Consider the following 46,407-nt stretch of genomic DNA (forward strand, 5'->3'; position numbering starts at 1 on the left):
CTCCCACACTTGATCAGTGATGCTTGCAGAGCCTGTGCACACCCGCCAATCCCTGTGGGAGCCGAGCTTGCTCGCGATGGCGGTGTGTCAGGCGACATCAATGTTGAATGTGTCGACCTCATCGCGAGCAGGCTCGCTCCCACATGGATTGCGCCGCTTAGATGCCGAAACGATCACGCAGCGCGTAATACGCGGCGCCCATGGCGGTCAGTGGCGCCTGGAAGGTTCGGCCGCCGATCATCGGCATGTGTGGCAAGGACGCAAACGCGTCAAAGCGCTCGGCGTCGCCGCGGATCATTTCCGAGATCAGTTTGCCGGCCAGGTGCGAGCAAGTGACGCCGTGACCGCTGTAGCCCTGCATGTAGTAGGCGTTCTTTTCGATACGGCCGAACTGCGGCATGCGCGACATGGTCAGCAGGAAGTTGCCGGTCCAGCGGTAGTCGATCTTCACGTTCTTGAGCTGCGGGAAGGTCTTGAGGATTTTCGGCTTGATCAGTTGCTCGATGTCATCCGGCTCGCGAGCGCCGTAGACCACGCCGCCGCCGTAGAGCAGGCGGTTATCGGCCGTGAGACGGTAGTAGTCGAGCAGGTAGTTGCAGTCTTCGACGCAGTAGTTGTTGCTGATCAGGCTCTTGGCCACTTTGGCCGACAACGGCTCGGTGACCACAATCTGCGAACCGCACGGCATGCTCTTGCGCGTCACACGGGCGTCGAGGTCCTGGTTCAGGTAGGCGTTACCGGCAATCAGCAAGTACTTGGCCCGCACCACGCCCTTGGCGGTTCTGACGACAATCGGCTCACCGTAGGTGATTTCGAGCGCACCGGATTGCTCGAAGATTTTCCCGCCCAGGCCAATGATGGCGGCTGCCTCACCCAAGGCCAGGTTCAAGGGGTGTACGTGACCGCCCTGCATGTCCAGCAGGCCGCCGATGTAGTTGTCCGAGCCGACTTCTTTGGCGATGTCCTTGGCGTCGAGCATTTTCAGGTTCTGGTTGCCGTAACGCTCCCAGCTGCTTTTTTGCTCGGCCAGACCTTTGAGCTGCTTCTTGTTCAGCGCCGCGAAAATACCGCCAGGCTTGTAGTCGCACTTGATGTCGTACTGTTTTATGCGCGAACGAATGATGTCCGCGCCTTCGAAGATCATGCTGCCGAGGATTTCTGCGGTCTTGTCGCCGTAGCGCTGCTCGATGACATCGACGTCACGGCTATAGGAGTTGACCAGTTGACCACCGTTGCGACCGCTGGCGCCGAAGCCGACTTTGGCGGCTTCCAGCACCGTGACGCTGTAGCCCGCTTCTGCGAGAAACAGTGCCGAGGACAAACCGGTGTAGCCCGCGCCGATCACGCAGACATCGCACTCGACCAGTTGATCGAGCACCGGAAAATCGATGGTCTCGTTGCGGGTCGCGGCGTAGTAGCTGTTTACATGTTTTTGCATGATTGAATTCCCGAGCGGTCGCACGCAGATGCCGGCGACCGCTGCTGTGAAAATGTTAGAGCTTGATCCAGGTCGCTTTGAGTTCGGTGTACTTGTCGAACGCATGCAACGACTTGTCGCGACCGTTACCCGACTGTTTGAACCCACCAAACGGCGCAGTCATGTCGCCACCGTCGTACTGGTTGACCCAGACGCTGCCGGCACGCAAACCGCGAGCGAAGGTGTGGGCCTTGCTCAGGTTGCTGGTCCAGACACCGGCCGCCAGACCGAAGATGCTGTCGTTGGCGATGTGCAGGGCTTCTTCAACGGTGTCGAAGGTGATGAGCGACAGCACCGGGCCGAAGATCTCTTCCCGGGCAATCGTCATCGCGTTGGTCACACCATCGAAAATCGCCGGCTCAACGTACAGGCCGCCCGTTTCTTCGAGGGTGCGCTTGCCACCCGCGATCAGTCGAGCGCCCTGCTCCTTGCCAACGTCGATGTAACGCAGCACGGATTCCAGCTGGCGCTGATCAACCACTGCGCCGACCGTTGTCGCCGGGTCCAGGGCATGCCCCGGTTTCCAGGCTTGCAGTGCTTCCACCAGCAGCGGAATGAACTGCTCGCGGATCGAACGCTCCACCAGCAAACGCGAACCTGCGGTGCAGACTTCACCCTGGTTGAAGGCAATTGCGCTGGCTGCTGCCTGTGCTGCCGCGCGCAGGTCCGGCGCATCGGCAAATACCACGTTCGGGCTTTTCCCCCCTGCTTCAAGCCATACGCGTTTCATGTTGCTTTGCCCGGCGTAGACCAGCAGTTGCTTGGCAATCGCGGTCGAGCCGGTGAACGCCAGCACATCGACATCCATGTGCAAGGCCAGGGCCTTGCCAACGGTGTGACCGAAGCCCGGCAGGACGTTGAACACCCCTTTGGGGATCCCCGCGTCCAGCGCCAGCTGAGCAATCCGGATCGCCGTCAGCGGCGATTTTTCCGAAGGCTTGAGGATGAACGAGTTACCCGCCGCCAGGGCTGGCGCGAACTTCCAGCTGGCCATGATCAACGGGAAATTCCACGGCACGATGGCCGCGACCACGCCCGCCGGTTCACGAGTGATGAGGCCCAACTGATCGTGCGGCGTCGCCGCCACTTCGTCGTAGATTTTGTCGATCGCCTCGGCGCTCCAGCGGATCGCATTGGCGGTCGCGGGTACGTCGATGGCCATGGAGTCGCTGATGGGCTTGCCCATGTCCAGCGTTTCCAGCAGCGCCAGTTCTTCCTGGTGATCCAGAATCAGATCGGCGAAACGAATGAGGATGCGCTTGCGCTCTGCCGGGGCCAGTCTGGCCCAGACGCCGGACTCAAACGTGCGACGCGCAACCTGCACCGCCACATTCGCGTCGGTTTCGTCGGTGCTGGCGACGTTCGCCAGGAAGCGACCGTCCACCGGACTCATGCATTCAAAGGTGTCGCCGCTGAGTGCCGAGCAGTATTGGCCGTCAATGAATGCCCGGCCTTCTAGTGTCAAGGACTGAAAGCGTTGCTCCCAGTCGCTGCGAGTAATTGCCATTGAAGTGACTCAACGCAGAGAAATAAGTAGTCGTCGGACTGATGCCATGTAGGAGCTGAGCTTGTTCCGGGCGGCGTTCCGACGATGGCGGTGTGTCAGGCGACATCAATGTTGACTGATCCGCCGCCATCGCGAGCAAGCTCGGCTCCTACAAGGGTAGTGTGTCGGGCACAACAAATGTGAACGACAGCTCCTACAGGTTGTTCGCCTCAGACCGTGTGCAAGTACCAGTTGTACTCAAGGTCTGAAATGGAGTTTTCAAACTCGGCGAGTTCGCTTTCCTTGCACGCCACAAACACATCGATGTACAGCGGGTCGATGTAGCGAGCCATGACTTCGCTGTCGTCCAGCTCGCGCAAGGCATCGCGCAAGTTGTTCGGCAGGCTCTGTTCGTTCTGCTCGTAGCTGTTGCCTTCAACCGGTGCACCCGGCTCGATCTGGTTGGTCAGGCCGTGGTGAATGCCGGCCAGGACCGACGCCATCAACAGGTACGGGTTAGCGTCGGCGCCGGCGACCCGGTGCTCGATACGTACGGCGTCAGCCGAGCCCGTCGGAACGCGTACCGCAACGGTACGGTTGTCGATGCCCCAGCTCGGCGAATTCGGCACGTAGAACTGTGCGCCGAAACGACGGTAGGAGTTGACGTTCGGGCAGAGGAAGGCCATCTGCGCCGGCAGGGTCTCGAGCACACCGCCGATCGCGTGACGCAATGCGGCGTTCTGCTCGGGATCCTCGCTGGCAAAGATGTTGTTGCCTTCTTTATCAAGGATCGAAATGTGCACGTGCAGACCGTTGCCCGCCTGGCCCGGGTAAGGCTTGGCCATGAAGGTGGTGTCCATCTCATGGTCGTAGGCGATGTTCTTCACCAGACGCTTGAGCAGCACCGCGTAATCGCAGGCTTTCACCGGGTCGGAAACGTGATGCAGGTTCACTTCGAACTGCGCCGGCGCACTTTCCTTGACGATGGCGTCGGCAGGGATGCCCTGCTCTTTCGCGCCTTCAAGGATGTCTTGCAGGCAATCGACGTATTCGTCCAGATCGTCGATCAGATACACCTGAGTCGACATCGGACGCTTGCCGGACACCGGCGAACGTGGCGACTGCGGACGACCGTTCACGTTGTCCTGGTCGATCAGGTAGAACTCAAGCTCGAATGCGGCGCAGATGGTCAGGCCCATTGCATCGAACTTGCTCACGACCTGACGCAGCACTTCGCGAGGATCGGCGAAGAAGGGTTCACCTTCGAGTTCGTGCATGGTCATTAACAGTTGCGCGGTCGGGCGCTTCTGCCAGGGTTCGATGCACAGGGTGCCGGGGATGGGATAGCAGATTCGGTCAGAGTCGCCGATATCCAGGCCCAGACCTGTGCTTTCTACTGTAGAGCCGTTGATATCCAGGGCAAACAGCGAGGCCGGGAGGTTAATGCCTTTTTCGTAGACCTTGTGGAGACTGGTGCGCTCGATGCGCTTACCGCGCACCACGCCGTTCATATCCGCAATCAGAAGGTCGACGTACAAAACCTCAGGATGTTTCTTAAGGAATGCGTTCGCTTCGTTGAGCTGAACGGCACGCAGGGGTACCGACATGATGCACCTATTATGTTAATTATTATGTTCACCGCCCTTTCACGAGCCCAGTCAATCCGAAAGGCAAAGTGAAGTCAATAGCGAACAGAGCACCATCAGCGTTGAATTTATTTGCCGTGTCAGCCGCTAATCGACCGTTTTACTGCCTAAAGCCTGCGCCAGCTCAGATCCCCAGCTCCTTTTCCGTTTAGAATTTTTTACATGAGAGTTGTTAATTAAAATCAACAAGGCTAAGCTCCGGAAAAGCTCGTTCAAGTGTGAAACTTCGAGGTGATAAAAATGGCACTCAAGCCATTGATCGGCGTTACTGCGTGCGTCAAAGATATTGGGCTGCATCCCTACCATGTCAGCGCAGACAAGTACGTACGTGCTGTCAGCGTTGCTGCACTGGGGCTCCCGGTAATCATTCCTTCCCTGGCTGAACTGACCGATATAGACGGTCTGCTCGAGCATCTGGACGGCCTGCTGTTTACCGGCTCGCCTTCCAACGTGGAGCCATTCCACTATCAGGGCCCAGCCAGCGAACCGGGGACGGCACACGATCCTCAGCGCGACGGCACCACCCTTCCCTTGTTACGTGCAGCCGTGGCGGCGGGCGTTCCAGTGCTCGGCATCTGCCGCGGCTTTCAGGAAATGAACGTGGCGTTCGGTGGCAGCCTTCATCAGAAGGTCCACGAAACCGGCACCTTCATGGATCATCGCGAAGCCGATCATCCTGACCTGGCCGTCCAGTACGCCCCGGCGCATGCCGTCAATGTTCAACCTGGCGGCGTGTTCGCGGCACTCGACCTGCCCCCGGTGATTCAGGTCAATTCCATTCACGGCCAAGGCATCGACAGGCTGGCACCCGGTTTACGGGTCGAAGCCATCGCGCCCGATGGATTGATCGAGGCCTTCTCTGTTGATAGAGGGCCTGTCGAGCACGGCCAGGCATTTGCCGTTGGCGTGCAATGGCACCCGGAATGGCAGGTCCTGTCGAACCCTCCCTACTTGAGTATTTTCCAGGCGTTTGGCGACGCGTGCCGGCAACGCGCGGCGCTGCGTAATACGCGCTGACTTAAAACTCGATTAATCAATTTACTGCCCTCGTGAGTCTGGCGGGCGCGCCCTTGCGCATCCGTGACTCACGAAAACAACAAACCGCAATAACAACAAGTACGACCAGGCAGCCAGGACGGCGGCGCCGAATTAGCCCGACCGGCACGGGTAACCCTGTAGGAGCCGAGCTTGCTCGCGAAGAGTCCCTGACAGTCGACATCAATGTTGACTGTCAGGCCGCCATCGCGAGCAAGCTCGGCTCCTACAGGGGCCCCTGGCGCGGGTTTGCAATCAACTATTAAGTCAGGCCGCTTTGGCCGGACTACTGACACCGGTTGGGAGTTTTACATGGCAAACGCCTCCAGCACTTACAGGAAGGCTCTAGAAGGCAACCCGCACCCAAAAAAGGTGCTGGTTAAAGTCGACCGCGTAACCAAGAAATTCGACGAGACAACTGCCGTCGACGATGTCTCCCTGGATATCCACCAGGGTGAAATCTTCGCGATGCTGGGTGGCTCAGGCTCAGGCAAATCGACACTCCTGCGGATGCTGGCAGGCTTCGAGCGCCCGACCGAAGGGCGGATCTACCTCGATGGCGTAGACATTACCGACATGCCGCCCTATGAGCGGCCCATCAATATGATGTTCCAGTCCTACGCCTTGTTTCCGCACATGACCGTGGCGCAGAACATTGCCTTTGGCCTGAAGCAGGACCGGCTTCCCGCCAGCGAAATCGAAGCCCGCGTCGAAGAAATGCTCAAGCTGGTTCATATGACCCAGTACGCCAGACGCAAGCCGCATCAACTCTCTGGTGGTCAGCGTCAGCGAGTGGCGCTGGCGCGCTCCCTGGCCAAGCGACCAAAGCTGCTGCTGCTCGACGAGCCCATGGGCGCACTGGATAAAAAGCTGCGCTCGCAGATGCAGCTCGAACTGGTCGAGATCATCGAGCGGGTCGGCGTGACTTGCGTAATGGTGACCCACGATCAGGAAGAGGCCATGACCATGGCCCAGCGCATCGCCATCATGCACCTGGGCTGGATTGCCCAGATCGGTAGTCCGGTCGATATCTACGAAGCCCCCGTCAGCCGCATGGTATGCGAATTCATCGGCAACGTGAATGCGTTCGACGGTTTCGTCACCGAAGACCAGGAAGGTCACGCCATCATTCAGAGCCCGGACCTCGAGCAGAAGATTTACGTGGGCCACGGCGTCAGCACTTCTGTGCAAGACAAGTCTGTCACCTATGCCATTCGCCCAGAGAAGTTGCTGGTGTCCACGATCAAGCCCGAGACCCGCTACAACTGGTCCAAAGGCAAGGTTCACGACATCGCCTACCTGGGTGGGCATTCGGTCTTTTATGTGCAATTGCCCGGTGGAAAGATCGTTCAGTCGTTCATGGCCAACGCTGAACGCCGCGGCGCACGCCCGACGTGGGACGACGAAGTCTATGTATGGTGGGAAGACGACAGCGGCGTGGTACTGCGCTCATGATCACTATCAATAAGCGGATTCAGCGCCTGATACCGAGTGGTCGTAAAGTCGTCATCGGTATTCCCTTCCTGTGGCTGTGCCTGTTTTTCATGCTGCCGTTCTTCCTGGTGATGAAGATCAGCTTCTCCGAAGCAGCCTTGGCCATTCCTCCCTACTCGGAGATCTACACCTTCGCCGAGCAGAAATTCCAACTGTTTCTGAACATCAGTAACTATGCGCTGCTGGTCGGTGATGAGCTGTACATCTCTGCCTACCTGGGCTCGCTGAAGGTCGCTTTTTTCAGCACGCTGATGTGCCTGTTGATTGGCTTCCCGATGGCCTATGGCATCTCCAGGGCCCGCAAGGAGACGCAGACCGTGCTGATCCTGCTGATCATGATGCCGACCTGGACGGCGATCCTGATCCGGGTTTACGCCTGGATGGGTATCTTGAGCAATAACGGTCTGCTGAACGCATTCTTGATGTGGACCGGCCTGACTCAGCAGCCCATAGAAATATTGAACACCAACACCGCGGTGTACATCGGGGTGGTGTACGCCTACCTCCCCTTCATGGTCCTGCCGCTCTACGCCAACCTGGTCAAGCATGACCAGAGCCTGCTTGAAGCCGCATCGGACCTGGGTTCGAGCACCTTCAACAGTTTCTGGAAAATCACCGTGCCGCTGGCCAGGAACGGCATCATCGCCGGCTGCATGCTGGTGTTCATCCCGGTGGTGGGTGAGTTCGTGATCCCGGAACTGCTCGGTGGGCCGGAAACCCTGATGATCGGCCGCGTGCTGTGGCAAGAGTTCTTCAACAACCGTGACTGGCCGGTGGCGTCCGCCCTGGCTGTGGTGATGCTGGCGATTCTGATTGTGCCGATCATCCTCTTCAACCGCAGCCAAGCCAAAGAGATGGAGGGACGGGCATGAACCGTTTCGGGTTTTCAAGACTGATGCTGGTACTCGGCCTGTTGTTCATCTACGCGCCGATGCTGATTCTGGTGATCTACTCGTTCAACGCCTCCAAGCTGGTGACCGTGTGGGGCGGATGGTCGGTGAAGTGGTATGTCGGCCTGCTGGACAACACCCAGCTGATGGGCTCAGTGGTGCGCTCGCTGGAAATCGCCTGCTACACCGCCATTGCGGCGGTGGCGTTGGGCACCCTGGCGGCCTTCGTGCTGACCCGCGTGACCCGCTTCAAGGGACGCACACTGTTCGGTGGCCTGGTGACCGCACCCCTGGTGATGCCCGAAGTGATCACCGGTCTGTCGCTGTTGCTGCTGTTCGTGGCCATGGCGCAGCTGATCGGCTGGCCCCAGGAACGTGGCCTTGTCACCATCTGGATCGCCCACACGACGTTCTGTGCAGCCTATGTGGCGGTGGTGGTCTCGGCACGCTTGCGTGAGCTGGACCTGTCCATCGAAGAAGCGGCCATGGACCTTGGTGCGCGGCCGTGGAAGGTGTTCTTCCTGATCACCATCCCGATGATCGCGCCATCGCTGGGGGCAGGCGGCATGATGTCCTTCGCCCTGTCGCTGGACGACCTGGTGCTGGCCAGCTTCGTGTCGGGTCCGGGTTCGACGACCTTGCCGATGGAAGTCTTCTCGGCAGTGCGTCTGGGCGTGAAACCCGAGATCAACGCCGTGGCCAGTCTGATTCTGCTGGCTGTCTCTTTGATCACGTTCCTGGTCTGGTATTTCGGTCGCAGGGCCGAAGCCAATCGCAAACGCTCGATTCAAGAAGCCATGGAACAGACCACGAGCGAATCCTGGAAACAACCTGAGCAACAACTAGCGGGTGCGGCTGCCTAGTGGCCCGTGTGGCCAGTTCTGTTAGTCAACTTCGGCGCCAGAAGCCCATATCCTGCGTTGCTGTTCCTCGCCATAGCGGGCTATGACTCGTCACAGCGCCTTGGCTATGGACTTCTGGCATCCGAATTTGAGCTAACGAACTAGCCGTACAGGCCACTAGCAGCCGCGTTTCAATGATGGCGCCGCGAATTACACGATAAAAATGGAGTTGTACGCATGAATATGTTTGGCAGGACTCTGCTTACACTGTCCTTATTGGGCGCGGTCGTCACTTGCGCCCAGGCCAATGACAAGGTGCTACGCGTTTACAACTGGTCGGATTACATTGCACCGGACACCGTCAAAAAGTTCGAAGACGAGACAGGTATCAGTGTCGTCTACGATGTGTTCGACAGTAATGAAACCCTTGAGGCCAGGTTGCTCGCCGGCAAGTCGGGCTACGACATCGTCGTGCCCTCCAACAGTTTTCTGGCCAAGCAGATCAAGGCCGGGGTCTATCAGCCGCTGGACAAGTCAAAGCTGCCCAACTGGAAAAACCTCAACCAGACACTGTTGAAAAATGCCTCCGTCAGCGACACCGATAACAGCCACGCCTTCCCCTACATGTGGGGCTCGATCGGTATCGGCTTCAACCCGCAGAAGGTCAGGCAGGCCTTGGGCAAAGACGCACCGGTGAACTCCTGGGACCTGCTGTTCAAACCGGAAAACGCGGCAAAACTGAAATCCTGCGGCATCAGTTTCCTGGACTCGCCTACCGAGATGTTGCCGGCCGCCCTCCACTATCTGGGCTACCCGGTGAACTCCCGGGACAAGCAGCAGATCGCCGAGGCCGAAGCGCTGTTCATGAAAATCCGCCCATCGGTGGCCTACTTCCATTCATCCAAATACATCTCGGATCTTGCCAACGGCAACATTTGCGTAGCCGTTGGTTACTCTGGTGATGTGCTCCAGGCCAAGGCGCGCGCCAAGGAAGCGGGTGACACCGTGAACATCGCCTACAGCATCCCGAAAGAAGGTGCGGGCAGCTTCTATGACATGGTCGCCATCCCCAGGGACGCGGCAAACGTCGAAAACGCCTACCTGTTCATGAACTTCCTGATGCGCCCGGACATCATGGCCCAGATCACCAACAGCGTGGGTTACAGCAACGCCAACTCAGCAGCCACGCCATTGGTTGATGAGGCGATTCGTGACGATCCAGGTTCGTATCCACCGCAAGAGGTAATGGCCACGCTCTATGCAATACCCGACCTGCCCATCGCTACCCAGCGGTTGATGACGCGCGGATGGACACGAGTAAAACTGGGCAAATAGACAACCAGCGCGCCTTTGCGGGCGCGATACGCAACTCCGTTCATGCAGCGACTTACCAACGCGGCATCAACATGAACGGCTTCACCTGATGAGGTCTATGTAGGAGCAGCCGGTCGACGCTCGATTGCTCGCGATGGACTCAAGGGCGACGCGTTTATCCAGAAAACACGCGTTATCGTTAACGTCCATCGCGAGCAAGCTCGCTCCTACATAGACCTCATTTCCTTAACTGACTGGCATTACGCCCTCGGGCGCCTTTTTTCCCTTTGGCCCCGAAACCCGGGACGACTCAGGTGGACATCGCTGACTGATCACTGAGGAGCGGCTTCAGAGCAGCCGGACTTGCTGTACATCCCGGTATGCTCTGGGGAACCTTTATGGATGTCCTCCGTTGAAACATACATATCGACCTGCGCCTGACAGTGCCCGCTTTGCGTCAAAACAACATTGCCGGGCGCGTGGTCAATTGGGCAGGCACTGCCTCTTTTGAGCACGATATAGGCGTGTTTTTCATCATGACTCAGCAGGCTCTGCACAGAGAAGGCACACTGACCCAGGGTGATTTTCTCACCTGACAGCTGGAACTCGGGAAGTGCCTGCTCCTTCGAAGAAGGATTCCATGTCCCTTCTACCCAACTTCCAGAGACAGACTTTTCGATGCCAGACGAAGCCTTCTCAGACGTTTCGTTTTGATTGCAGGCGCCTGAAAAAAGGACGCCGAGCAAAACGAAAGGCGCGACTGAAAACCTGACGGCTCGGCTCATGTCCTGCCTCCGGCATCGGATGTCTCAGACCCTACTAGCCAGTGTGTCCGGAGCATCCGTTGCTCTTGCGAGCACCCGACCGGGTTCTCCAGTACACGACAGTGCTCCATCCGGCAATTGTCTGACATTGCCGGTTTAGCTGGAGCGACCGGGCGCCCTACTGCTTCATCGTGTCTTTGCTCATATCATCCTTTTTTTCCATGCTGTCTTTTTTCATGGCGCCACTCTTCATCTTGTCGCCCTTGGTCTTGTAGTGGTGCTTGGTCTTCGCGGTAGAGCTTTTCATTTCATCCTTTTTCATCGTCCCCTTGTCCATCGACTCCTTGTACATATCACCCGTACCTGTTTCAGCTGCAATCAGCGGGGCGGCGGCCAGCCCCAGAACAACGGCGGCAACCGCAGTAGCAATCAGCTTTTTCATGTCACTCTTCCTCTATAGTTCGCGTTAACGACAGCCGCAACGCGCCGATTTTCAGGACAGTCGATCACTCAACTGCCACTGAACCAGTTGTAACCCTGATCCTCCCAATAGCCACCGGGGTAATCATTGGTCACAAAAATCTCCACAACATGTTTGGGGTTCTTGAAACCCAGTTTGGTCGGCATACGCAGCCGCAGGGGGTAACCGTATTCCGCCGGCAACACCTGATCGTCATAGCTCAGGGTGAGCAGAGTCTGCGCGTGTAGAGCGGTGGGCATGTCGATGCTGGTGTAATAGTCATCGGCGCATTTGAGTCCGACATATTTGGCACGGGTGTCGGCGCCCACACGTTGCAGAAAAGTCGAAAAAGTCACCCCACCCCATTTGCCGATGGCGCTCCAACCCTCCACGCATATCAGGCGCGTGACCTGACTGGTTTGCGGCAACTGGTTCAGCTCGGCGAGGGTCCAGCTATGTTTATCCTGGACCAGACCGCCAACCGCGAGTTTGAAATCATCGCCTTCGATGTCCGGGATGCCATCGCGGTCGTAATAGGCGTTGAACGGAAATGGGCGTGTCATCATCGACTCAGGATAAGTCGGTGCCAACCTGCGCGGATCGAATAGCGCCGCCTGCACCTTGTCGTTGAAGCGCGAGACCATTTTCAGCATGGACTCCACGGAGTCGTCGTCATCGAGACGACAGCCCGTCAGCAAGGCAATCCCACCCAGCGTCCAGACATGGCGAAGAAATTGTCTACGCGCGGGCAGGTCGAGTTCCAGCGCCACCGACTGGATGATGGCGGACTCATCAAGCCCGTCTTTTTTAATTTTCCTGACCATGGTTCAGTGTCCGCGCAGCATGGCAACCAGTGTGCGCGGCACGAGGGCCACCATCACCAGATGCACCACGATAAAGGCGACCAGCAAGGCCATGCAGACAAAATGCACGATACGCGCCGAGTCATACCCCCCCATCAGCTCCCTGAGCAGCGGAAACTGCACCGACTTCCAGATCACCAGGCCCGAGAGCACGAGCACAATCAGATCGAGTACGACAAAGAGGTAAGCGAGTTTTTGCAGGGAGTTGTATTGCCGCAAGTCAGCGTGGGCGAGTTTGCCCCTGAGGGCGGCCAGCAAATCATGAAAGACTTCGCCAGGGCGTATCGGGAAAAACTTGTAGGCGATGCGCCCGGAAAAAATATTGAGCAGAAGGTAAAGAATGCCATTAATGACCAGTACCCACATCGCCGCAAAATGCCAAAGCAGTGCACCCGCCAACCAGCCGCCCAGAGTGATGCCAGCGGGAATCTGAAAGGAAAAAATCGGAGAGGCGTTGTAGATACGCCAGCCGCTCATCACCAGGATGATGACCGCGATGACGTTGACCCAGTGGGTCAGCCGGAGCCAAATCGGGTGAATAGTCTGGGAGCTACTCATAATCCCTATCCTGCCGGTACAGTGCCGGCCAATCCCCCCCGGCCACCACGAAGTGTGCTGGCTCAATCCCCCCTTTTTAACCGGCGACTCCACTGGAGTCGCAAACAGCGCCGACCTGTCGACGTATCTACCAAGACTAGCATCGGCTTTCAGGCGCCGTTTTTTATTATTCGTCCGGGCATTTGGCGCACTCAACGCCACACCGCAGGCTAACCCAGGCCTGCGACTGACCAGCTGTGCGGATAACGCTCAGCCGATGAAAATAAAAAAGGTGCCTGACGTCGGCACCCAAGACCAGCCTCTCAACCAAAGGAGTCCATAGAGAGGAGGCAGTACAACAACTGTAGCTCACAGAACCTGTGACGGTGAGTCCGCTGCGTGAAGTTGTGCAGCAGATCCAGCTCGACTCCGTTGCCGAAGCCGCAATAGTAGCGCGCCGAAATCAACCTGGTTGCCGCCGAGCTGCGGCGAATGCAAAAAAACACCTCGATGACGTTTTTTGATTGTGTGTGTGCCGCTTTGGTCCTTGCCCTGTTGGCGTATCTCTACGATTCTGTATAGACCGTCAGGGCGGTTCGCGGCCGCCCCAAGTTCAGCACTGGAGAGGCCCGCATGAAGACCGTTGCCCAACTTCTGAAGTTAAAGGTCAAGCACAACCAGCAAGTCCACACTATCGCCCCGGACCAGATGGTGCTGGAAGCCCTCATGATGATGGCCGAGAAAAATGTCGGCGCACTACCAGTGTTAGAGCATGGCCTGGTGGTCGGCGTTATCAGCGAACGCGACTATGCGCGCAAGCTGGTCCTGCATGGGCGGTCCTCGGTCGGCACGCCTGTCAGAGACATCATGAGCTCGCCCGTGGTGACGGTGGACTCCCATCAAACCATCGAGACCTGCATGGGCATCATGACCGACAGTCATTTGCGCCATTTGCCGGTGGTGGAGAACGGACAACTGCTGGGTTTACTGTCCATTGGCGACCTGGTCAAAGAAGCCATCGCCGAGCAGGCCGACCTGATCCGGCAACTGGAACAGTACATCCGCGGAGATTAGTTGAGCGTCCAGTGGAACATCCCGTCGTCGCCAAACGTTGGGGAATGACACGCACACGCTGCGCGAGCAAATCAACGTCGGATCGATTGTCGCTGGACGCCTCCAGGAGCAGATTGGAACTCGCTGAAGCAGCGAACCACCGGCTCGTTCACAGATGCCGGCTGTTGATCAGCGTCGGCTCAACGACAGTGGGTGATTGCAACGATGAAGCGCTTTCGCAGACACGCGGAGTCCCATAGAAACGACCGGATCGGCTGGCTTCGCGCCTCGGTACTGGGTGCCAACGATGGCATTGTATCGACCGCGAGTCTTTTGATCGGGGTTGCCGCGGCCCAGGCCACCCACAGCACATTGCTCATCACCGGTATTGCCGGGCTGGTGGCGGGTGCGATGTCGATGGCGGCGGGAGAATACGTCTCTGTGCACTCCCAGGCGGATAGCGAACGGGCCGATCTTTTGCGCGAACAAACAGAGCTTGAGACCAACCCTCTGGCTGAACACTATGAGCTGGCGAGCCTCTACATGGATCGCGGCGTTGAACCTGAGCTGGCCAGAAAAGTGGCTACGCAATTAATGGCACATGATGCACTGGGCTCCCATGCTCGCGACGAACTGGGCATTTCCGATGCGTTCAGCGCCAAACCGCTGCAGGCGGCACTGGCCTCGGCAGCCAGCTTTTTTGTCGGCGCAGCATTGCCCCTGGCCGTCACGTTCCTCGCTCCGACTCAGAGCGTTATTCCATGGATATCAGGCATGTCACTGGTATTCCTGGGAACATTAGGCGCTATTGCGGCCAAGGCTGGCGGTGCCAGCCTGCTGCCGGGGGCATGGCGAGTGACACTGTGGGGAGCCCTCGCCATGGCGATTACTGCGCTGGCGGGCATCTCATTCGGTGCAGCGGTCTGACTGAACCGGACTGGGCGCCATAGCGATCATCGTGATCGACCGCACGTTGACACCCATCCCGGCAACGCCCACCCGCCTAGAACACCGACCATCCGATTCGCTGACTCAGCAACTCCAGAGCGGCCATACCGGCCAGCGAATTACCGGCAGCGTTCAGTTCCGGTGACCAGACGCAGACGGTAAACCGCCCCGGCACCACCGCCACGATGCCACCGCCCACACCACTCTTGCCCGGCAAGCCGACGCGATAGGCGAAGTTGCCGGCTTCGTCATAAAGGCCGCTGGTGGCCATGATCGAGTTGACCTGCTGGGTTTGACGCGGGGTCAAAATTTGCGCGCCGCTGTGTTTGCAAAAACCGTCGTTGGCCAAAAAGCAGAACGCGCGGGCCAGATCCACACAACTCATGCGCAGTGCGCAATGGCTGAAGTAGCTGCGCAGCACCGCTTCAACATCGTTGTGGAAGTTGCCGAACGATTGCATCAGGTAAGCCATGGCCGCGTTTCGGGCGCGGTGCTGGTATTCCGACTCAGCGACCTTCCCGTCAACCAGCACCTGCATATTGCCGGACAAACGTCGGACGAAATCACGCATCGACAACGCCGGTGCAGCAAAACGTGACTGGTTGATATCGCAGATCACCAGTGCGCCAGCGTTGATGAACGGGTTGCGTGGGCGTCCGCGCTCGAACTCCAGCTGCACCAGCGAGTTGAACGGCTGGCCGGAGGGTTCGTGTCCCAGTCGCTCCCAGATCGCTTCGCCGGAATGATCGATGGCCTGCACCAGACTGAACACTTTCGAAATGCTCTGCACCGAGAACGGTGTATGCGCATCGCCCGCGCAAAAAAGCTCGCCGTCATTGCCATAGACGGCAATGCCCAATTGTTCGGCCGGCACATTACTTAACGCCGGGATGTAATCAGCCACCTTGCCCTGACCGATCAGGGGGCGAACTGCATCAAGGATTTCGTTCAACAGCGCTTGCATGCTTGGGGTCCGTATCCACTCCCCGTGCGGCTGCGGGGATACTTTCGCTAGACGCCGGGGACAATCTCAAGATCACAGTTGTGGTTGCATAACGAAGGCGATGGACCGACCCGTAGCAGCTGCCGAAGGCTGCGTCCGGCTGCGCAGCAGTCGTAAATCCTGCTTCCACGGTTTGTCTGGAATACCGCAGTGCCTGATTTTACGACTGCTGCGCAGCCGGACGCAGGCTACGCCAGCTGCTACGGATTGAGGCAAGCCCGCAGCCGCTTCGCATTGGCTCCAAAGCAGACTATCTTTTCCTGCCTGCACCTTGTTCTTAAAGCGGTTCATATCCGGTATTGGAATAGGTATTCAACATGATCGACGGCCAGCTCAGCAACCCTCTTGACACCCTTTACCACATGATGGCCGAGCAGCCATTGCTGGTCCTGACCGGCGCGGGCATCAGCACCTCTTCCGGGATACCGGACTACCGGGACAACGAGGGCGTACGTCGAGGCAAGGCACCGATGATGTATCAGGAGTTCCTCAGCGCACCGGCATCGCGGCGGCGCTATTGGGCGCGAGCGATGCTGGGCTGGCCACGGATCCGCCAGGCTCGACCGAATGCCGCCCATGAGGCGCTGGCCACGTTGCAAGCAAAGCAACGTATCGCCGGGCTCATCACGCAAAACGTCGATACCTTGCATGATCAAGCGGGCAGCCAGGATGTGATCGAACTGCACGGCAGTCTGCATAAAGTCGTTTGCCTGGATTGCGGACAACGTACTGATCGGCATGCGATCCAGATCGTCATGGAAGCGCAAAACCCCTATCTGGCCGGGGTCGACGCCGTTCAGGCACCCGATGGCGATACCCTGCTGGACCCGGCTTTCGAAGCACGATTCCAGGTCCCCCACTGCCCCCACTGTGACGGCGAACGGTTAAAGCCGGACGTGGTGTTTTTTGGCGAGAACGTCGCCCAAAGCACCGCCGCCAAGGCCATACGTTGCGTCGAGCAGGCTGCGGGATTGCTGGTGGTGGGATCGTCGCTGATGGCTTACTCGGCCTTTCGCTTATGCCGCGCGATGGCCGAGCAGCACAAGCCGCTGATCGCGATCAACCTGGGTAAAACCCGCGCCGACGATCTGCTGGACCTGAAAATCGAGGCATCTTGCGAGCAACTGTTACCGCTCATGGCTGAACGTCTCAGCCACTGAAACCGTGGGTCTCCTACGGCCAGAAAGCACGGATACAGTTCTCAGGCGCGTGATCGGCAAGCCACCGACTGGACATACCGAGCGAAATCATCATCGCCGACACGGCGGCAGCCAAGGGTGATCAACGCATCAGCCTCGGCCGGCAAAGCCAGTAATTTCCAGCGCGACTTCATCGGGCCACGGCCCGCGCTTGAATACCGTGTCCCCCGCTTCCGGGTGATACAGCGCCACGTAAGTGGGGTCATACGCCATCTGCACCATGCAGAATGCCCTCTGCTGCTCCTGCGAAATTGCACTCCACTTGACCACCTGATTGCATTGGTAATGACCACTCGTTTGATCGATCACCGGCTGTTTTGAACAGTTGCCATTCTGGACTGTGGTCGGTTGGAGAATTGTACGCAGGCCACTCCCGCGAGAATGGTCGCGATGGCGAAGCCTGCGCTCATGGAAATCGGCTCACCAATCGCGATCCCGATGAGCAGAGCGACCACCGGCGGGATATAGCTGACGGCCGACGCAGCCACAGCGCCGAGCGTTTCAACGATGCGGTAATAGGCGATATAGGCAAAACCGGTACCCAGCAATCCCAAGCCGAAGACCAGGCCAACCCACGCCCGTGTGTCGTCGAATACCTGGGTGATGCCTTCAAGTGGCGTGACCAAAAGCAAAAAGAATAACGCCAGACCGATCTGGTAAGTCGTCAATGCCACCGCTGGCAAGCCGAGCGGGCTGATAAACCGTCGAGCATAAACGAACGAACAACCCACGCTGAGCGAACCGATCATCATGTAAGCGATTCCGCTCGGATTGATTACGCCTTCAGCCGACCACGGCTGCGCAATGAGCAGAACCCCCATGAAACCGAGCGCAATGCCCAGCACCTTCAGCCCATTGAGTGGCTCGCTACGCAGAAATAGCCAGGCACACAGGAACGTGAACAGCGGAATAGCTCCACCGAGCATGCCGGCAACGCCCGAGGGCAACAAAACAGTGCCTTTGGCGAAGGCGTAGTAATAGACAGCGGTCGCCAGCAAGGACATGACCACGAAATGATGCCCATGGCGCCAATGCGCCCAACGTAATGCGCCCTTGTACAGCGCGAAGGCGAGGACTGGCAGGAAACCGAAAAGCACACGCAGCAACGTGATTTGCACCGGTGAGATGCTGTGGCCGGCCCATTTGACGAAAATGAAGTTGCTGCCCCATACCAGGCCAAGCAGCACAAATAGGACAAAAGAGGTTTTCTTCATGACGCTGGCCCTTTGATCATGCGATTTAATTTCTATCGGCTGGGCTTCTGTTCGCTAACTTTCCTGTTAGCTTGAATAGCCTGTTGGTCAGACTAACAGTGCAGTGACCGCACTACCGATGCAGTATTTCTTCCTTGATCCAGTAGAATTTCTATCATCATGTCCAACGATACCCTTCCCCTACCGCCTCTCAATGCCGTACGTGTATTCGAGGTTGCAGCCCGCCATCTGAACTTCCGGCTGACCGCCGAGGAGCTGGGAGTCACTCAGGCAGCAGTGGCCCAGCAGATCCGTGGCCTGGAGGCAAATCTGGAGCTGAAGTTATTTGAGCGATTGCCCCGTGGGTTAATGCTGACCGATGCTGGCCAGCGCTACAGTGTGAGCATCCGCCATGCTCTGGAATTGATTTCTGAAGCCACCCAGACGCTTCGCCCGGAGCCTGCGCACCTGACCGTCAGCGTGACACCCACCTTCGCTTCGAAATGGCTGATTCCGAAGCTGGCATCGTTCACCCAGTTGCATTCGGACATTGATCTGCGCGTACTGGCCACTGAACGCCTGTCGCACTTTCAGACTGATGGCGTCGATATCGCCATACGTTACGGTAGGCCACCCTTCGGCCCTGGTCTCAATAGCGAGATGCTGCTGGAGCAACGAATCGTGGCGGTCGGCAGCCCCGCGTTGATTGAATCAATCGGGATGCCACGCGACTTTGACCAATTACAGCGCTACCCGCTATTGCATGACGCCCACAACTTTTGGCCGCAATTTATCGCACAGATTTTTGAACACCCGGTGCAGGCCGCACCGAAAAATCTGCGTTTCAACCAGACCTCACTGGCGATCGAGACCGCAATTGCCGGCCAGGGGCTTGCCTTGGCCAATGACTTCTTCGTCCAGGCAGACATTGATGCCGGTCGGCTGACCCGACTGTTTGAATCTGAACTGCATACCGACGCTGGGTATTACTTGCTCTGGCCCCGCAAAGCGAAATCCCCTTCCGCCCTGGCGACTGTTCGGCAATGGTTGATGGATCAACGGTAGTACTGCGTCAGTTATTGCAACTCGAATCGTCGGTGATCATTGTTCGCAGAATGACCCGACCGCAGCGAATGACTACTATGGGTCGTTCTCTGCCGGTCATGTCCGCGAAACGTGCTGGTCAAATCCGTTGCAAATGACTGGTCAGGCCGAATGCAAATGGGTGGGCAAGTCTGTGCAATTACCCAGAGAACGCGCCAAGGGCTTTTTCGGTTATGGCTCCCTGATCGAGAACCGATCGCATGTACCAGCCTGAGCCAGGACGATTTCTCCCATGCACCGAGCCGTAAGCTGCACTTTGCGTGTCCGAGCTGAAAAAAGCGGATTCGCTTGAAGTGACGGAACGAAAGACTTCGGAGGGCATTCGGCGAAATGATTTGTTACCTGGATACCATTTTTCACCCATTTGGGGCGCACTGGGCCATTTCGTAGCACACGGTGAGTACCACGCCGATCTAAAGATCATCGCTTCTTGAGTCGAAACTCCTTTCCAATTAAGAGCTTGAAGCAGTGCTACGCAGCCTGGCACGGTTTCTGCTGTTTTGAATCTATGGATAATTGGATACAAAACTGCAAAAGGTGACTTTATGCAATTCGCTCCCGCTTACGTTGAACGTCAGCCCCTGACCGCCGAGGAGGAGGCTTACAACTTTCTGCTGGAAGCGATCTGTGGCGGCCGTTACCGCAAAGGCGACCGGTTGATCGCCGAGGATATCGCCACTGAGATCGGCATGAGCCGCATGCCGGTGCGCGAAGCCTTCCGACGCCTCGATGCTCAAGGCCTGGTGACCTTGCGGCCTAACCGCGGGGCGATAGTCAGCGGTCTGAACATCGACGAACTGCACGAAGTCTTCGAGATGCGCAGTGCCCTTGAAGGCCTGGCCATCCGCGTCGCCGTGGGCAAGATCGGCGAGCGTCAGCTTGCGGCTCTGGAACGCATGCTGGACGAGATGGATGACTACCGCGACGAAAGCGCGGAATGGGTCAGCCGTCATAGGGCTTTCCATGAATACCTGTGCAGCCTCAGCGGCCGTCCGCGTCTGATGAAGCAAATCTCGGCCCTGTACTCGCTGATCGAGGCGCCCATGCGCCTGTGGCTGCAGCACGGTGAAAAGCCCTTGAGTGCCCGCCAGGAACACGCGGTGATCCTTGATGCCATTCGCTCAGGCGATGCCGACCAGGCCGAGTCGGTGGTGCGTCAGCACATCGAAGGCACAGTGCCGGCGCTGATTCAGTTCCTGCAATCGGAAAAATAGAATCGGGCTCGAGCCCGACCGTGTGTTGACTTTGAGTACTGCCCCGTTACTAAACAACTGGAGTGTCTGGTCATGCATAAACGCCGTGTGTTGCTTGCTGCTGTATCCCTGGGACTCTGCGTACAGTGGGCATTCGCCACGCCCCAAGTGCCGGAACGACTGCAAAAGGCCGAAAAACTCACGTATTGCTCGGGCATGGACTCGCCACCCTTGGTGTCTTTCGATGAGGCGCAAAAACCCAGGGGCCTGACTGTCGATCTGGGGCTGGAAATCGCCAAACGGCTGGGAGACAAACCGGTGCAATGGCGGGTCATTCCATTCTCCGGGTTGCTGCCGGCATTGCTCGCCCAGCAGTGCGACATGATCGTTGATCAGCTGTTCGACAAGCCCGAACGCCGGGAGGTGATCGACATCGTCAACTACATGTATTCCAGCCAGTCAGTGGTCGTTCCCAAAGGCAATCCCAAGGGCATCAAAACCCTGGATGGACTGTCTGGGCACAAGGTGGCAGTGCTCAATGGCTCCACGATCAAAACCTTGTTGGACGCCGAGAACGAAAAGCTCACCAAGGCCGGCAAGACACCGATGAAACTGGTGGTTTACAACAGTGACACTGACGCCTTTCAGGCGCTGCGTATCAGTCAGGTGGACGCTTACGGCACCACCGTAGAAACAGCAGGTTACTACGCCGCAATGGCGCCTGATCTGTTCGAGGAGGGGGTGCCAGCCTTCAGCCGGATTCTTACGGGTTTAGGGACCCGCAAGGATGATTCCCAGCTCACCACCGCAGTACAGCAGATCATCAGTGACATGCGCAGCGACGGCAGTTACGTGCAGTTGTTGAGCAAATGGCATGTTTCCAGCGACACACTCGACTGAGGCGAGCGCTCGATGAATTTCAATTGGGATGTGTTCTGGCAATACCTTTTGCAGCCCAGCGGGGTGTACCTCACTGGGCTCTGGTTGACCTGCCTGATCAGTGTGCTGGCAATGGCGTTGGGCTGCGTGCTTGGGCTGGCAGCGGCGCTGATGCGTCTGTCGCGCAACCCGTTGCTCAACCTGCCGGTACGGTTCTATGTGTGGCTGATGCGCGGCACGCCGCTGTTGGTGCAAATCGTTTTTCTCTATACCGCATTGGCGGCCGGCGGGATCTTCCGTTTCGAGGACGTGGAACTGTTTGGTTTGGTGGTGCCGGGCAATATTCAGGCAGCGATCATCGCCTTGGGCCTGAATGAAGGCGCCTACATGGCCGAGATCATTCGTGCCGGGATCGGTGCCGTCGACAAGGGGCAGTATGAGGCTGGGCGTTCGCTGGGCATGACCTTCGCCAAACTGATGCGGCGTATCGTTTTGCCTCAGGCGTTCCGGGTCATCGTTCCGCCGTTGGGCAACGAATTCAACGTGATGCTCAAGAATACGACGCTGGTCAGCGTGATTGGCGTGCAGGAGTTGCTGCTGAGTACGCAAATGGTCACGTCGGCGACATTCCGGGTATTTGAACTGTACCTGGTGGTGGCGATTTATTTCCTGCTGCTGACCACCCTCTGGGGCTTCTTCCAGCGTTGGCTGGAAGCGCGTTTCGGACAGTCCGATCGACCTGCACCACCAGCGGCTGGTAGTCGCATGTTTGGCCGCGGCACGCTCAAATTGCTGAGGGGGCGTTAAGCATGGCGCACAAAAGTGAAGAACTGATTATCGAGGCCCTGGACATTCATAAGTCTTTCGGCAACCTGGAGATTCTCAAGGGGATTTCCTTGCAGGTGCGGCGCGGTGAAGTGGTGGTGTTGATCGGTGCATCGGGGTCAGGCAAGACCACCTTCATTCGCTGCATCAATCTGCTGGAAGACATTCAAGGCGGGCGCATACGCGTCAACGGTCGCTCCATGGGCTACCGCGAGCGCGCCGACGGCAGCCTGGTGCGCGACTCCGAGCGCAACATCGCTCGCCAGCGTCGGGACATCGGAATGGTCTTTCAACGTTTCAATCTGTTCCCCCACATGACCGCGCTGGAAAACATCATTGAGGCACCGATCCAGGTGCTCGGTGTGCCACGCGCCGAAGCGTTGGAACAGGCCCGGGCCTTGCTCGCCCGGGTCGGTCTGGCGGACAAGGCCATGCATTACCCGTCGATGTTGTCCGGTGGGCAGCAACAGCGCGTGGCGATCGCCCGGGCGCTGGCGATGAAACCTCAAGCCATGCTGTTCGACGAGCCTACCAGCGCCCTGGATCCGGAAACCGTCGGCGAGGTCCTGCAGGTGATGAAGCAGTTGGCCGATGACGGCATGACCATGGTAGTGGTCACCCATGAAATGGGTTTTGCCCGAGAAGTCGCTGATCGCGTGGTGGTCCTCGATCAGGGCGAATTGATTGAGCAGGGGCCGCCGGAGCAGATCTTCAGTCGACCGACACACCCGCGAACTCGGGCCTTTCTCAGCCGCGTGCTGTGACCTTCTCAGTCAGGGTTTTTTACCCGGCAATGGAACCGGATACCTGCGGCCAATGAATCTTTGTTTGGAAGAGCTTTTGCCATGTTGAAATTTTCTGCCCACGAATATCCCTATCCGTCGCAACGTCAGAATGTGTTTGCCCGCCGTGGCATGGTCGCGGCTTCACAGCCACTGGCCGCCGAGGCCGGCATCGAAATCATGCGCAACGGCGGCAATGCCATTGATGCCGCGATCGCTACAGCGGCGGCGCTAACGGTAGTTGAACCCACCGGCTGCGGCTTGGGCGGCGACGCCTTTGCTCTGGTCTGGAGCAAAGGCCAATTGCACGGACTGAACGGCAACGGCCAAGCGCCGGCGGCACTGACAATCGATGCAGTCAAGGCGTGTGGTCACGAGCAGATGCCGCTTTATGGCTGGACGCCGGTCACGGTGCCCGGTTGCCCTTCGGCCTGGGCGGAGTTGTCCAGACGGTTCGGCAAGCTGCCCTTTGCCGAGTTGCTGCAGCCCGCGATCAGTCTGGCCCGGGAGGGCTTCCCAGTGTCGCCGGTGGTCGCCCGACAATGGCAGACTGCTCTGGATGAATTCAGCCCCCATCGAGACCCGGTGCTAGACGCCTGGTTCGACACGTTCCTGATTGATGGCCGTGCGCCAAAGGCCGGTGAATTATTCCGCAATCCGGCGCAAGCCCGAACGCTGGAAGAACTGGCGAATAGTGCTTGCGAAAGCCTCTATCGCGGCGCTCTGGCTCAGCGGCTGGATGCCCATTCCCGCGCCACCGGCGGCTACCTGCGAGCCAGCGACCTGCAAGACTACCGCGCCCAATGGGTGGACCCGATCAGCATCAATTACCGCGGCTACGATGTGTGGGAAATCCCCCCAAGCGGGCAAGGATTGGTGGCCCTGATGACCCTGAAAATCCTCCAGGGTTTCGACTTCGATCACCGAGACAGCCAGCAGACCTGGCATCGTCAATTGGAAGCCATGAAGCTGGCCTACAGCGATGGCCTGCATTACATCACCGATCCGCTGCACATGCGTGTGGCGGTGGCTGATCTTCTCAGCGACATCTATAGCAGCCAACGCCGTGAACAGATCGTTGATCAGGCTCAGACACCTAAGCCCGGCGATCCTCACGCCAGCGGTACGGTGTACCTGGCCACGGCAGATGCGCAGGGCAATATGGTGTCCTTCATCCAGAGTAACTACCACGGCTTCGGTTCCGGCGTGGTGCTGCCAGACAGCGGCATCGCCTTGCAGAACCGCGGACAGGAATTCAGTCTCGACCCTGAGCACGCCAACTGCCTGGCACCGGGCAAAAAGACCTTTCACACGATCATTCCTGGTTTCATCAGTAAAGGTGACGCGCCGGTGGGACCGTTCGGCGTCATGGGTGGCTACATGCAGCCCCAAGGCCATGTGCAGATGGTCATGAATCTGGTGGATTTTGGTCTCAACCCCCAAGCCGCGCTGGACGCACCGCGATGGCAATGGCTGGGAGGCATGAAAGTCGGCATCGAGCAGGGGGCGTCGAGGGACTTGGCCGCTTCGCTGGCCCGGCGCGGGCATAAGGTTCAGGTCGATTGCGACCTGATCAACTATGGCCGAGGGCAGATCATCATCCGCGACCCGGACACCGGTGTGTTGTGCGGCGGCACCGAGCCGCGGGCCGATTCCCATATTGCTGTGTGGTAACGGGTAGCTGAAAACAAACAAAGACGACTCGGTCTCTTCTGCGTGAAAAATATGCTGTGCATCCGTGCGCGGAACTGATGCACAGCGTGGCCTCGCGTGCTCTCTCGCTTTGTTTGACTGGACGTAGTTGGGGCGCGGTGGGTTCAGCGGAGATTGCTGGGGCTTAGAGGGGCTGCTCGCTCGCATCCCCAGAAACGACAAAGCCCTGAAAACACTTCAAAGCCACTGATTGCTAAAGCAATCAGGATCCGAAAATAGCTCACTAGGTCGAAGGGACGGATGCTTTGCTGCCCAAGCGGATCAGTTCATTGGAAAAACACAGGCCGACGATGATTAGTGCCGCCCCTGCGTACAGGCTTTCGCGCGGTACTTCATTGAGCGCCACAAACGCCAGCAGCGCGGCGAACAACGGCTCGGTCAGCTCCAGCGCCTGCACTTGGGATGGCTTGAGATACTCGATGGCCTTGGTGGTGCAGAAGAAACCCAGGATTGTCGGCAGCGCGGCCAGCGCCAGCAGAGCGGCGATCGCCAGCGGCGACAGCTCGCCGATCGCGAAACCATCGGCCGCAGCAGGCATCAGCAGGTACAGGCTGCCAAAGAACAACAATTGCCGGGTGAAGTGCAGCCCCCCCGACACACCCATCCGCTTCATGGCAACCGAAAAGGCCCCATAGCCGCAGCCGGCCATGGAGGCTAGCACAGCACCTTGTAAGGTAAAGCCCTGCTGCAGGTCGGCGCCGAAGATCACCGCGATCCCAGCGATAGCCAGTGCGGCGCCCACGGTAGCGTTCGCGGTGATGGCATCCTTGAGGAAAATGCGCCCGAGAATGATCGAGGAAATTGAGGCACTGGCCATCAGCACAACCACCACACCTGCTGCAGCGTAATGTCGATAGGCGGACGTTTCGAAGTGGAACAGCACAAAGATGCCGAGGAATGCGCAGATAGCCGCCTGAGTCCATTTGGTCGTCGACGCCGGGCGCTTGAGGAAAAGCAGTAAGATCGAGAGAAGCATGCAACCCAGTACGGTCTTGATGACAGCGACACTGCTGGCGGTGAAGCCATTACTCATGAGTACTTTGCTGAGTACACCGATCGTTGCGTTCAGTGCCGCGGCGGAGAGGGCAAATATGATGCCTTTGCTGAAAGTAGATTGCATTGATGACGATCCCTGTCGCTGATTTGTCGTTCGATAGAATGCCGCCCCACATCGACGGGACGTTTACTCCCATGCATCGCCGTGAAGTAGTGCTGAAGCGGATGGCTGAGGCGATTACGGGTGGCGAGAAAAATGACTTTGGCCTTGGCAATCATCGGAATATGCTCGGCGAGTTTGATAAATCAAGTCAAGGCCTTGAAGGTAGTCAGATACGGCAACAGCCAATAAAGCAGGTAGCCTTTGGCTCTGAGGACCAGCGTCAGGTACAAAGCGAGAAAACCCTGACAGACCAGCACTGAAATCAGCTCACCCTTGGCCAGAAGCGACACTCACCTAAGGGCAGCCACCGGCAAGGAGCACCCCCTCCTCAAGCGTTAAGCCACTTACTCCTTCCGGGCAGATTCCGGAGCGGGGATAATGCGCCCTTTCAGTCAATCGGGTGAATTAATCGCCCAGCACAAGCAGGGGGCTCGGGAGATCATGGCTCATATCGGAATGCCTCGCTGGAAGTTGCCTCTGGTGGCGCGAACCTTCATGAGCTTGATGAAGAAACATCGAAGCTCGATCCCACTGTTTAATAACATTGCCAATACCCTCGCCCATCTTGACGAGAGAGGACTGATTCTGGCGGTGGTATCTTCTAATTCCCAAGAAAATATCACGCAAATTTTGGGCTCCAGCTGTCGACATATCCGGGCCTTCGAGTGCGGCGTCTCCATTTTCGGCAAGGCGTCTCGCTTGCGCCGTGTCATGCGCAAATTCGACGTGGCGCGAGAGGAAGTTATCTACATCGGCGACCAACCTACGGATGGTGAAGCAGCAGCGACTGCCGGTATCGCCTTTGGTGCGGTCGCCTGGGGATATGGAGCATATGATGCATTCCACCGTCTTCAGTCCCATGAGTGGTTCGCCGATGTGAGCGAATTACGGCGACTAGCAGGAAGTGATACGCACCTTGAGTCATCCGCAAGTTTATAGGCTTGACCACTGAGTGGCGATTTCAGCCGATTCCAACAATCAGCCTCTGGCCGAGAGCTGTCTTTCGCAAAAGTCCGCTTTGGGTCGATAGGCGCCCTTCCTGATAGACGGAAATCGGCCAATCCCAGCCATTCGTCGAGGACACACCGGTGTCCGATATTGCGTCTCGAGCGGTCGTTCGAGCAGTACACCAACGCGCGAAGATAGCGCATCAGCGCCGCGTGCCATGCTCCGGCGGCGAGCGCAGATTCCTCTTCCCCGCCACGCGCTCGCGGTTCGCGTCAGCGTATTCGCGAATCATGTCGGTCAGTGCGCGTAGTCCCGCTGGCACATGATGCCGGCCCGGATAGTACAGGCATAGCCCGTCTAGCGGCGGCGTCCAGTCTTCAAGCACCCGCACAAGCGTGCCGGCCTCCAGATCCGCGTTGACGTGCCATTCGGTCAAATACGCGAGGCCGAGGCCTGCGCGCGCCGCCGCCAGCATCAACCCCGGCTCGTTCAGCGTCAGCGCGCCGTCACCGTCGATGCGCACCGTCTCGCCGTGCCGTTGGAATTCCCACTGATAGATTGACCCGCTCGGCATCCGGCTGCGGATGCACCGGTGTGCACTGAGGTCCACAGGCGCGCACGGCGGCTTGTGCTGCGCAAAATACGCGGGGCTGCCAACGACGGCAAACCGCTGCCTGTCGCCAAAAGGCACCGCGATCATATCCTGCGGCACGCTTCCCATCAGGCGGATGCCCGCGTCGAACCCTTCGACCACGATATCGATCAGCCGCCCTTCAGTGACGATGTCGAGCTTCATCTCGGGATAGCGCTGCAGGAATGCGATGAAGGCCGGCATCACCTGATTCGCCGCACCCACTGACGTATTGATCCGCAATGTGCCCGACGGCGTGTCGCGGAAGCTGCCGGCCTGCTCGAGCGCGGCATGAATGGTCGACAAAGCGGGCGCGATGCTGTTCACGAATTGCGCTCCAGCTTCCGACAGCGACACGCTGCGGGTCGTACGATTGAAGAGCCGCACACCGATACGCGCTTCGAGCGCCGCGACCGCGTGACTAAGCGCAGACGTCGACACGTTAATTTCGTTTGCTGCGGCGCGGAAACTGCGATGGCGCGCGACGGCCAGAACGGCTTCCAGTTCGCTCAGACCGGATGTCCTCATTATCCTAAATCCTTCAACAGGTCATCCTCAATTGTACGGCTAGTCAGTGTAATGGCGACGATCTATCTTGTGCCTCTGACAACATTTTTCGGGGCCAACCATGCAAATCATCGACAAAATCTACATCGACGGCGCATTCGTCACACCGCATGGCAGCGAGTTCTTCGACCTCGTCAATCCGTCTACCGAGCAGGTAATTGGCCGCGTGCGCCTTGCCGACGCCGAGGACGCGTGCGTCGCCATCGCTGCGGCGAAGCGGGCATTCCCAACGTTCTCCCGTACGGACAAGTTCGAGCGTGTTGATATGCTCAAGCGCATGCATGCGGCTGTGGTCGCGAAAGAGAACGAGCTTTTCGAAGCCATTGTTGAGGAATATGGCGCACCTGTGTCGCGCGGCCGCTGGATGGCCCAACACGCGAGCAATGTGCTGCTGGAAGCGGCGAAGGTGCTTGAAGACTACGCGTTTGTCCGCCGCGCCGGGTCCGCCAAAGTGGTGATGCAGCCACTCGGCGTCGCCGGACTGATTACGCCTTGGAATAGCGACGCGGGCTTTATTTGCGGCAAGCTCGCGGCGGCGCTCGCCGCCGGCTGCACAGCCGTGGTCAAGCCAAGCGAGATGAGCGCCATTCAGACACGAGTCATCACAGAGGCGCTGCATGAAGCGGGGCTCCCACCGGGGGTGTTCAACATCGTCACGGGACTTGGTGAAACGGTAGGCGCGCAGATCAGTTCGCACCCCGACGTCGCCAAGCTATCGTTCACAGGATCAACGGCAGTCGGCAAGACGATTCTGCGCACTGCCGCGGAGACGCTTAAGCGCGTGACGCTGGAGCTCGGCGGCAAGTCCCCGGTGATCGTGCTCGACGATGCGAACTTCGACGAAGCCGTGCCGCTTTCGCTTCAGGCGGGCTTCTTGAACAGCGGGCAGGCGTGCATTGCTGGCACGCGCATTCTGGTGCCGCAGGCGCGGCTCTCAGAGTTCGAGAAGAAAATCGTGGACGCAGTCGCAGACATTCAGTCCGGCGACCCGCGCGACCCGCGCACGAGTATCGGCCCGATGGTGAGCCAGAAACAATGGGACCGAGTGCAGCGCTATATCCGCATCGGCATCGACGAAGGCGCGCGCCTGATCGCCGGTGGTGAGGGGCGTCCACACGGCGTCAACAGAGGCTGGTTCGTACGCCCTACCGTCTTCAGCCATGTGACGAACGATATGACCATCGCGCGTGAGGAGATATTCGGTCCGGTGCTCTCGATCATCGCGTACCGCGATACGGAGGACGCAATCGCGATTGCCAACGATACGACCTACGGCCTGCAAGCCTACGTATGCTCATCCGACGCCGGTCGAGCAAGCGCAGTGGCCTCGCAAATCGAAGCGGGACGCGTGCTTGTCAACACGCTCGCGCACGAACCGGCTGCGCCCTTCGGCGGGTTCAAGCATTCGGGTATCGGCCGCGAGAGCGGAACGTTCGGGCTTGAGGCATTTCTCGAGCCGAAGGCGCTGCTTGGCGTATCGTGATCGAATGCGCGCCGGGTGGCCTCTGGACCTGACAACCTTGCCCTCCGAAGGGCCGGTCAGGCGACGCGGAGCGGACATTCGCCAATGTTGAGCCGAATGACCTCGAAGGGGCAATAGGCGCCCTTCCTGATAGACAGAAATCTGCCACTAGCGGGCGCTGAGCGTTGTTTCTGGCTTTTCTCCAAACCGGGCATTGATGCGGATTTACTGCCTTCAATGGTGTCCGGTACATTAACCGTAATATCGAGACAGCTCGGAAAGGACTCGCCGTGAAAAAAAAGCTTATGCGCGACACAATCTGTCCCTACTAATAAGTATGTCCGAACGCCGGCGTCCGCTGATTACCTGCCAGGCGTCCAAACGGAGGCAAACGATGACTCGGGTTCGCGTTGAGGGCTTCACCATCTCGCTCGACGGATACGGAGCAGGTCCGAATCAAGACATCAACAATCCGCTCGGCGTTGGCGGGACGGAACTGCACCAGTGGCTAGTCCCAACACGCACGTTCCAGCGGGCCTTGTTCGGCAAGGACGGCGGTACGACCGGGGTTGACGATGATTTCGCCGCCCGTGGCTTTCAGAATGTCGGGGCCTGGATTCTTGGGAGGAACATGTTCGGGCCCATTCGTGGGGACTGGCCGGACACAAACTGGAAAGGCTGGTGGGGAGATAATCCACCGTATCACGTTCCAGTCTTCATCTTGACCCATCATGCTCGTCCCCCCATCGAGATGGAAGGCGACACGACGTTCCACTTCATAACAGGAGGCATTCGCGAGGCGCTCGACCGTGCACGCGAGGCCGCTGCCGGAATGGACGTTCGAATCGGCGGTGGGCCGGACACAATCCAGCAGTATCTTCGTGAGGGCCTCATTGATGAACTGCACATTGCTATCGCGCCGGTCCTGCTCGGCCGGGGAGAATCGCTGTTCGAAGGGGTTGACTTGCGGGCTCTGGGATACGAATGCGTTGAATTCGTAGCGTCGGGAAAGGCCACGCATGTCGTCCTGCGACGCCAAGGGCACACGGACGCCTAACCACTCGCTGAAGACCGACGTCCCTGACGGGCAGCGGCCTTAGCTCGGACGTCAGTGTCAGCTTCTCGAAATTTGAATGACCACTTTCAGGGTTTGCGACTGGCGACAATGGGTCGACTGCGGCCCTTGGTGACAGGCAGAAATCGGCCAAAAGCAGACATTGATGACGGCGTGAACCAACTGCTGGAGGTAGTCAGTCAAAAACGATGACTATCGTCATCCAATACAGGATCTGCCCATTCCCCTACCCCTTGTATCGTAGAGCGTTGGCTACAAGTGCGAAGGCTGGCAAGGACTGCCTCCGGCTCGGGTAGTAAAGGTGATATCCGGGAAAAGTCGGCGACCAGTCTTCAAGAACACGGATTAACCGGCCATCCTCGACATAGCCCTGGACAAGATCCTCCGGCGCATATGCCAGCCCGTATCCTTCCACAGCTGCGGCCATTGTTTGGGGTGAGGTGTTAAAGATCATCTGCCCAGACACCTGAACATGCAGCGCCTTACCGGCCTTTGAAAACTCCCAGGCATACAAACCACCATGAGTGGGCAAACGCAGGTTCGCGCAGTTATGAGTTGTCAGATCTTGGGGAATCTGTGGTTTTGCACGATGAGCAAAGTAACTCGGCGCTCCCACCACAGCCATTCGAAAGTCAGGGGAAATCCTGACTGCGATCATGTCCTTTGCCACTTGATCGCCTATACGCACTCCGGCGTCGTAGCGTTCAGCGACGATATCGATCAACCCGTAGCCAATGTTGATCTCCAGAGTCAGATCGGGATATTCCGGCAGCAACCTGGAGAGTTTCGGCCAGAGAATGGTAGAGGCCGCATGGTCGTGCGAGGTTATCCGGATAGTTCCGGCCGGCTTGTCGCGCAGCTCTCCTAACGCGGCAATTTCGGCTTCTATTCCCTCGTAGTAAGGCACAAGGCTGACAAGCAATCGCTCGCCGGCTTCGGTCGGCGACGCGCCGCGTGTGGTGCGGGTCAGCAAGCGGATACCAAGACGTTCTTCAAGACTGCGGATGCTATGGCTGATAGCGGATTGGGACACACCCAGATGGGCCGCGGCTCTGGTGAAACTGCGCTCGCGCGCAACGGTGATAAACACCGCAAGGCTGTTGAAATCGCTCTGTGCCATTATGAATTTATCTCATACCGGTTATCGCAGTATGCCACTTCTTGAATGGATCAGATCTTTTTAAAGTAGCTGCATCCCCAATAACCAAACAGTTTGTGGGTTGGTTTCCAATACCCTCAAAGGAGATGGATGATGCAAAAGCGAAAAATCGGCAGCAACGGCCTCGAAGTTTCAGCCATTGGCCTGGGCTGCATGGGCCTGACATTCGGCTATGGCCCCGCCACTGACAAAGCGGACGCAATCCAACTCATCAGGGCGGCCTTTGAGCGTGGTGTCACCCTCTTCGATTCGGCAGAAGCCTATGGGCAAGTCAACGAAGAAATGGTGGGCGAAGCCGTTCAACCATTTCGCGAGCAGATCGTCATCGCGACAAAATTCGGTTTTAAGGACGGCAATCCCGCCGCTGGGCTGGACAGTCGACCTGAGCGCATCCGTCAGGTGGCGGAAGAATCACTCAAGCGCCTGAAGACCGACTGCATTGACCTGTTTTACCAACATCGCGTCGATCCCAATGTCCCTATGGAAGATGTTGCCGGGGCCGTGCGCGACCTCATTACCGAAGGCAAGGTCAAATACTTTGGCATGTGTGAAGCTGGCGTAGACGCTATCCGTCGTGCCCATGCAGTGCAGCCGCTGTCGGCACTTCAAAGTGAGTATTCGATGTTCACCCGTGAGCCTGAGCTGGAAATAATTCCAACTCTCGAAGCGCTCGGGATTGGTTTCATTCCCTTCAGCCCGTTGGGCAAAGGTTTCCTGACCGGGAAAATAGATGCCGGTACGACCTTCTCTAGCGGTGATGTACGGAATAATCTGCCTCGATTTGCTGACGGTGCCCGCGAGGCGAACCACCATCTCGTCGCCCTGATCGGTGAAATCGCCCAGCGCAAGCAAGCAACCCCCGCCCAGATTGCACTTGCCTGGCTGCTGGCACAAAAGCCGTGGATTGCGCCTATCCCCGGCACCACCAAGCTGCATCGCCTTGAAGAGAACGTAGGCGGAGCAACCGTGCAATTGACCGCAGAAGACCTTCGTGAACTCGGTGAGGTTCTGGCCAAGGTGCCTGTACAAGGTGAGCGCTACAACGCGCAGATGATGAAAACCATCAACCGCTAAGCGTTCTTCAGCGCCTGACGGTGTTTCTTCAGAAGCATCGTCACGCACTCGTTTCCCTCTATTCACCTGCACGAGCGATTAATCACTATGAAGTCAGACGAAGCGAACTTCGCCGTACCGGTATTTGCGCGCTACACCCAGGACGTGCTTCTGGAAGAGATATGGCAGCGTCCGCAATTGCTGCCCCGGGATCGCAGCATCGTGACTGTAGCCGCCTTGATTGCGCGGCATCAGCCAGCCGAAATGGCTCGCCAATTCGATTTGGCGTTGAACAATGGCGTCACGCCCACCGAACTGAGTGAAGTCATCACTCATTTGGCATTCTATTCAGGCTGGGGCAATGCCACATTGGCAGCATCCATCGCCAAAGACGTATTTGAGGCCCGCGATATCGTGCCAACCGCATTGGCGGATGTACAAGACAACATGCTCCCAGTCGACGAAGCCTTTGAGCAGATGCGCGTGGCGGCGGTAGAACAGATGATCGGCCCTGCATTTGAAGCGCTTGCAGGCTATACAACTTCGGTACTGTTCCATGACCTGTGGCTGCGCCCGGCACTGACACCCCGTGACCGCAGTCTGGTCACGGTCGCAGCCCTGGTTGCAGTGGGGCAAGCCGCTCAAATCCCTTTTCATGTGAACAAAGCCATGGATAACGGCCTGACCCAAATTCAGGCCGCTGAAATCATTACGCATCTAGCCTTCTACGCCGGCTGGCCGAACGCAATGTCGGCGGCAACCATCGCCAAAGGAATATTCGAAAAACGCTCCTAGTAAATCACTTGGCAAATCTGGCGCTGTACGTCGAATGACCGGCCGTGAATCGGTCATTTCTCGCCCGCCAAGGGCTTCTCTACATCCAGGGTAAAAACATGCAAAGCACCAAATCCGAAGAGCGGCACATCATCTGCGAACTTCACTGCGATGATTGCGACACCGAGCGGGTCAAAGCCTTGATCCTGCAATTTGTTGAGCCGGCAAGAGCGGAACCCGGTTGCCTGTATTACGACCTCTATCAGAGTTTCGAAGCACCCAATACGTTTTACATTATCGATGGCTGGACAAACCAGCAGGCGGTCGAAGAGCACGCTGGCAACCAACATGTCGCCAGCGTTATGGAAGAGCTACGTCCACTGCTCACTTACGGCCCCGTTATTACCCTTAATGCTCGTGTCAGTGACTGAGGCCAATCGTCTGATGGTACTTATGGCAGCGCTAACGGTTATGCACCTCAGATTTCACCCATAGCGGTCGCTGGATAGTGTCCGCTATGGGTCGCGAGTTGCCCTTCACTACCGGCGGCTCTCGTTCCGAAGTGGTCATCGAACCTCGTGGCATCCATTTTTCCCCCTGCTGACTCTTTCAATCCCACCTTCAAGGACCGAACCTGTGATCGCATCCCCCACCAAACTACTCTTCCTGCCCGGAGCCTCAGGTAACACCCGGTTTTGGCATCCGGTTGCTGAGCGCTTGGCCCACCCGGCGCAGCAGGTCCATATCGGCTGGCCCGGCTTTGGAGACACTCCGCCCTTGCCTAGCGTGACTGGCATGGATGATCTGGTGGCTCGCGTGCTGGCCGAGATCGACCGGCCCACAGCGCTGGTGGCACAGTCCATGGGCGGCATAGTCGCTGTGCTTGCGGCGCTTGAACGCCCTGAGCTGATCACGCACCTGACGCTGACCGTTACCTCTGGTGGGGTGGATATGTCTGCTCTGGGCGCGCATGACTGGCGCCCGGACTTTGCTGCCGCCAACCCGACACTGCCGAGTTGGTTTCTCGACGACCGCACCGACCTCACGCTCCGGTTGGTCGAGTTGCGCACGCCAGTCCTGCTCCTCTGGGGAGATTCTGATCTGATCAGCCCCGTTCGAGTCGGCCAGCGCCTTGCTCAACTGTTACCCCGTGCTGAACTACACGTTTTCCCTGGCGCCGATCACAGTCTGGGCTTTACTCACGCAGCCGAAGTGGCGAGGTTGATCGAGAGACATCTGACCTGCTGGTGAGCGGAGCATTTGTTGCCACCGCGTCGGACTGATTGTGCGGCCCCGTGCGTTTCAAGACCTCTCGGATAGCGGACAGACAACCGGAGGCATATCGCTCCTAACCTCGCCGGATACTCTGCGCAAACCGCGTAGAGATGAAAAAAAATCAAAGCATAGTTAAAAGAGTACGAACCAACATTGAGTCTATGACATGTGATTTCGCACCACGTTGACCACCTGCTATGGGTCGTTTTCTGCCGACTGTGACAGGCAGCAATCGGCCCAGGCTGTGTAAAAACGCAGGCGTCGTTTTGCGGCCCTCGCTTCTACGTTAAATCTGCAAACGTCCAGTTAGTTAGCAGATTTTGATTTTGCGCAGGAGCGTGTTTTTCTCGCCGATTTTGATTGCTGCACCAGCCCGGAAGTGTTTTTACACAGCCTCGACCAATAGCAGCCTCTCATGTGAGGCTGCGAAACCTCGGGGGCTCAAGCATCTGGATTGAGCGTCTCCCTAAGTTCCGCCCATTGCAATAGTGCATCCAATGCCGGACACAGCGCCTGGCCCCACTCTGTCATGCGATATTCCACTTTAGGTGGTACTTGCGGATAGGCGGTGCGACGCACGATGCCATCCGCTTCCAACTGGCGTAACTGCTGGGCGAGCATTTTCTGGGATATCTCGGGGATTAGCTTTTCCAGCTCGGAAAAGCGTTGCACCTGGCCACCAAAGAGGTGGAACAGGATCACCAGCTTCCAACGTCCTTCGAGTTGCTTGAACACTGCTTCTACTTCGCTAGCCGCAGTAGAGGGCGTATAGAATTTTCTCATATTTCCCTAGCTTACTTTTTCGTGGGTTCTTGCCATCGGGTATGGCCGAAAGCGAACATGTGGATGAAGAAATCCTTGCATCAGTGAGGTGAAATCGCCATGAAAATCGAATTGCCTGAACCGCTCGCCAGCTACCTTGCGGCCGAAACGATTACTGACACCGAGGTGTTGGAGCGCTGCTTCGCCAAAGATGCCACCGTGCGCGACGAAGGCCAGACGTACAAGGGGTTGGAGGCCATCAAATCCTGGAAGCAAGCCTCGCAGGCCAAGTATCAATACAGCATCGAACCATTGAGCAGCTCGCAGGAAGGACAGACCGTGACCCTGCTCGCTCGGCTTACGGGGAACTTCCCTGGCAGCCCTGTCGAGCTCTCTTACACCGTTGTACTCGTCGACGACAAGATCGCATCCCTGGAGATTCGCTGATGAGCATCGCACTGGAACTCGAAGACCTCCGGGCGCTGGTCACCGGCGGAACCAAAGGCATTGGAGAAGCCGTCGTCTCCCGACTTCGCGAGGCTGGCGCAAAAGTCCTGACAGCTGCGCGCTCGCGTCCCGAGCACCTTCCCGAGGACCTCTTCGTCGCGGCGGACATCACCACCACCGAGGGTTGTGCCAGCGTCATTGATGCCGTCCATGATCGTCTCGGCGGGCTCGATATCATCGTTCATGTCGCAGGTGGATCATCGGCTCCCGCCGGTGGCTACGCGATGCTCGATGACCAGGAATGGCAGCGGGCTCTGGACCTGAACCTGCTCTCGGCAGTTCGCCTCGACCGAGCACTACTGCCCATGCTGCTCAAGCAGGGTTCGGGCGTCATCATCCACGTCACTTCTATCCAGAACCAGCTGCCGCTACCTGAATCCACCCTGGCGTATGCCGCTGCCAAGGCCGCGCTTTCGAACTACAGCAAGGGTCTTTCCAAAGAGGTCAGCCCCAAGGGCGTGCGTGTGGTCCGGGTGTCACCGGGATGGGTGGAGACGGAGGCCTCAGTCGCCTTTGTGAAGGAAATCGCGAGGCAGAACGGCACCGATTATGAGGGTGGCCGCCAAATCGTGATGGGCTCGCTGGGAGGTATCCCGATCGGACGCCCCGCCAGACCAAAGGAAGTCGCTGATCTCATCGCATTCCTTGTCTCGCCGCTTGCGAGCTCCATTACTGGCACCGAATATGTGATTGATGGTGGAACAGTTCCCACAGTGTGATGCCTTCCTTTAGTTAGCATGAAGTAAGGCAGTGAGCGTGCCCCGCACTATCTTATAGCCACCCATATGAATGAGGCGAAAACTAGCCCGACATAGAGGGGAAGTGAAAAAAGTGAGTCCGTGTCCTTTTGATTGAGCGTCCGCAATGGGTCGACTGCGGCCCTTGGTGACAGGCAGAAATCGGCCATGAGGAGACATTCAAGTCCGTCTGCGAAACACGGGACGACTCACTGAATCTGCTCGCTAGAGTGTTCATCCTCGCTCCCCTTGGGTTTGTAGGACATCGGTTAGCCCCAGCGCCAAAAAGAACCGCAACTCGGCCGCCCGGAAAAAATTTTCCGTCCTTTCAGCAGCATCAAATCCTCCTATTGATGTTGAGCGTGGGCCCCGGAATTTCCGCAACTTTGGTGGAGCCTCCAGAACTGCGGGATATATGGACAGCAGCCTAACTCACTACTAAAAAGTAAATAAAAACAGCCAGATCGGATTGTGGCTACTGCAATAGACAGAACATTGACAGTCGGTAGAGTGAGAATCTGCCTGCATACCGGCGAACAAACGGGTTCCCCTCGAATAAACCTTGCATGGTCGAAATAGATCGCAGGAAAGCCATCCTGGCCGATCGGTTTCTAGGCGCCAGTTGGCGAGTTTTTTAACACTGTACTACTGTCACTTCGTGCTGGATGCTCGGGGTCGTGGGCTTTTGATCTCACCCAATATCATGGAATGAAAACTCCATCCCTGTGAGCGCGCTAGTGTTCCAACCGCTGCGCATACGACGTGTACGACGAGCCAAATTTGGCTCTGGTTCACAGGGAGGTGCTTATGGTTACTTCAGGTTTACTACAGTCCCAGCAGCAAATGCTGGGCACTCTCCAATGGATTGATCCGAAACACTGCGTTTTCCGCCCCTATCTCCTCAGGTATCGCAGCCCCCGGCTTCAGCCCCCTCAGTACAAGTACTGAGTATGCGCGTCGTGCGTTGCCTGAGCATGTGTTTGGGCGGTGGTTGGGGTCCAAGCACGACCGGTGATGCATTCTGGGGGGCTGGGTCTCAAGGTCAAACGGTGATTGGAGCGGGATGGACGGTAGGTCCTGGGTTTGGCGGGGGAGCTTTTTCTGGAAAAACGAATACGATTCTGAGCCCTGTCGGACATTTATGGTGATGAATATGAAAATAGTTATTGTCATTTTTAAATTTATCGCTGGAGCCTCTGGTGTTTTACTATTTTTTTATCGAAGTGAATTGTTTGTTCGATATGCGGGGGAAGGCCCGAAAAATCCAGATGCAATACATCAGGTTTTGGTCAATAATCATGGAGCCTATTCATATATAACCTCGATGCAATCCGATTATCTTCACTTGTTGGATTTTTGGTCTGTGTCTTTAATTGTGCTAATGATCGTCATCGATCTCTTGCAGCGTAAGTACTTCCATTGAATTAGCATATTAATGTTCGTGGGCATGGTAGGCATCCAAGTGTTTTAAATTTTTAAACCTAATGTAGAGTTAACAGGCGGCATCGATGAAGTATTCTGCCGCACCGAGGCCAGTGGCAGCACTTTCAGCTTCTTGGCTGATGCGCAGGGTTCAACCCAAGCGCTCACCGACAGCAGCGGAGCACTCGCCACGCAATACACCTACGACCCTTATGGCCAGACCAGTAGCAGCGGCTCCGCCAGCGCTAACAGCCAGCAGTACACCGGCCGGAAAAATGATGGCACGGGCCTCTATTATTATCGGGCACGGTATTACTCTCCGGGCTTTGGGCATTTTATCTCGGGAGATCCGATTGGCCTTGCGGGAGGGATAAATACGTATGGTTATGTCGGTGGGAATCCGGTTTCTTACATTGATCCTTTAGGGCTATGGCGTCGTCCAGATTTCCTCTCAGCGAATTTAAATGTCACAATTCCAAACCCATTAACGGGCACGGTTGTTGGCTGGTCAGGAACTGCAAGTATTGATCGATATGGGAGCTGGTACTGGAGCCCTTTAGGCGCAGGAATTGGAAAGTCTGCTACTCTTGTATCGGGAAGCCTTACTGAAAACTGGATAAATCAGTCATGCAACCCTACTGAAAATCAGCTCAATAATTTCTTGTCGGGAAATGGAGTTAATGCTATTGCTGGTTTTTGGGGAGGCGTTTCTGAGTCGTGGTCACCAGGTAATGGGTCTGCAACAGGGGTTGGATTGGTTACGCCACAACTAGGTGCTAGTTACAATTACTCCTTCCAGGCTGCTGGGAAGATTGGATCAGGATGGTGAGAATGAAAAGTTTTGAATTGTTAGTCTTTATTGTTGCACTGTGTTTACTGGGGGTAATGTGCTTGTTTTTTTCTGAGAAAACGCAAGGCATTATAATCAAGTGGATTGACTGGACATACGCATCAAAAAACCACCCACTCAAGACCCTGGTTAGATCAAGCAATTACTTGTATATTCTTAGGGCGGTTGGCGCACTAGCTCTTTTAATGTCTTTTTTCTTAACATGGGGGCTGATAAGTAACTTATAAAAAGACATATATGCATATATGGTGATCATTCCTACCCTCTGCGTGAATACCTTGCTGGACACTCGGGGGGGGAGTTTAGAAACAAACATCGGAGGATTATTTTCAAGAAGCCTGCGATAGCGCTTCAGGCCGTGACCAGATCTACAGACTACCCAGGTTTATGTTGGCAATGGCCAGATAGAGCAGATACGCGACGCCGCGATACCACCTCCGGCAGTTTCAGTTATGACGCGGCCAACAGACGCAGCCAGAAGACGATTGCAGGCCAGACCACCGGCTATGTCTTCGATGGTCTCAACCTGGTACAAGAGCTGACCGGTGCCGTCACCCCCACAGCACAGGCCAACCTCCTCACTGGCGGCGTCGATGAAATATTCAGTCGCACTGAGGCCAGTGGCAGCACCTACAGTTACTTGGCTGATGCGCTGGGTTCAACCCAAGCGCTCACCGACAGCACCGGAGCGTTCACTACCCAATACGCCTATGACCCTTATGGCCAGACCGGCAGCAGCGGTCTTGCCAGCGCTAACAGCCAGCAGTACACAGGGCGGGAAAATGATGGTACGGGCCTCTACTATTATCGGGCACGGTATTACTCTCCGGGCTTTGGGCGTTTTATCTCGGGAGATCCGATAGGTCTTGCTGGAGGGATTAATACGTATGCCTATGTAAACGGGAATCCGATTGGCCTCAAGGATCCTCGAGGAACCGATCCTGTTATTGGTGTAACGGTTGGCGCTATTTCAGGAACTGTCCAAGGCACTATAGGTGCGGCAGTGCAAGGTGGAGATTGGAGGGACATAGGCGCTGGAGCGTTGGCGGGGGGCACAATTGGAGCCCTTGTTGGTTTGATTGATCCTAGTTTGGGCGTTGGTACATTGGCCATTATTGGAGGTGTCGCCGGTGGCCTTGGTGATATTGCCGGGCAGGAGATCGCGAAGTATGGCAAAAATTGCACGTCAATAAATTTGGGTTCTACCGTCGGCGCTGTCTCTGGAGGCGCGATGGCTGGTTGGGGTACTGGTGTATTTAGCGGGTTAAGTGAAGTATTCGGCGAATGGGGCGCTACTAGCATTGGGGCGGCCATAACATCCGGCCCGGCGATTGGTTTGCCTGCAATTGGTGCGGCGCTAGCTGGCGAAGGTGAGCCATCAAAGTGAGGGTGTTAAAAATGACCAACGGAAGCGAACACTTATTTATCGGAAGGCTGGCAATCCTACCACTTGCCTTTGTTGAGTGGGGAGTTTTGCTTTGGTATCTAAGTTCATTGCGGCGATTTCGTGACAATTTTCTGAAAAAATTTATAGGCAGATCTGTATCTATTGCGACCGTTTTCATAGTGATATTTGGACAAATGGAAGCCTACACAATAATCACTTCTATACCGCGCCCAATGACTGACAACTTTTTCTTTATTGTATTTTCCACTGAACATGTTGTATCCGTATTTTTTATCTTCTATGTTGCAATTAAAAGCCGAAATCAGTAGGGCGGCAATCACGAGTGTATGGTGTTGCATTTATCGTAAAGTATCTGTGGCTATGTTGGCGGGAATCCGATTAGCATGACTGATCCATATGGCCTCGCATATCAATTTACGATTTCTGGTGGTGTAGCTTTGATAGCCCCAGGATCGGGAGGAAGTCTTAATATGGTCGGGGATGTGAATTTCAATGGAATGAACTCATCGGTGTATGTGCAAGGTCAAGCCAATGGGGGGCTCGATGCTGGCTATTATGCCGGATGGGGAGGCAGCGCCGTTGGTGGAAAGGGTGATACCCCCACTACAGGTTTTGACCACACTACGTATGGTGAGCTAGATGTCGGTTGGGGGCCTGCTTTCGGTATCAGTGCCTCAGGAGACAGTTGCGGGAAAATATCAGGAGTATCTGGTGCAGTTACATACAAACTTGGGTCCGGTGCGGGGTTTGGTGCGTTTGCTGGTGATTCAGGGACTGCAACTGCGGTATCTCCAACACTCCAGACTATTGTCAATTAGTTTAATTCATTTGCCCACTAACGTGGAATTTAAAAAAAATCACACAGCCCGGGATTAAATGAAAATGACGCCCTACGATAAAGATCCCCTTATAAAGGAAATACGCCGGCGCCGTAACATGTTCCTGCTCTGGCTGCCCATTGGTTTTTTGATTGAATTAGCAGTCACAATAACAATATATATTTTTGGGGGCAAGCTACCTGGATGGATGTTTACCGCAATGAACGCTGGCTGGATATTCGTTGGTTCTGTACTACTAATAAACATCTCAAATGTGCGCTGCCCTAGGTGCGGAAACAAGGCGCTTCGATTTATCCCGTTCACCACCATGAAGTATGTTCGCTGTCGATGGTGTAACTATCCAGAAAAGGATTAATTCAACGCAGGAAGGGGGTTGTCTTTTTTGAGTTAAAAATGCTATTGAATATTTTAACGGCAATGTACTCCTCAGCAACAGCTATGATGCCAATAGCCGGGTCTCCCAGCAAACCCTAGGTTATGGCAGCAATCCATATGGGGAGGTGCCCCCTTGCTGTATGACGCCAATGGCAATATGACCAGCGGCAGCAACACCTGGGGTTCGCTACTCATCGGTGCCAATATCCTCCGTCCACGACTGACCGTATAGGGTCGTTCCCTGCCGGTCATTGCCACGAAACGAGTTGGTCAAATCCGATGCAAATGGCTGGTCAGGTCGAATGCAAACGGGTGGGCAAGTCCGTGCAATTACCCAGCTCCCGGCCCATTGCCTGATGAGCTGATTAAAGCAAAGGGTTTTGGGAAAGCAATCACGACACTGAAAACCGCTCCCCCAGCCTTTCATCCTGCAAGATATCAAATAGCGCCTGAGCCGCCGCCGATAACTCATGACCCGGTTTGGTCAGCACACCGATCGCTCTCATCAGCGGATCGCGCAGGGTGATGCAACGCGCGCCCAGCTCATGCATCTGCCCGGCACACAACGCCGGCACCGCGCTCACCCCCAACCCGCTGGCAACCATCCGCCCGACCGTCGCCAGCTGGTGACTCTCCAGTTCAACCGGGAGTTTCATGTTGCGGGCCTGCAGGTGTTCCTCAAGCATGACGCGCACCGTCGAGGGCCTTTGCAAGGTAATGAAGGGCAGCTTCAACAGGGATTCCCAGTCGGTTTCCCCGCAGTCGGCCAGCGCTGAATCACTGGGCACCACGGCCACGAACCGGTCGATATACAACGGCGTGAACGCCAGCGACGAACTCTGCTGCGGTTCGAAGGCCACCCCCAGCTCCACCTGACGATCGCGGACCATCTCCAGCACCTGCTCGTTGATCACGTCGTTCACCGTGACGTTCACATTCGGGTAGCGGGCGCGGAAGGTTTTCAAGATCGACGGCAGCAAATTGCCGGCAAATGAGGGCATCGCGGCAATGGTCACGCGGCCGCGCTGCAGGGTGAAGCGTTGACGCAGTTCGTCCTCGGCATTATCCCAATCGGCAATCAGTCGCCGAGCCAGCGGCACCAGTGCCTCACCTTCCGGGGTCAGCGTGACATTGCGTGTGGTACGGCTGAACAGTCGGCCACCCAGGCCTTCCTCCAGCGCCTTGATCGTCAGGCTGAGGGCCGACTGCGAAAGATGCAGACGCTCGCAGGCGACGGCAAAACTGAGGCTTTGCGCCACGGCGAGAAAGGCGCGGATCTGCTTCACGGTCATCAGTGACGCCTCCAGGGATCGATTGTTTAATTTTATCTATTAATCAACCTTAAAAATCAACTTAACAAATAAATTCTCCAGAGCAACACTCTTGCCCATACGGCTAGCCAGCCGCCCACAAAGAATAAAAGAGGATGGTGCATATGGCAGGTTTCGATAAGCGCGTGGCTTCCTACGAGGAAGCGTTGGCCGGTCTGGAAGACGGTATGACCGTCATCTCCGGCGGCTTCGGTCTGTGTGGTATTCCGGAAAACCTGATCGCCGAGATCAAGCGCAAAGGCACTCGCGAACTCACCGTGGTCTCGAACAACTGCGGCGTCGACGGTTTCGGCCTCGGCGTGCTGCTGGAAGACCGGCAGATCCGCAAGGTGATCGCGTCCTACGTCGGCGAAAACGCCCTGTTCGAGAAGCAACTGCTCAGCGGTGAAATCGAAGTCGATCTGACCCCGCAAGGCACCCTGGCTGAAAAAATGCGCGCAGGCGGCGCTGGCATCCCGGCGTTCTTTACCGCCACCGGATACGGCACCCCGGTTGCCGACGGCAAGGAGACCCGCGAATTCAAGGGTCGCCCGTACCTGATGGAAGAATCCATCACCGGCGATTTCGCCATCGTCAAAGGCTGGAAAGCCGACCACTTCGGTAACGTGATCTACCGCCACACCGCACAGAATTTCAATCCGCTGGCCGCCACCGCCGGCAAGATCACCGTGGTCGAAGTCGAAGAAATCGTCGAACCGGGCGAGCTGGACCCAACGCAGATCCATACCCCTGGCATCTACGTTGACCGGATCATTTGCGGCACGTTCGAGAAGCGCATCGAACAGCGCACCGTGCGTTCCTGATCCCTTCCCTTCCAGCCCGAAGCTCTTGATAACAGAGCATGGAGAAAAACAATGGCTCTTACCCGCGAACAAATGGCTCAGCGCGTCGCCCGCGAAATGCAGGACGGCTTCTACGTTAACCTCGGCATCGGTATTCCGACCCTGGTCGCCAACTACATCCCGGAAGGCATGGAAGTCATGCTGCAATCGGAAAACGGCTTGCTCGGCATGGGCTCCTTCCCCACCGATGCTGAAGTCGACGCCGACATGATCAACGCCGGCAAGCAGACCGTCACCGCCCGTATCGGTGCGTCGATTTTCTCCTCCGCCGAGTCTTTCGCAATGATTCGCGGCGGCCATATCGACCTCACCGTGCTCGGCGCTTTTGAAGTCGACGTGCAAGGCAACATCGCCTCCTGGATGATCCCCGGCAAGCTGGTCAAGGGCATGGGCGGCGCAATGGACCTGGTGGCCGGTGCCGAAAACATCATCGTCACCATGACCCACGCCTCCAAGGACGGTGAGTCAAAACTGCTGCCGCGCTGCAGCCTGCCGCTGACCGGCGCCGGTTGTATCAAACGCGTACTGACTGACCTGGCCTACCTGGAAATCCAAGACGGTGCGTTCCTCCTCAAGGAGCGTGCACCCGGTGTCAGCGTCGAGGAAATCGTCAGCAAGACCGCCGGCAAGCTGATCGTACCTGAGCACGTCCCGGAAATGCAGTTCGCCTGAACGCCGACTGAATGAGGAGAGATTCGATGCAAGAAGTCGTCATTGTTGCCGCAACCCGCACTGCCATTGGCAGCTTTCAGGGCTCGCTGGCCAGTATTCCCGCGCCGGAGCTCGGCGCGGCCGTGATCCGCCGTCTGCTGGAACAGACCGGCCTCGCCGGTAGCGAAGTGGATGAAGTCATCCTCGGCCAGGTGCTCACCGCAGGTTCAGGCCAGAACCCGGCACGCCAGGCGTCGATCTTCGCCGGCCTGCCCCACGCAGTACCGGCGCTGACCCTGAACAAGGTCTGCGGCTCGGGCCTCAAGGCCCTGCACCTGGGCGCCCAGGCGATTCGTTGCGGCGATGCGCAAGTGGTCATCGCCGGCGGCATGGAAAACATGAGTCTGGCGCCCTACGTCCTGCCCGCAGCCCGCACCGGCCTGCGCATGGGCCACGCAAAAATGATCGACAGCATGATCAGCGATGGCCTGTGGGATGCCTTCAACGATTACCACATGGGCATCACCGCCGAGAACCTGGTGGAGAAATACGGGCTCAGCCGCGAAGAGCAGGATGCCTTCGCCGCAGCCTCCCAGCATAAAGCCACGGCGGCCATTGAGGCCGGTCGCTTCGCTGACGAGATCACACCGATCCTGATCCCTCAACGCAAAGGCGATCCGCTGTCCTTTGCCGTCGACGAACAACCCCGTGCCGAGACCACCGCAGCATCGTTGGCCAAGCTCAAACCGGCGTTCAAGAAAGACGGCAGCGTCACTGCGGGCAACGCTTCGAGCCTCAATGACGGCGCCGCGGCGGTACTGCTGATGAGCGCCGACAAGGCCAAAGCATTGGGCTTGCCAGTCCTGGCGCGGATCGCCAGTTACGCCAACGCCGGTGTCGACCCGGCGATCATGGGCATCGGCCCGGTATCGGCGACCCGCCGTTGCCTGGAAAAGGCCGGTTGGAGCCTGGGTGAGCTGGACCTGATCGAAGCCAACGAAGCCTTCGCCGCGCAGTCACTGGCGGTCGGCAAGGAGCTGGAATGGGACGCGAGCAAGGTCAACGTCAACGGTGGCGCGATTGCCCTCGGCCATCCTATCGGTGCCTCGGGATGCCGGGTGCTGGTGTCCTTGCTGCACGAAATGATCAAGCGTGATGCCAAAAAAGGTCTCGCCACGTTGTGCATCGGTGGCGGTCAAGGCGTGGCGCTGGCGATCGAGCGCAGCTGATTCAACGAGCAACATGGACAAGGCCCGGCTCCACGATAGCCGGGCCTTTTCTTTTCCCACTCGACACACGCCAATCCCCCCGTAGCAGTTGCCGAGTAATACGAGGCTACGTTCGGCGGCGAAGCCGTCGTAAAACCGGACACCCCGGTCTTTCTGGAACACCGCGCGTGCAGACTTGGCGACGGCTTCGCCGCCGAACGCTGCCTCGCATTACTCGACAGCTGCTACGGGGGGATGCAGGCGGGGCTGTCTTCCATCATCCGCATCGATGTTCACCATCGACCCAATGAAGTTCTCATAAAAATCCTGACGCGTAACATCTGCTCCATACCCAACCAATAACACCCCGGAGCACACCATCATGAAACGCCAGATCATCCTCAGCATCGCTTTCTCGGTACTTGCAGCCAACGCTTTTGCCGCTTCCTCCACTCACCCGGTCATCGCTGAAGGTGGCTCCGATCGTCTGATCGAAAGCCGCGTCGCTGAAGGTGGCTCCGACCGTCTGATCGAAAGCCGCGTCGCTGAAGGTGGTTCGGACCGTCTGATCGAAAGCCGCGTCGCTGAAGGTGGCTCCGACCGTCTGATCGAAAGCCGCGTCGCTGAAGGTGGCTCCGACCGTCTGATCGAAAGCCGCGTCGCTGAAGGTGG

At 57.3% G+C, this 46,407-nt stretch carries 46 protein-coding genes and 1 pseudogene; 32 read left to right on the plus strand and 15 right to left on the minus strand.

All coding sequences use genetic code 11. The features are described from left to right. Positions 1-157: 157 nt before the first annotated feature. The 3 genes from AC07W5_RS19720 to AC07W5_RS19730 form a co-directional block, all read right to left on the minus strand. Complete coding sequence (locus tag AC07W5_RS19720; RefSeq protein WP_494992470.1) at positions 158-1,441, minus strand: NAD(P)/FAD-dependent oxidoreductase; 1,284 nt, start codon at positions 1,439-1,441, stop codon at positions 158-160. A 52-nt stretch (positions 1,442-1,493) separates the two neighbouring features. Beyond that, positions 1,494-2,984 (minus strand): aldehyde dehydrogenase, encoded by a 1,491-nt coding sequence (locus AC07W5_RS19725; protein WP_495024165.1) that lies wholly within the window; start codon positions 2,982-2,984, stop codon positions 1,494-1,496. Positions 2,985-3,193: 209 nt separating this feature from the next. Beyond that, positions 3,194-4,570: a glutamine synthetase family protein gene (locus AC07W5_RS19730; protein WP_494992158.1), complete on the minus strand. Its 1,377-nt coding sequence runs from the start codon at positions 4,568-4,570 to the stop codon at positions 3,194-3,196. A 279-nt stretch (positions 4,571-4,849) separates the two neighbouring features. Here AC07W5_RS19730 and AC07W5_RS19735 point away from each other — a divergent pair, with 279 nt between their 5' ends. From AC07W5_RS19735 to AC07W5_RS19755, 5 genes are all read left to right on the plus strand, one after another. Next, on the plus strand, positions 4,850-5,626 hold the full coding sequence (locus tag AC07W5_RS19735) for a gamma-glutamyl-gamma-aminobutyrate hydrolase family protein (protein ID WP_494992159.1): 777 nt from the start codon (positions 4,850-4,852) through the stop codon (positions 5,624-5,626). Between the two features lie 330 nt (positions 5,627-5,956). Next, positions 5,957-7,099 carry a polyamine ABC transporter ATP-binding protein gene (gene potA / locus AC07W5_RS19740; RefSeq protein ID WP_494992160.1) on the plus strand — a complete coding sequence of 381 codons (1,143 nt, stop codon included), beginning with the start codon at positions 5,957-5,959 and terminating at the stop codon, positions 7,097-7,099. Positions 7,100-7,128: 29 nt separating this feature from the next. Continuing rightward, on the plus strand, positions 7,129-8,010 hold the full coding sequence (locus AC07W5_RS19745) for an ABC transporter permease subunit (protein WP_494992471.1): 882 nt from the start codon (positions 7,129-7,131) through the stop codon (positions 8,008-8,010). Continuing rightward, the gene (locus tag AC07W5_RS19750) at positions 8,007-8,891 is read left to right on the plus strand and encodes an ABC transporter permease subunit (RefSeq protein WP_494992161.1); all 885 of its coding nucleotides are present in this window, start codon (positions 8,007-8,009) and stop codon (positions 8,889-8,891) included. The genes AC07W5_RS19745 and AC07W5_RS19750 overlap by 4 nt, the downstream gene beginning before the upstream one ends. Positions 8,892-9,107: 216 nt before the next feature. Continuing rightward, entirely contained in the window at positions 9,108-10,205 is a 1,098-nt protein-coding gene (locus AC07W5_RS19755; protein ID WP_495013606.1) for a polyamine ABC transporter substrate-binding protein, read from the plus strand. Between the two features lie 311 nt (positions 10,206-10,516). Here the strand turns inward: AC07W5_RS19755 and AC07W5_RS19760 are convergent, their stop codons facing one another. The 4 genes from AC07W5_RS19760 to AC07W5_RS19775 all read right to left on the minus strand — a co-directional run bounded on the left by AC07W5_RS19760 (position 10,517) and on the right by AC07W5_RS19775 (position 12,829). Next, positions 10,517-10,969, minus strand: a complete 453-nt coding sequence (locus AC07W5_RS19760) for a hypothetical protein (RefSeq protein ID WP_495013582.1) — start codon at positions 10,967-10,969, stop codon at positions 10,517-10,519. A 157-nt stretch (positions 10,970-11,126) separates the two neighbouring features. Next, a complete protein-coding gene (locus tag AC07W5_RS19765) occupies positions 11,127-11,390 on the minus strand; it encodes a hypothetical protein (protein ID WP_494992164.1) in 264 nt (87 codons plus the stop codon). A 68-nt stretch (positions 11,391-11,458) separates the two neighbouring features. Beyond that, positions 11,459-12,232 carry a molybdopterin-dependent oxidoreductase gene (locus tag AC07W5_RS19770; protein WP_494992165.1) on the minus strand — a complete coding sequence of 258 codons (774 nt, stop codon included), beginning with the start codon at positions 12,230-12,232 and terminating at the stop codon, positions 11,459-11,461. Between the two features lie 3 nt (positions 12,233-12,235). Continuing rightward, a complete protein-coding gene (locus AC07W5_RS19775) occupies positions 12,236-12,829 on the minus strand; it encodes a cytochrome b/b6 domain-containing protein (RefSeq protein WP_494992166.1) in 594 nt (197 codons plus the stop codon). A gap of 612 nt (positions 12,830-13,441) precedes the next feature. Here AC07W5_RS19775 and AC07W5_RS19780 point away from each other — a divergent pair. Together AC07W5_RS19780 and AC07W5_RS19785 are read left to right on the plus strand one after the other, a co-directional pair. Next, positions 13,442-13,882, plus strand: coding sequence for a CBS domain-containing protein (locus tag AC07W5_RS19780; RefSeq protein WP_494992167.1), 441 nt, complete (start codon positions 13,442-13,444; stop codon positions 13,880-13,882). A gap of 204 nt (positions 13,883-14,086) precedes the next feature. Next, complete coding sequence (locus AC07W5_RS19785; RefSeq protein ID WP_494992168.1) at positions 14,087-14,788, plus strand: VIT1/CCC1 transporter family protein; 702 nt, start codon at positions 14,087-14,089, stop codon at positions 14,786-14,788. Between the two features lie 76 nt (positions 14,789-14,864). Here AC07W5_RS19785 and glsB read toward each other — a convergent pair whose 3' ends face one another. Next, on the minus strand, positions 14,865-15,773 hold the full coding sequence (glsB, locus tag AC07W5_RS19790; RefSeq protein WP_494992169.1) for a glutaminase B: 909 nt from the start codon (positions 15,771-15,773) through the stop codon (positions 14,865-14,867). 356 nt (positions 15,774-16,129) lie between these two features. Here glsB and AC07W5_RS19795 point away from each other — a divergent pair, with 356 nt between their 5' ends. Then, positions 16,130-16,972, plus strand: a complete 843-nt coding sequence (locus AC07W5_RS19795; RefSeq protein WP_495024166.1) for an NAD-dependent protein deacetylase — start codon at positions 16,130-16,132, stop codon at positions 16,970-16,972. A gap of 129 nt (positions 16,973-17,101) precedes the next feature. Here the strand turns inward: AC07W5_RS19795 and AC07W5_RS19800 are convergent, their stop codons facing one another. Both AC07W5_RS19800 and AC07W5_RS19805 read right to left on the minus strand, forming a co-directional pair. Then, positions 17,102-17,233: a hypothetical protein gene (locus AC07W5_RS19800; RefSeq protein ID WP_495024167.1), complete on the minus strand. Its 132-nt coding sequence runs from the start codon at positions 17,231-17,233 to the stop codon at positions 17,102-17,104. Between the two features lie 83 nt (positions 17,234-17,316). Further along, the gene (locus tag AC07W5_RS19805; RefSeq protein ID WP_495024168.1) at positions 17,317-18,225 is read right to left on the minus strand and encodes a DMT family transporter; all 909 of its coding nucleotides are present in this window, start codon (positions 18,223-18,225) and stop codon (positions 17,317-17,319) included. A gap of 159 nt (positions 18,226-18,384) precedes the next feature. Here AC07W5_RS19805 and AC07W5_RS19810 point away from each other — a divergent pair, with 159 nt between their 5' ends. From AC07W5_RS19810 to AC07W5_RS19835, 6 genes are all read left to right on the plus strand, one after another. Beyond that, positions 18,385-19,269, plus strand: coding sequence for a LysR substrate-binding domain-containing protein (locus tag AC07W5_RS19810; RefSeq protein WP_495024169.1), 885 nt, complete (start codon positions 18,385-18,387; stop codon positions 19,267-19,269). Between the two features lie 584 nt (positions 19,270-19,853). Next, a complete protein-coding gene (locus AC07W5_RS19815; protein ID WP_495013587.1) occupies positions 19,854-20,522 on the plus strand; it encodes a GntR family transcriptional regulator in 669 nt (222 codons plus the stop codon). 72 nt (positions 20,523-20,594) lie between these two features. After that, positions 20,595-21,401, plus strand: coding sequence for an ABC transporter substrate-binding protein (locus tag AC07W5_RS19820; RefSeq protein ID WP_108232518.1), 807 nt, complete (start codon positions 20,595-20,597; stop codon positions 21,399-21,401). A 12-nt stretch (positions 21,402-21,413) separates the two neighbouring features. Beyond that, positions 21,414-22,187, plus strand: a complete 774-nt coding sequence (locus AC07W5_RS19825) for an amino acid ABC transporter permease (RefSeq protein ID WP_007941905.1) — start codon at positions 21,414-21,416, stop codon at positions 22,185-22,187. 2 nt (positions 22,188-22,189) lie between these two features. Beyond that, positions 22,190-22,969: an amino acid ABC transporter ATP-binding protein gene (locus tag AC07W5_RS19830; protein ID WP_108232517.1), complete on the plus strand. Its 780-nt coding sequence runs from the start codon at positions 22,190-22,192 to the stop codon at positions 22,967-22,969. A gap of 81 nt (positions 22,970-23,050) precedes the next feature. Continuing rightward, positions 23,051-24,661 carry a gamma-glutamyltransferase family protein gene (locus tag AC07W5_RS19835; protein ID WP_495024170.1) on the plus strand — a complete coding sequence of 537 codons (1,611 nt, stop codon included), beginning with the start codon at positions 23,051-23,053 and terminating at the stop codon, positions 24,659-24,661. A gap of 262 nt (positions 24,662-24,923) precedes the next feature. Here AC07W5_RS19835 and AC07W5_RS19840 read toward each other — a convergent pair whose 3' ends face one another. Further along, complete coding sequence (locus AC07W5_RS19840) at positions 24,924-25,820, minus strand: DMT family transporter (RefSeq protein WP_495013589.1); 897 nt, start codon at positions 25,818-25,820, stop codon at positions 24,924-24,926. 2 nt (positions 25,821-25,822) lie between these two features. Between AC07W5_RS19840 and AC07W5_RS19845 the strand changes: the two genes are divergently transcribed. Together AC07W5_RS19845 and AC07W5_RS19850 are read left to right on the plus strand one after the other, a co-directional pair. Further along, complete coding sequence (locus tag AC07W5_RS19845) at positions 25,823-26,119, plus strand: hypothetical protein (RefSeq protein WP_495013590.1); 297 nt, start codon at positions 25,823-25,825, stop codon at positions 26,117-26,119. Between the two features lie 118 nt (positions 26,120-26,237). After that, complete coding sequence (locus tag AC07W5_RS19850) at positions 26,238-26,798, plus strand: HAD hydrolase-like protein (RefSeq protein ID WP_495024171.1); 561 nt, start codon at positions 26,238-26,240, stop codon at positions 26,796-26,798. A gap of 211 nt (positions 26,799-27,009) precedes the next feature. Here the strand turns inward: AC07W5_RS19850 and AC07W5_RS19855 are convergent, their stop codons facing one another. Next, positions 27,010-27,966, minus strand: coding sequence for a LysR family transcriptional regulator (locus AC07W5_RS19855; RefSeq protein ID WP_495013591.1), 957 nt, complete (start codon positions 27,964-27,966; stop codon positions 27,010-27,012). Positions 27,967-28,066: 100 nt separating this feature from the next. Between AC07W5_RS19855 and AC07W5_RS19860 the strand changes: the two genes are divergently transcribed. Both AC07W5_RS19860 and AC07W5_RS19865 read left to right on the plus strand, forming a co-directional pair. Then, positions 28,067-29,488 (plus strand): aldehyde dehydrogenase family protein, encoded by a 1,422-nt coding sequence (locus AC07W5_RS19860; protein ID WP_495024172.1) that lies wholly within the window; start codon positions 28,067-28,069, stop codon positions 29,486-29,488. Positions 29,489-29,861: 373 nt separating this feature from the next. After that, a complete protein-coding gene (locus AC07W5_RS19865; protein ID WP_494992174.1) occupies positions 29,862-30,524 on the plus strand; it encodes a dihydrofolate reductase family protein in 663 nt (220 codons plus the stop codon). A 244-nt stretch (positions 30,525-30,768) separates the two neighbouring features. On the opposite strand, the gene AC07W5_RS19870 is transcribed toward AC07W5_RS19865, so the two are convergent. Further along, positions 30,769-31,662 (minus strand): LysR family transcriptional regulator, encoded by an 894-nt coding sequence (locus AC07W5_RS19870; protein ID WP_495012519.1) that lies wholly within the window; start codon positions 31,660-31,662, stop codon positions 30,769-30,771. A 132-nt stretch (positions 31,663-31,794) separates the two neighbouring features. Between AC07W5_RS19870 and AC07W5_RS19875 the strand changes: the two genes are divergently transcribed. The 4 genes from AC07W5_RS19875 to AC07W5_RS19890 all read left to right on the plus strand — a co-directional run bounded on the left by AC07W5_RS19875 (position 31,795) and on the right by AC07W5_RS19890 (position 34,779). Next, the gene (locus AC07W5_RS19875; protein ID WP_495024173.1) at positions 31,795-32,775 is read left to right on the plus strand and encodes an aldo/keto reductase; all 981 of its coding nucleotides are present in this window, start codon (positions 31,795-31,797) and stop codon (positions 32,773-32,775) included. Positions 32,776-32,862: 87 nt separating this feature from the next. Next, complete coding sequence (locus tag AC07W5_RS19880; RefSeq protein WP_495024174.1) at positions 32,863-33,549, plus strand: carboxymuconolactone decarboxylase family protein; 687 nt, start codon at positions 32,863-32,865, stop codon at positions 33,547-33,549. A gap of 98 nt (positions 33,550-33,647) precedes the next feature. Beyond that, the gene (locus AC07W5_RS19885; RefSeq protein WP_495024175.1) at positions 33,648-33,959 is read left to right on the plus strand and encodes a putative quinol monooxygenase; all 312 of its coding nucleotides are present in this window, start codon (positions 33,648-33,650) and stop codon (positions 33,957-33,959) included. Positions 33,960-34,164: 205 nt separating this feature from the next. Beyond that, positions 34,165-34,779, plus strand: coding sequence for an alpha/beta fold hydrolase (locus tag AC07W5_RS19890; RefSeq protein WP_495012522.1), 615 nt, complete (start codon positions 34,165-34,167; stop codon positions 34,777-34,779). Between the two features lie 465 nt (positions 34,780-35,244). Here the strand turns inward: AC07W5_RS19890 and AC07W5_RS19895 are convergent, their stop codons facing one another. Then, positions 35,245-35,586: a winged helix-turn-helix transcriptional regulator gene (locus tag AC07W5_RS19895; protein WP_495024176.1), complete on the minus strand. Its 342-nt coding sequence runs from the start codon at positions 35,584-35,586 to the stop codon at positions 35,245-35,247. Between the two features lie 99 nt (positions 35,587-35,685). On the opposite strand from AC07W5_RS19895, the gene AC07W5_RS19900 reads away from it, so the two are divergent. The 6 genes from AC07W5_RS19900 (at position 35,686) to AC07W5_RS19925 (ending at position 41,307) form a co-directional block, all read left to right on the plus strand. After that, positions 35,686-36,012: a nuclear transport factor 2 family protein gene (locus tag AC07W5_RS19900; RefSeq protein ID WP_495024177.1), complete on the plus strand. Its 327-nt coding sequence runs from the start codon at positions 35,686-35,688 to the stop codon at positions 36,010-36,012. Then, positions 36,012-36,791: an SDR family oxidoreductase gene (locus AC07W5_RS19905; protein WP_495024178.1), complete on the plus strand. Its 780-nt coding sequence runs from the start codon at positions 36,012-36,014 to the stop codon at positions 36,789-36,791. Before AC07W5_RS19900 ends, AC07W5_RS19905 begins: the two co-directional genes overlap by 1 nt. A gap of 1,171 nt (positions 36,792-37,962) precedes the next feature. Beyond that, complete coding sequence (locus AC07W5_RS19910; RefSeq protein ID WP_495012530.1) at positions 37,963-38,232, plus strand: hypothetical protein; 270 nt, start codon at positions 37,963-37,965, stop codon at positions 38,230-38,232. A 132-nt stretch (positions 38,233-38,364) separates the two neighbouring features. Then, a complete protein-coding gene (locus AC07W5_RS19915; protein WP_495024179.1) occupies positions 38,365-39,060 on the plus strand; it encodes an RHS repeat-associated core domain-containing protein in 696 nt (231 codons plus the stop codon). Between the two features lie 379 nt (positions 39,061-39,439). Continuing rightward, positions 39,440-40,468 carry an RHS repeat-associated core domain-containing protein gene (locus tag AC07W5_RS19920; RefSeq protein ID WP_495024180.1) on the plus strand — a complete coding sequence of 343 codons (1,029 nt, stop codon included), beginning with the start codon at positions 39,440-39,442 and terminating at the stop codon, positions 40,466-40,468. A 404-nt stretch (positions 40,469-40,872) separates the two neighbouring features. Next, positions 40,873-41,307, plus strand: coding sequence for a hypothetical protein (locus tag AC07W5_RS19925; RefSeq protein WP_495024181.1), 435 nt, complete (start codon positions 40,873-40,875; stop codon positions 41,305-41,307). Positions 41,308-42,095: 788 nt separating this feature from the next. Here the strand turns inward: AC07W5_RS19925 and AC07W5_RS19930 are convergent. Next, on the minus strand, positions 42,096-42,995 hold the full coding sequence (locus AC07W5_RS19930; protein WP_495024182.1) for a LysR family transcriptional regulator: 900 nt from the start codon (positions 42,993-42,995) through the stop codon (positions 42,096-42,098). A gap of 143 nt (positions 42,996-43,138) precedes the next feature. Here AC07W5_RS19930 and AC07W5_RS19935 point away from each other — a divergent pair, with 143 nt between their 5' ends. From AC07W5_RS19935 to AC07W5_RS19950, 4 genes and pseudogenes are all read left to right on the plus strand, one after another. Next, complete coding sequence (locus AC07W5_RS19935; protein ID WP_494992178.1) at positions 43,139-43,837, plus strand: CoA transferase subunit A; 699 nt, start codon at positions 43,139-43,141, stop codon at positions 43,835-43,837. 51 nt (positions 43,838-43,888) lie between these two features. After that, positions 43,889-44,548 carry a CoA transferase subunit B gene (locus tag AC07W5_RS19940; protein WP_494992179.1) on the plus strand — a complete coding sequence of 220 codons (660 nt, stop codon included), beginning with the start codon at positions 43,889-43,891 and terminating at the stop codon, positions 44,546-44,548. A gap of 26 nt (positions 44,549-44,574) precedes the next feature. Next, on the plus strand, positions 44,575-45,756 hold the full coding sequence (locus AC07W5_RS19945) for an acetyl-CoA C-acetyltransferase (RefSeq protein ID WP_495024183.1): 1,182 nt from the start codon (positions 44,575-44,577) through the stop codon (positions 45,754-45,756). Between the two features lie 361 nt (positions 45,757-46,117). After that, a pseudogene (locus AC07W5_RS19950) lies at positions 46,118-46,407 on the plus strand (phage infection protein); the annotation flags it as partial.

The organism is Pseudomonas sp. GW821-FHT01E05 (assembly GCF_059422425.1).

Bases quoted from the DNA above. Each gene is read 5' to 3' on its own strand.
- AC07W5_RS19940 (WP_494992179.1), top strand. From the start codon at position 43,889: ATGGCTCTTACCCGCGAACAAATGGCTCAGCGCGTCGCCCGCGAAATG.
- AC07W5_RS19895 (WP_495024176.1), bottom strand. From the start codon at position 35,586: ATGAGAAAATTCTATACGCCCTCTACTGCGGCTAGCGAAGTAGAAGCA.
- AC07W5_RS19765 (WP_494992164.1), bottom strand. From the start codon at position 11,390: ATGAAAAAGCTGATTGCTACTGCGGTTGCCGCCGTTGTTCTGGGGCTG.
- AC07W5_RS19855 (WP_495013591.1), bottom strand. From the start codon at position 27,966: ATGAGGACATCCGGTCTGAGCGAACTGGAAGCCGTTCTGGCCGTCGCG.
- AC07W5_RS19730 (WP_494992158.1), bottom strand. From the start codon at position 4,570: ATGTCGGTACCCCTGCGTGCCGTTCAGCTCAACGAAGCGAACGCATTC.
- AC07W5_RS19880 (WP_495024174.1), top strand. From the start codon at position 32,863: ATGAAGTCAGACGAAGCGAACTTCGCCGTACCGGTATTTGCGCGCTAC.
- AC07W5_RS19935 (WP_494992178.1), top strand. From the start codon at position 43,139: ATGGCAGGTTTCGATAAGCGCGTGGCTTCCTACGAGGAAGCGTTGGCC.
- AC07W5_RS19820 (WP_108232518.1), top strand. From the start codon at position 20,595: ATGCATAAACGCCGTGTGTTGCTTGCTGCTGTATCCCTGGGACTCTGC.
- AC07W5_RS19835 (WP_495024170.1), top strand. From the start codon at position 23,051: ATGTTGAAATTTTCTGCCCACGAATATCCCTATCCGTCGCAACGTCAG.
- AC07W5_RS19815 (WP_495013587.1), top strand. From the start codon at position 19,854: ATGCAATTCGCTCCCGCTTACGTTGAACGTCAGCCCCTGACCGCCGAG.
- AC07W5_RS19910 (WP_495012530.1), top strand. From the start codon at position 37,963: ATGAAAATAGTTATTGTCATTTTTAAATTTATCGCTGGAGCCTCTGGT.
- AC07W5_RS19795 (WP_495024166.1), top strand. From the start codon at position 16,130: ATGATCGACGGCCAGCTCAGCAACCCTCTTGACACCCTTTACCACATG.
- AC07W5_RS19930 (WP_495024182.1), bottom strand. From the start codon at position 42,995: ATGACCGTGAAGCAGATCCGCGCCTTTCTCGCCGTGGCGCAAAGCCTC.
- glsB (WP_494992169.1), bottom strand. From the start codon at position 15,773: ATGCAAGCGCTGTTGAACGAAATCCTTGATGCAGTTCGCCCCCTGATC.
- AC07W5_RS19750 (WP_494992161.1), top strand. From the start codon at position 8,007: ATGAACCGTTTCGGGTTTTCAAGACTGATGCTGGTACTCGGCCTGTTG.
- AC07W5_RS19840 (WP_495013589.1), bottom strand. From the start codon at position 25,820: ATGCAATCTACTTTCAGCAAAGGCATCATATTTGCCCTCTCCGCCGCG.
- AC07W5_RS19810 (WP_495024169.1), top strand. From the start codon at position 18,385: ATGTCCAACGATACCCTTCCCCTACCGCCTCTCAATGCCGTACGTGTA.
- AC07W5_RS19845 (WP_495013590.1), top strand. From the start codon at position 25,823: ATGACGATCCCTGTCGCTGATTTGTCGTTCGATAGAATGCCGCCCCAC.
- AC07W5_RS19825 (WP_007941905.1), top strand. From the start codon at position 21,414: ATGAATTTCAATTGGGATGTGTTCTGGCAATACCTTTTGCAGCCCAGC.
- AC07W5_RS19925 (WP_495024181.1), top strand. From the start codon at position 40,873: ATGACTGATCCATATGGCCTCGCATATCAATTTACGATTTCTGGTGGT.
- AC07W5_RS19800 (WP_495024167.1), bottom strand. From the start codon at position 17,233: ATGGTGCAGATGGCGTATGACCCCACTTACGTGGCGCTGTATCACCCG.
- AC07W5_RS19725 (WP_495024165.1), bottom strand. From the start codon at position 2,984: ATGGCAATTACTCGCAGCGACTGGGAGCAACGCTTTCAGTCCTTGACA.
- AC07W5_RS19860 (WP_495024172.1), top strand. From the start codon at position 28,067: ATGCAAATCATCGACAAAATCTACATCGACGGCGCATTCGTCACACCG.
- AC07W5_RS19850 (WP_495024171.1), top strand. From the start codon at position 26,238: ATGCGCCCTTTCAGTCAATCGGGTGAATTAATCGCCCAGCACAAGCAG.
- AC07W5_RS19785 (WP_494992168.1), top strand. From the start codon at position 14,087: ATGAAGCGCTTTCGCAGACACGCGGAGTCCCATAGAAACGACCGGATC.
- AC07W5_RS19875 (WP_495024173.1), top strand. From the start codon at position 31,795: ATGCAAAAGCGAAAAATCGGCAGCAACGGCCTCGAAGTTTCAGCCATT.
- AC07W5_RS19780 (WP_494992167.1), top strand. From the start codon at position 13,442: ATGAAGACCGTTGCCCAACTTCTGAAGTTAAAGGTCAAGCACAACCAG.
- potA (WP_494992160.1), top strand. From the start codon at position 5,957: ATGGCAAACGCCTCCAGCACTTACAGGAAGGCTCTAGAAGGCAACCCG.
- AC07W5_RS19735 (WP_494992159.1), top strand. From the start codon at position 4,850: ATGGCACTCAAGCCATTGATCGGCGTTACTGCGTGCGTCAAAGATATT.
- AC07W5_RS19755 (WP_495013606.1), top strand. From the start codon at position 9,108: ATGAATATGTTTGGCAGGACTCTGCTTACACTGTCCTTATTGGGCGCG.
- AC07W5_RS19900 (WP_495024177.1), top strand. From the start codon at position 35,686: ATGAAAATCGAATTGCCTGAACCGCTCGCCAGCTACCTTGCGGCCGAA.
- AC07W5_RS19770 (WP_494992165.1), bottom strand. From the start codon at position 12,232: ATGGTCAGGAAAATTAAAAAAGACGGGCTTGATGAGTCCGCCATCATC.
- AC07W5_RS19830 (WP_108232517.1), top strand. From the start codon at position 22,190: ATGGCGCACAAAAGTGAAGAACTGATTATCGAGGCCCTGGACATTCAT.
- AC07W5_RS19885 (WP_495024175.1), top strand. From the start codon at position 33,648: ATGCAAAGCACCAAATCCGAAGAGCGGCACATCATCTGCGAACTTCAC.
- AC07W5_RS19775 (WP_494992166.1), bottom strand. From the start codon at position 12,829: ATGAGTAGCTCCCAGACTATTCACCCGATTTGGCTCCGGCTGACCCAC.
- AC07W5_RS19870 (WP_495012519.1), bottom strand. From the start codon at position 31,662: ATGGCACAGAGCGATTTCAACAGCCTTGCGGTGTTTATCACCGTTGCG.
- AC07W5_RS19865 (WP_494992174.1), top strand. From the start codon at position 29,862: ATGACTCGGGTTCGCGTTGAGGGCTTCACCATCTCGCTCGACGGATAC.
- AC07W5_RS19905 (WP_495024178.1), top strand. From the start codon at position 36,012: ATGAGCATCGCACTGGAACTCGAAGACCTCCGGGCGCTGGTCACCGGC.
- AC07W5_RS19945 (WP_495024183.1), top strand. From the start codon at position 44,575: ATGCAAGAAGTCGTCATTGTTGCCGCAACCCGCACTGCCATTGGCAGC.
- AC07W5_RS19760 (WP_495013582.1), bottom strand. From the start codon at position 10,969: ATGAGCCGAGCCGTCAGGTTTTCAGTCGCGCCTTTCGTTTTGCTCGGC.
- AC07W5_RS19805 (WP_495024168.1), bottom strand. From the start codon at position 18,225: ATGAAGAAAACCTCTTTTGTCCTATTTGTGCTGCTTGGCCTGGTATGG.